This is a genomic window from Paenibacillus agilis (assembly GCF_007786455.1).
GTDB classification, from domain to species: domain Bacteria; phylum Bacillota; class Bacilli; order Paenibacillales; family Paenibacillaceae; genus Paenibacillus_B; species Paenibacillus_B agilis.
The window spans coordinates 907,819-965,489 of sequence record NZ_VNJK01000001.1 but is presented as its reverse complement, the minus strand read 5'-3'; the positions used below and the strand labels follow the sequence as shown (position 1 = coordinate 965,489).

The 57,671-nt window shown below is 43.4% G+C and carries 53 protein-coding genes and 1 pseudogene (2 of these 54 only partly in view); 22 read left to right on the top strand and 32 right to left on the bottom strand.

Annotated elements, in window-relative coordinates; genetic code table 11:
* The 3 genes from FPZ44_RS04130 to FPZ44_RS04120 all read right to left on the bottom strand — a co-directional run.
* Window positions 1-38, bottom strand: partial view of a hypothetical protein gene (locus FPZ44_RS04130; protein ID WP_261378190.1) — the 5' end (the start) only. Its footprint begins 271 nt before the window's first position; only the first 38 of its 309 coding nucleotides appear in the window; the start codon lies at window positions 36-38; the stop codon falls past the left edge of the window.
* Between the two features lie 191 nt (window positions 39-229).
* A complete protein-coding gene (locus FPZ44_RS04125; protein WP_144987670.1) occupies window positions 230-580 on the bottom strand; it encodes a YlbF family regulator in 351 nt (116 codons plus the stop codon).
* 162 nt (window positions 581-742) lie between these two features.
* The gene (locus FPZ44_RS04120; RefSeq protein ID WP_144987668.1) at window positions 743-1,927 is read right to left on the bottom strand and encodes a DUF445 family protein; all 1,185 of its coding nucleotides are present in this window, start codon (window positions 1,925-1,927) and stop codon (window positions 743-745) included.
* Window positions 1,928-2,072: 145 nt separating this feature from the next.
* On the opposite strand from FPZ44_RS04120, the gene FPZ44_RS04115 reads away from it, so the two are divergent.
* Genes FPZ44_RS04115 through FPZ44_RS04095 form a run of 5 tightly spaced genes read left to right on the top strand, consistent with a single transcriptional unit; the run spans window position 2,073 to window position 8,273 of the window.
* Complete coding sequence (locus FPZ44_RS04115) at window positions 2,073-3,443, top strand: YheC/YheD family endospore coat-associated protein (protein WP_144987666.1); 1,371 nt, start codon at window positions 2,073-2,075, stop codon at window positions 3,441-3,443.
* A gap of 24 nt (window positions 3,444-3,467) precedes the next feature.
* Entirely contained in the window at window positions 3,468-4,616 is a 1,149-nt protein-coding gene (locus tag FPZ44_RS04110) for a YheC/YheD family endospore coat-associated protein (protein ID WP_186785907.1), read from the top strand.
* Window positions 4,613-5,989, top strand: a complete 1,377-nt coding sequence (locus tag FPZ44_RS04105) for a YheC/YheD family endospore coat-associated protein (RefSeq protein ID WP_144987662.1) — start codon at window positions 4,613-4,615, stop codon at window positions 5,987-5,989. The genes FPZ44_RS04110 and FPZ44_RS04105 overlap by 4 nt, the downstream gene beginning before the upstream one ends.
* Window positions 5,986-7,095: a YheC/YheD family endospore coat-associated protein gene (locus tag FPZ44_RS04100; protein ID WP_144987660.1), complete on the top strand. Its 1,110-nt coding sequence runs from the start codon at window positions 5,986-5,988 to the stop codon at window positions 7,093-7,095. The genes FPZ44_RS04105 and FPZ44_RS04100 overlap by 4 nt, the downstream gene beginning before the upstream one ends.
* Before the next feature lie 23 nt (window positions 7,096-7,118).
* Complete coding sequence (locus FPZ44_RS04095; protein WP_144987658.1) at window positions 7,119-8,273, top strand: YheC/YheD family endospore coat-associated protein; 1,155 nt, start codon at window positions 7,119-7,121, stop codon at window positions 8,271-8,273.
* Window positions 8,274-8,391: 118 nt separating this feature from the next.
* Here the strand turns inward: FPZ44_RS04095 and FPZ44_RS04090 are convergent, their stop codons facing one another.
* A complete protein-coding gene (locus FPZ44_RS04090) occupies window positions 8,392-9,075 on the bottom strand; it encodes an HAD family hydrolase (protein ID WP_144987656.1) in 684 nt (227 codons plus the stop codon).
* A 162-nt stretch (window positions 9,076-9,237) separates the two neighbouring features.
* Between FPZ44_RS04090 and FPZ44_RS04085 the strand changes: the two genes are divergently transcribed.
* The gene (locus tag FPZ44_RS04085; protein ID WP_144987654.1) at window positions 9,238-10,218 is read left to right on the top strand and encodes a YpdA family putative bacillithiol disulfide reductase; all 981 of its coding nucleotides are present in this window, start codon (window positions 9,238-9,240) and stop codon (window positions 10,216-10,218) included.
* A 116-nt stretch (window positions 10,219-10,334) separates the two neighbouring features.
* Here the strand turns inward: FPZ44_RS04085 and ytvI are convergent, their stop codons facing one another.
* The 5 genes from ytvI to FPZ44_RS04060 all read right to left on the bottom strand — a co-directional run bounded on the left by ytvI (window position 10,335) and on the right by FPZ44_RS04060 (window position 16,980).
* Window positions 10,335-11,357 (bottom strand): sporulation integral membrane protein YtvI, encoded by a 1,023-nt coding sequence (ytvI, locus tag FPZ44_RS04080; protein ID WP_144987652.1) that lies wholly within the window; start codon window positions 11,355-11,357, stop codon window positions 10,335-10,337.
* A gap of 99 nt (window positions 11,358-11,456) precedes the next feature.
* Entirely contained in the window at window positions 11,457-12,614 is a 1,158-nt protein-coding gene (yfkAB, locus tag FPZ44_RS04075) for a radical SAM/CxCxxxxC motif protein YfkAB (RefSeq protein WP_418789122.1), read from the bottom strand.
* A 20-nt stretch (window positions 12,615-12,634) separates the two neighbouring features.
* Window positions 12,635-14,887, bottom strand: coding sequence for an MMPL family transporter (locus FPZ44_RS04070; RefSeq protein ID WP_144987650.1), 2,253 nt, complete (start codon window positions 14,885-14,887; stop codon window positions 12,635-12,637).
* A gap of 57 nt (window positions 14,888-14,944) precedes the next feature.
* A complete protein-coding gene (locus tag FPZ44_RS04065; RefSeq protein WP_144987648.1) occupies window positions 14,945-16,036 on the bottom strand; it encodes an HD-GYP domain-containing protein in 1,092 nt (363 codons plus the stop codon).
* A 119-nt stretch (window positions 16,037-16,155) separates the two neighbouring features.
* Window positions 16,156-16,980 (bottom strand): undecaprenyl-diphosphate phosphatase, encoded by an 825-nt coding sequence (locus FPZ44_RS04060; protein ID WP_418789121.1) that lies wholly within the window; start codon window positions 16,978-16,980, stop codon window positions 16,156-16,158.
* Window positions 16,981-17,305: 325 nt separating this feature from the next.
* On the opposite strand from FPZ44_RS04060, the gene FPZ44_RS04055 reads away from it, so the two are divergent.
* Complete coding sequence (locus FPZ44_RS04055; RefSeq protein ID WP_144987646.1) at window positions 17,306-18,415, top strand: HD-GYP domain-containing protein; 1,110 nt, start codon at window positions 17,306-17,308, stop codon at window positions 18,413-18,415.
* Between the two features lie 276 nt (window positions 18,416-18,691).
* Here the strand turns inward: FPZ44_RS04055 and FPZ44_RS26335 are convergent, their stop codons facing one another.
* The 8 genes from FPZ44_RS26335 to FPZ44_RS04015 form a co-directional block, all read right to left on the bottom strand.
* Window positions 18,692-19,804 carry a fibronectin type III domain-containing protein gene (locus tag FPZ44_RS26335; protein WP_186785906.1) on the bottom strand — a complete coding sequence of 371 codons (1,113 nt, stop codon included), beginning with the start codon at window positions 19,802-19,804 and terminating at the stop codon, window positions 18,692-18,694.
* Between the two features lie 352 nt (window positions 19,805-20,156).
* Window positions 20,157-21,554 (bottom strand): Fe-S cluster assembly protein SufB, encoded by a 1,398-nt coding sequence (sufB, locus tag FPZ44_RS04045; protein ID WP_144987644.1) that lies wholly within the window; start codon window positions 21,552-21,554, stop codon window positions 20,157-20,159.
* Window positions 21,555-21,612: 58 nt separating this feature from the next.
* Window positions 21,613-22,032, bottom strand: a complete 420-nt coding sequence (gene sufU, locus FPZ44_RS04040) for a Fe-S cluster assembly sulfur transfer protein SufU (RefSeq protein ID WP_144987642.1) — start codon at window positions 22,030-22,032, stop codon at window positions 21,613-21,615.
* Window positions 22,019-23,245: a cysteine desulfurase gene (locus FPZ44_RS04035; protein ID WP_144987640.1), complete on the bottom strand. Its 1,227-nt coding sequence runs from the start codon at window positions 23,243-23,245 to the stop codon at window positions 22,019-22,021. The genes sufU and FPZ44_RS04035 overlap by 14 nt, the downstream gene beginning before the upstream one ends.
* Complete coding sequence (gene sufD / locus FPZ44_RS04030) at window positions 23,242-24,552, bottom strand: Fe-S cluster assembly protein SufD (RefSeq protein WP_144987638.1); 1,311 nt, start codon at window positions 24,550-24,552, stop codon at window positions 23,242-23,244. Before sufD ends, FPZ44_RS04035 begins: the two co-directional genes overlap by 4 nt.
* A 36-nt stretch (window positions 24,553-24,588) precedes the next feature.
* Window positions 24,589-25,371, bottom strand: coding sequence for a Fe-S cluster assembly ATPase SufC (gene sufC / locus FPZ44_RS04025; RefSeq protein WP_028594200.1), 783 nt, complete (start codon window positions 25,369-25,371; stop codon window positions 24,589-24,591).
* 501 nt (window positions 25,372-25,872) lie between these two features.
* A complete protein-coding gene (locus FPZ44_RS04020; RefSeq protein WP_144987636.1) occupies window positions 25,873-26,655 on the bottom strand; it encodes a carbonic anhydrase family protein in 783 nt (260 codons plus the stop codon).
* A gap of 183 nt (window positions 26,656-26,838) precedes the next feature.
* On the bottom strand, window positions 26,839-27,291 hold the full coding sequence (locus FPZ44_RS04015; protein ID WP_144987634.1) for a Dps family protein: 453 nt from the start codon (window positions 27,289-27,291) through the stop codon (window positions 26,839-26,841).
* A 353-nt stretch (window positions 27,292-27,644) separates the two neighbouring features.
* On the opposite strand from FPZ44_RS04015, the gene mtnK reads away from it, so the two are divergent.
* Window positions 27,645-28,892 (top strand): S-methyl-5-thioribose kinase, encoded by a 1,248-nt coding sequence (mtnK, locus tag FPZ44_RS04010; RefSeq protein WP_144987632.1) that lies wholly within the window; start codon window positions 27,645-27,647, stop codon window positions 28,890-28,892.
* Window positions 28,889-30,019: an S-methyl-5-thioribose-1-phosphate isomerase gene (gene mtnA, locus FPZ44_RS04005; protein WP_144987630.1), complete on the top strand. Its 1,131-nt coding sequence runs from the start codon at window positions 28,889-28,891 to the stop codon at window positions 30,017-30,019. The genes mtnK and mtnA overlap by 4 nt, the downstream gene beginning before the upstream one ends.
* Before the next feature lie 102 nt (window positions 30,020-30,121).
* On the opposite strand, the gene FPZ44_RS04000 is transcribed toward mtnA, so the two are convergent.
* Window positions 30,122-30,424: a YunC family protein gene (locus FPZ44_RS04000; RefSeq protein ID WP_144987628.1), complete on the bottom strand. Its 303-nt coding sequence runs from the start codon at window positions 30,422-30,424 to the stop codon at window positions 30,122-30,124.
* Window positions 30,425-30,620: 196 nt separating this feature from the next.
* On the opposite strand from FPZ44_RS04000, the gene FPZ44_RS03995 reads away from it, so the two are divergent.
* Window positions 30,621-31,193 (top strand): hypothetical protein, encoded by a 573-nt coding sequence (locus FPZ44_RS03995; protein WP_144987626.1) that lies wholly within the window; start codon window positions 30,621-30,623, stop codon window positions 31,191-31,193.
* A gap of 63 nt (window positions 31,194-31,256) precedes the next feature.
* On the opposite strand, the gene FPZ44_RS03990 is transcribed toward FPZ44_RS03995, so the two are convergent.
* The 4 genes from FPZ44_RS03990 to FPZ44_RS03975 all read right to left on the bottom strand — a co-directional run bounded on the left by FPZ44_RS03990 (window position 31,257) and on the right by FPZ44_RS03975 (window position 36,113).
* Complete coding sequence (locus tag FPZ44_RS03990) at window positions 31,257-33,239, bottom strand: GGDEF domain-containing protein (protein ID WP_261378189.1); 1,983 nt, start codon at window positions 33,237-33,239, stop codon at window positions 31,257-31,259.
* Window positions 33,240-33,267: 28 nt separating this feature from the next.
* The gene (locus FPZ44_RS03985) at window positions 33,268-33,648 is read right to left on the bottom strand and encodes a DUF423 domain-containing protein (protein ID WP_144987623.1); all 381 of its coding nucleotides are present in this window, start codon (window positions 33,646-33,648) and stop codon (window positions 33,268-33,270) included.
* 178 nt (window positions 33,649-33,826) lie between these two features.
* Window positions 33,827-34,510 (bottom strand): response regulator, encoded by a 684-nt coding sequence (locus FPZ44_RS03980; RefSeq protein ID WP_144987621.1) that lies wholly within the window; start codon window positions 34,508-34,510, stop codon window positions 33,827-33,829.
* Window positions 34,488-36,113, bottom strand: coding sequence for an ATP-binding protein (locus FPZ44_RS03975; RefSeq protein ID WP_144987619.1), 1,626 nt, complete (start codon window positions 36,111-36,113; stop codon window positions 34,488-34,490). The genes FPZ44_RS03980 and FPZ44_RS03975 overlap by 23 nt, the downstream gene beginning before the upstream one ends.
* Before the next feature lie 384 nt (window positions 36,114-36,497).
* Between FPZ44_RS03975 and FPZ44_RS03970 the strand changes: the two genes are divergently transcribed.
* The 7 genes from FPZ44_RS03970 to FPZ44_RS03940 all read left to right on the top strand — a co-directional run bounded on the left by FPZ44_RS03970 (window position 36,498) and on the right by FPZ44_RS03940 (window position 44,502).
* Window positions 36,498-37,505 carry a tripartite tricarboxylate transporter substrate binding protein gene (locus FPZ44_RS03970; protein WP_144987617.1) on the top strand — a complete coding sequence of 336 codons (1,008 nt, stop codon included), beginning with the start codon at window positions 36,498-36,500 and terminating at the stop codon, window positions 37,503-37,505.
* A 31-nt stretch (window positions 37,506-37,536) separates the two neighbouring features.
* Window positions 37,537-38,049, top strand: a complete 513-nt coding sequence (locus tag FPZ44_RS03965; protein ID WP_144987615.1) for a tripartite tricarboxylate transporter TctB family protein — start codon at window positions 37,537-37,539, stop codon at window positions 38,047-38,049.
* Window positions 38,050-38,064: 15 nt separating this feature from the next.
* On the top strand, window positions 38,065-39,597 hold the full coding sequence (locus tag FPZ44_RS03960) for a tripartite tricarboxylate transporter permease (protein ID WP_144987613.1): 1,533 nt from the start codon (window positions 38,065-38,067) through the stop codon (window positions 39,595-39,597).
* Window positions 39,598-39,623: 26 nt separating this feature from the next.
* On the top strand, window positions 39,624-41,057 hold the full coding sequence (locus FPZ44_RS03955; protein WP_144987611.1) for an NAD-dependent malic enzyme: 1,434 nt from the start codon (window positions 39,624-39,626) through the stop codon (window positions 41,055-41,057).
* 420 nt (window positions 41,058-41,477) lie between these two features.
* The gene (locus FPZ44_RS03950; RefSeq protein ID WP_144987609.1) at window positions 41,478-41,663 is read left to right on the top strand and encodes a hypothetical protein; all 186 of its coding nucleotides are present in this window, start codon (window positions 41,478-41,480) and stop codon (window positions 41,661-41,663) included.
* Between the two features lie 236 nt (window positions 41,664-41,899).
* Complete coding sequence (gene yhbH, locus FPZ44_RS03945; RefSeq protein WP_144987607.1) at window positions 41,900-43,057, top strand: sporulation protein YhbH; 1,158 nt, start codon at window positions 41,900-41,902, stop codon at window positions 43,055-43,057.
* Window positions 43,054-44,502: a SpoVR family protein gene (locus FPZ44_RS03940; protein ID WP_144987605.1), complete on the top strand. Its 1,449-nt coding sequence runs from the start codon at window positions 43,054-43,056 to the stop codon at window positions 44,500-44,502. The genes yhbH and FPZ44_RS03940 overlap by 4 nt, the downstream gene beginning before the upstream one ends.
* Before the next feature lie 111 nt (window positions 44,503-44,613).
* Here the strand turns inward: FPZ44_RS03940 and FPZ44_RS03935 are convergent, their stop codons facing one another.
* The gene (locus FPZ44_RS03935) at window positions 44,614-45,114 is read right to left on the bottom strand and encodes a hypothetical protein (RefSeq protein ID WP_144987603.1); all 501 of its coding nucleotides are present in this window, start codon (window positions 45,112-45,114) and stop codon (window positions 44,614-44,616) included.
* Window positions 45,115-45,310: 196 nt separating this feature from the next.
* Here FPZ44_RS03935 and FPZ44_RS03930 point away from each other — a divergent pair, with 196 nt between their 5' ends.
* Window positions 45,311-45,988, top strand: coding sequence for a 3'-5' exonuclease (locus FPZ44_RS03930; protein ID WP_144987601.1), 678 nt, complete (start codon window positions 45,311-45,313; stop codon window positions 45,986-45,988).
* Window positions 45,989-46,054: 66 nt separating this feature from the next.
* Here FPZ44_RS03930 and FPZ44_RS03925 read toward each other — a convergent pair whose 3' ends face one another.
* Window positions 46,055-46,879: an aldo/keto reductase gene (locus FPZ44_RS03925; RefSeq protein ID WP_144987599.1), complete on the bottom strand. Its 825-nt coding sequence runs from the start codon at window positions 46,877-46,879 to the stop codon at window positions 46,055-46,057.
* A 541-nt stretch (window positions 46,880-47,420) separates the two neighbouring features.
* Between FPZ44_RS03925 and FPZ44_RS03920 the strand changes: the two genes are divergently transcribed.
* The 4 genes from FPZ44_RS03920 to cysW are packed head-to-tail and all read left to right on the top strand — an operon-like array spanning window position 47,421 to window position 50,576.
* On the top strand, window positions 47,421-47,684 hold the full coding sequence (locus FPZ44_RS03920; RefSeq protein WP_144987596.1) for a YezD family protein: 264 nt from the start codon (window positions 47,421-47,423) through the stop codon (window positions 47,682-47,684).
* On the top strand, window positions 47,656-48,726 hold the full coding sequence (locus FPZ44_RS03915; RefSeq protein WP_144987594.1) for a sulfate ABC transporter substrate-binding protein: 1,071 nt from the start codon (window positions 47,656-47,658) through the stop codon (window positions 48,724-48,726). Before FPZ44_RS03920 ends, FPZ44_RS03915 begins: the two co-directional genes overlap by 29 nt.
* A 44-nt stretch (window positions 48,727-48,770) precedes the next feature.
* Window positions 48,771-49,628, top strand: a complete 858-nt coding sequence (gene cysT / locus FPZ44_RS03910) for a sulfate ABC transporter permease subunit CysT (protein ID WP_144987592.1) — start codon at window positions 48,771-48,773, stop codon at window positions 49,626-49,628.
* 42 nt (window positions 49,629-49,670) lie between these two features.
* Entirely contained in the window at window positions 49,671-50,576 is a 906-nt protein-coding gene (cysW, locus tag FPZ44_RS03905) for a sulfate ABC transporter permease subunit CysW (RefSeq protein ID WP_418789120.1), read from the top strand.
* A gap of 118 nt (window positions 50,577-50,694) precedes the next feature.
* Here cysW and FPZ44_RS26330 read toward each other — a convergent pair whose 3' ends face one another.
* The 8 genes and pseudogenes from FPZ44_RS26330 to FPZ44_RS03870 form a co-directional block, all read right to left on the bottom strand.
* Complete coding sequence (locus FPZ44_RS26330; protein ID WP_186785905.1) at window positions 50,695-50,868, bottom strand: hypothetical protein; 174 nt, start codon at window positions 50,866-50,868, stop codon at window positions 50,695-50,697.
* A gap of 85 nt (window positions 50,869-50,953) precedes the next feature.
* Window positions 50,954-51,451: a spore coat protein GerQ gene (gerQ, locus tag FPZ44_RS03900; protein WP_144987588.1), complete on the bottom strand. Its 498-nt coding sequence runs from the start codon at window positions 51,449-51,451 to the stop codon at window positions 50,954-50,956.
* Window positions 51,452-51,534: 83 nt separating this feature from the next.
* Window positions 51,535-51,966, bottom strand: a complete 432-nt coding sequence (locus FPZ44_RS03895) for a cell wall hydrolase (protein WP_144987586.1) — start codon at window positions 51,964-51,966, stop codon at window positions 51,535-51,537.
* 172 nt (window positions 51,967-52,138) lie between these two features.
* Window positions 52,139-52,759 carry an FMN-dependent NADH-azoreductase gene (locus tag FPZ44_RS03890; protein ID WP_144987584.1) on the bottom strand — a complete coding sequence of 207 codons (621 nt, stop codon included), beginning with the start codon at window positions 52,757-52,759 and terminating at the stop codon, window positions 52,139-52,141.
* An 80-nt stretch (window positions 52,760-52,839) separates the two neighbouring features.
* Complete coding sequence (locus tag FPZ44_RS03885) at window positions 52,840-53,460, bottom strand: FMN-dependent NADH-azoreductase (protein WP_144987583.1); 621 nt, start codon at window positions 53,458-53,460, stop codon at window positions 52,840-52,842.
* A gap of 185 nt (window positions 53,461-53,645) precedes the next feature.
* Window positions 53,646-54,977, bottom strand: a complete 1,332-nt coding sequence (locus tag FPZ44_RS03880) for a hypothetical protein (protein WP_144987581.1) — start codon at window positions 54,975-54,977, stop codon at window positions 53,646-53,648.
* A 273-nt stretch (window positions 54,978-55,250) separates the two neighbouring features.
* Window positions 55,251-56,291, bottom strand: a pseudogene (locus tag FPZ44_RS03875) (protein prkA); the annotation flags it as partial.
* A protein-coding gene (locus FPZ44_RS03870; RefSeq protein ID WP_144987579.1) for a recombinase family protein crosses the window boundary here: on the bottom strand, window positions 56,287-57,671 show its 3' portion. Its footprint extends 271 nt past the window's final position; only the last 1,385 of its 1,656 coding nucleotides appear in the window; the start codon falls outside the window, past its right edge — the gene reads right to left on this strand; it ends in the stop codon at window positions 56,287-56,289. The pseudogene FPZ44_RS03875 and the gene FPZ44_RS03870, both read right to left, overlap by 5 nt.

Genomic DNA, 57,671 nt, shown 5'->3' with positions numbered 1-57,671 from the left:
CTGCGTCTGCTTCTATGGGTTATCGGCGTCTCGTTCATAGACTCACATCCCTCATCGTTCATAGTGAAGCTGCCGCTTCTCTATCATCTTATGCGGACAAGTTACGCGCTATGACCGATACAAAGGGCATAAAAGAAAACAGCCCCTCACGATGTATAAGTGAAAGAGCAAGCCATAGCTTTTCTCTTCAATATTATACGGTGGGGAGCTGTTATCATGGCCTAATAGGTTAGCCTTCTTCCGATTGATACAGATAGCTCAAAGAGTCTGTTACAATTTTATTTACATCTTGAATCACGAGAGAAAGACGACGCTCTGCTTCAAACAATGCAGTAATATTAGCGTTCATGCTAATAACTTGGAATAGCTTCTCCATCTCTTCCATTTCTTCTGGATTAGGCATTTCACCCGTCATCATTTGTTGCTGCATCTCTACCTGACGCTTACGGAAATTATCAAACATCTGTTTCGTTTCTGGTTCAGCAGCAATCGCCTTCATCGCTGTATCAACAGCAGCAGCCTCCTCAGATTGCTGAAGAGCCCGCGCCAAATCATGGGCTTTGTCATATACATTTGTCATAGTCGTTCAAACATTCCTCTCTGTACGCTCATGTACGACATCGATGTATCGCCATTCCGCATCTATAAACATAAGAGCAGTATAAATGAGCTGTATTCCTTTACCTTGCATCATTTTATATTACTGGATTACAAGACATCTGTCGAACTTCACCCACTTGAATTAACCTACTGCGAGTAATATGAAAGCTTGTACTCCGCCAATAATGCCCCCAAGCAATACACCTAGCCATGTAATAGCTCTAAATTCTTTGCCCGATACGCTAAGTATAATGTGTTCCAAACGTTCAATCGGGAATTTTTCGACTTGGGCACGTACCACTTCTTCCAAACCAATGCTCTTTATAAGCTGATCTAGATGTTGATCAAGCTTGTTCACTCCAAACTGAACGATGCGTGGTATGAACGGCTCCCATACATGTCGATATTCCTGCACCCAATCCGCTGGACGCAAATCTGCAAGTCGCTGAGCAAGGTGAGCAAATGGTATCACATCGTTCAAACGCTCGGCCACCCACAATTCAGGCTTATCATTTTCCGTTCCCGTTTCACCGCTAAGCTCTTGCACCAATTCAGCTGGTGTTTTATCCATCCACTCATCAAGCTTACGTTCTACGATGCGAGCAACGGTACGACGAACATCAGACGACTTTAGCTGTTCAGCCAATAAAGGAATCATACGGCTGACCAATTTGTCTTCATCTACAAATATTGCAGCCATCGTCCCAAAAAATCCTTGCGAACGATCTAGCACCTTGCTTAACATGTTCGCCAGCATACGCTGACCTTCAAACGATTGAAGTTGGCTGCCTACCGCATTCAATAATGCTTGTGTGGCCTTATCAGCAGCACGCGAGCGTACTTCTGACTGCAAACCAGGCAGCAGCTCATGAAGCGAACGTTCACTCCAACGCTCTGATTGCCACAAATGCACAATCCCTTGTTGGGCAACCATTCGCAACTTCTGTTCCCACTCCTGTATGAGTACAGCACGTTCTTCTTCGCCTGCATCAGGATGCATCCATTCCATCAATGTCTTCGGATTAGTTGCCAATCTGTCTATGCTTGCAGTCAATGTCTGTGTCAGTTGCTGCTGCATACCAGGCTTCTCCAAGACAGAACGCAGACCGTCTGATGTGACTAAGTACTGTGCCACTACTTCCCCTAGCGATTCTGCGATATCCTGTTTGCGTTTTGGAATTAACCCTGGTGTGAAGGGCAATTTCCAAGAACCTATGTAGATTGGGCGCCGCGGATGAAACAACATTTTGATGGCAAAGTGATTGGTAACACCGCCAACAATAGCCGCTACCGCGATGCTAAAAATAATTAATACCCAGGCTGACAAGAAAAGTCACTCCTTTTTTAAAAAATAGGTCAATCACCAAGGATAATATGTCCTCATATGATACATTAACATTTGCGGTTCACCTGTATGCGCACGGAGCGCTTACCACACTCATACGGCATCTGTTGTTGGAAGGAGAGCCTTTATGTCTAAGTTGAAATTAACGCTCCAAGTTATGAGTCCAGGACTTATGCGTGAACAGACGATTATGCTCGGTGACGCTTACGTGAAAAAATGGAAAATCCCCGTCAAACAGCCAATCACCCTTCGCTTTGGCTCGCTAAAACAACCCATTTCAGTCACTCCCATCCCCCACTTCGACGGGATCCGAATCAGCCAACAGCTAGCCATGAAGATGGGAATGCATTCGGGCATTAAGCTGCGCGCGATTTATAAGCCACAGGAGCGAACACTTAACCTAGGCCCCCTTATTGGTATCTTGATAAGCCGCGATCGACCAGACGCACCTGAGAAACCATTCGGACAAATTACAACGTTCTGTACAGAGCTCGTAGAAGCTAGTCAAGATCAAGGAGCCTTCGTGTGTTTTTTTACACCGGACCATATCCAGGATCATGTAAACAGCATAACGGCATGGGTCCACCGCAGCGGGAATTGGATGAAAACCGAAATGCCCATTCCGAATATCGTTAATAATCGACTCACATCACGCAAGACAGAGAACAAACCTAGCGTACAGCATTTCATGAAAGAAGTAAAACAACGTTACCAATCCAGCATTTTCAACGAAAAGTTCCTCGATAAAACCGAAGTGTTCGATGCCTTGAAACATGATCAAAATGTCGCCAAATATTTGCCTGAATCGTACCTCCTCAAATCTTTTAACACCTTAAAAACGATGTGCAGTCGTCATCCCCAAGTGTTCCTTAAACCAGCCCGAGGCAGCTTAGGCAAAGGAATTGTAAGGATTTCTCGTTCAGAAGATAATAGCTTTTATGCGATGTACTCCACTGTAAACGGAACGAGAAAGCAGCATTTCCCCAGCCTTCTCAAATTGTTCTCCAGTTTAACAGGCAAAATGAAAACGAATCGCTATCAAATCCAGCAAGGATTGCAGCTTATGGAAAACGAAGGCCGACCTGTTGATTTTCGAGCGCTTGTTCAAAAAAATGCGGCCAATGAGTGGTCCATCACCTCAATCGTAGCTCGAACTGCCGGCACACAGCATTTTGTCTCCAACCTTGCGCGCGGCGGCACTCTATCCACCGTAAAGGATGCTGTTACAAAATCCAATCTTGCTCCCAACTCTCGAACGGATGTATACCTCCGCCTCAAAAATGCCTCTTTGGAAATCGCACAAGGTATCGATATGCATATTCCTGCTCACTTTGGTGAATTAGGCATTGACCTTGCTGTAGACACTTCCGGCAAGGTGTGGCTCATTGAGGTCAATTCCAAGCCTTCCAAAAATGACAACACCCCGCTGCAAGAAAACAAGATACGCCCGTCTGTCCGAAAAGTAGTAGAGTACGCACGCTACTTATCAGGATTTTGACGAGAGGACGATAGGATGAATAGGATGAACAGACTGAATCACAACACACTTGGCGTACTGCAAGAAGAATCAACAGCGGAGCTGCCTTTTACCGAGCCCCATTTCTGCCGTCAACTCTGTATGGCTGGAGAAAAGCACGGCATTCTTGTTATCGTGTTTCACGCTGGAGGGATCGATTGGGAATCTCGCACTGTCAAAGCTTATACGTACAGTAAGAGAGCTTGGAAGTATCAACATTTCCCTTTACCAAAACTCATCTACAACCGTCTCTCACGAAGTCATCATGAGCGAGCCGATCAGCAACATATTCGAAATAGCCTGCAAAGATTGTATCGTGACGATGTGGAGTGGCTCAGTAGACCGCTACCTGGAAAATGGAATTTGTATCGAACTTTATCTCGCCTCGATTTTTTAAAGACCTACCTTCCCAAGACTTATCCGTATCAAGGACCAAGAAGCTTATTACGCATCATAGAACAACACGATGGATCGGTCTTCCTCAAGCCAAGCGGAGGTCAGCATGGACGATCTGTCCTTCATCTCGAAGCCCCTGCTTACGCTGCTTCCTCCCCTTGGTCCCCTGCATCAATTACGATATCGGGGAGAACGAAACACAATGAACACATTCATACTCCATTTACCACGATGATGGATGCTCTTAAGTGGGTTCATCAATTTATTGACGGACGCCAGTATGTAATCCAACCTTATCTGACACTTCTCAGTCAGCAGGAGGAGCCATATGATGTACGCGTGCTCATGCAAAAGGACGGCAGCGGACATTGGCAAATTACTGGATCAGCTGCTCGCGTAGGTTCCACCGGACATCTAACTTCCAATCTACGCGGAGGCGGGCGTGCCGAACCAGCTGAATCCTACTTGGAGCAGCAATTTAGCCGTAAGCAAGCAGAAAATATGTTGTCTTCCATTGCAGACGTCAGCAAACAAATTCCAGCAGCCATTGAATCTTGCTATGGCAGGCTAGTTGAGTTAGGGCTTGATTTTGGCATCGATCAGAAAGGTCGTATATGGCTTCTCGAAGTCAATTCGAGACCAGGCCGTTCCGTCTTCTCCTTAACCGGAAATGAGAAAGCCATCCGGCTGGCGGTAGAAAATCCCATCCTTTACGCACGCAATGTAATGGTCCGACATCTTAGGAGGGTTTGTCCATGAGTTTGACGCTGTGCAACGTGCATTTAACGCCAAATCCAGAAAAAACATTATACGTATCCACTCCATTGCTTAAGCAGCTGAACTTATCCGGCAAGAAACAAATTCGACTGCGTCTCGGTAAAACAAGTGTACCTACTGCCATTAAACCGATCAAAAAATCCGGTAAACATCTTTATATAACAGCTGGACTACGCAGCCAGTTCCGTATTCCGAAGGGAGGAAGTGTATATGTTCTTAATGAGTTCGAGGGAGGTATTCACATCGGCCCCTTGATCGGCATTATGAGCGACTCTTCCAATCGCACGAGCACAAGTCCTTTCGGAGGAAGAACGGGCTTTATTAAACAAATATTGCGTACCGGAAATAAAAAAGCATTTGTATTCGCCTTTACTCCGCGTGATATCGATTGGCAAAAAGAAAACGTCTACGCCTATTTTCTAAGCGATGCAGGCAATTGGGTTCGACGAACCGTCCCTTTGCCCGACGTCGTATACAACCGCCTCCCTAGCCGCAAAGCAGAAATATCTTCGAATATGAGCCAGCTTCGCGAACGCTTCAACCGCAAGCAGATTCCTTACTTTAATTGGAGTTTCTTCAACAAGTCAGATGTATATGAACTGCTGGAAGATGAAATGGAGGCCAATCAGCACGTACCTGAATCGATAACAAATCCGTCCCCAGAAATGATTAAGGAAATGCTGGATCGACACCAATTTGTTTATTACAAACCGACTGCCGGCAGCCTCGGCATTGGCATTTATCGCTTAACTTATTTGCCGAAAAAAGGCTACTTCGCGCGCTACACCTCCAGTGGCAAAAATATTTTGCTGCGCTTTAAACAGTTCTCCAGCCTCATCCGCACATTAGAAGCGCGTCATGGCCGTAATCTTCGTGACTATGTTGTTCAGCAAGGCGTCCGATTAGTTGAAATAGATGGCTGCCCAATCGATTTCCGCTTCCATATGCATAAAGATGGAGATAACAACTGGGTGGTAGTAGGTATCGGAGCTAAGAAAGCTGGAAAAGGCAGTGTGACGACCCACGTAAAAAATGGCGGCCAGCTTATGACACCTCAACAGGCACTGGAGCGCGCATTTGGAACTCGAGCAAAAGAAGTATTGGAACAGGCCAAAGTGACAGCTATCGATCTCGCCGAAGCCATTGAACGCAACCACCCTCATTTATTGGGTGAGCTTGGATTCGATATCGGCATTGATCGCAACGAGCAAGTATGGATGTTTGAGGCCAATTCAAAGCCTGGGCGCTCCATATTTAACCACCCTCTTCTTCGCGATGAAGGGCAATCGTCTGTTGAGCACATTCTAGATCACTGCCTATATTTGAGCCATTTCCGCAGGGGGGATAACATGTGAGTGGTGCATCCCAGCCCAACCTCCCCGTTGTTGCTATATTAACGATCGATGATGATAAGGATTATTTCCGGGGCAACCGAAGCAACTTTGCCGATTTGCTCTTAGCTGCAAAAAAAATGGGCTATACTTCTTACATCATCACGATTAAAGATTTGAAGCTGCAAGCAAAAAGAGTCATCGGTTACCGTTACGTAGCGGATAAGGATGAGTGGCGGCAGGAATGGTTCCCGCTGCCCCATATCTTATATAACCGCATCCCGCAAAGGGAAGATGAAATGCAGCCTGCCGTCAAAAAGAAACTGCAAGATATTATGAAGCATCCGACCATCCGCATGTTCAATCCAACTTTTTTTAATAAATGGAAGCTATACAAATGGCTTAACAAGTCAAATGCAACCCGCCCCTACATCCCTCACACCTTAAAACTTACGAATGCCGAGCAGTTAAATAAAATGCTGCATCATCACTCCTATTTATTTCTAAAGCCCGTCTCAGGAAAAGCAGGTATGGGCATCATGACTCTTCGTCTTAATTTAAACAACGGGTTTAAATACCGCTTGCGCATTCAAGATAAATCTAAAAATATTTCCTACAACTGCACTTCCATTTCTAAATTATGGTCAAGAATTATAAAACAGGCAGGCTCTGCAAAATATATCGTCCAACAAGGCATTACGTTAGCTTCGATAAACAAGCGACCGTTCGATCTGCGTGCACTCATTCAAAAAACGGAACAAGGAAATTGGGACATTACAGGTATCGGTGCACGTCTAGCAGGCAGCGCAAGCATTACAACACACGTCCCTCGCGGAGGAAGCATTGAAGACCCCTCAAAATTGCTAACGAGTTTATTCGGTGAACAGGGCTCCGCTCGTATTTTGGCGCGCATTCGCAATACCGCACTAGTCCTCGCTAGGCAGATTGAACAGGAAGCTGGTAAACCTCTAGGCGAAATGTCGATGGATCTAGGTGTTGACGCAGCAGGAGGCATCTGGTTCTTCGAGGCAAATGCAAAGCCGATGAAATTTGATGAACCTGATATTCGCAAACGCTCCTTGGAGCGAGTGTATCAGTACAGTACTTTTTTAATGAAATCAGGCGGATAACAACGTGAAGAAGGTGAAGGCAATTGGCACAACCGGTTCTGGGCATTTTGACTTTATACTTAAACGAGCATAAACATCTTGAAGAGCGTCACATTTATCAGAAAATGATAACGGCAGGCCAATCCATCGGTCTTCATGTATTTGTGTTTACGCCGCAAGATGTCGATCACAGGAAACATCGAATCTACTCCATGGTATACCATCACGATAAAAACCGGTGGCTTCGGCAATGGACCACGTTTCCTGACGTCATATTTGACCGTTGTAGACTTCAGAACAGCTCTCGGTTTGAACAGCTTCGCCGTTTCCGAAAAAGGTACCCTGATTTACTGTATTTGAACAAACCACTGCGTAATAAATGGACCATTCACCAAGTACTTTCTGAAGATTCTTATCTACGTCAGTTCCTGCCCCAAACGAAGTTATATAGCTCGCTCGCTGACGCACAACAAGTGCTTAAGCAACACTCCCTCATTTACATGAAGCCAATTAACGGTACCGGCGGCAGGGGCATCTTGCGAGTAGAGCGACTGGCCCCTACTTTTATGCTGTTTGTACAAGGAAGGGATCAGAAGCGTAAAATTATTAGCCCGCAACGTATGACATGGTCACAACTTGCCGCTAGGCTCAATTCATGGAGTGCTACCGGGCGATATATCGTGCAGCAAGGAATATCGCTGAACTTGCCGAACGGTCGTGTTCATGATTATCGCATGCTCGTGCAAAAAGACGAGACAGGAAACTGGACATTAACGGGCTGTGCAGGCAGAATAGGAGCTGCTAAAAGCATCACCTCCAACCTACACGGAGGCGGCGAAGCTATTCCTATGGATGAAATGCTGCGCAATTGGATCGGTGATGAGCAGCTTATAACAGAAGTGAAACAGGAAGCAGAGAAAATGGGCATCGAAGTTGCTTCTTATCTTGAACGTAAATATGGAGCTCTGTGCGAGCTTGCACTTGATCTTGCCATAGATAAGAACGGGAAGATATGGATGTTAGAAGTAAATCCAAAACCTTCTCGGGAAGTATTTCAACTTATCGGCGATCAAGATACGTACCACAAATCATTAATAAAACCTTTACAATACGCGCTCTGGCTTCACCAACAGCAACAGCAAGCTTTGATGCGCGGCAATCCTGAAGATCTGATCCCCGTCGAAACCGTTCAAGATTAACAACGACTCACAGAGAGAGCGAGAGCAATCTATTCATGCAAGCTCATACGTTGTACATGGAAATATAAAAGGCGCAGACACTCGAATGTGTCTGCGCCTTGCACTATTTGTCCTAGGGTTACCCAGCTTGCTTCTCTTCACTTGTCTCGTAAAGCTGTGCTAACTCCTCAAAATGCTGAATAAGAACATGAGAACCTTCCAGTTCCTCATTGGCACCGAATCCTGCATATGCACATCCGATAATTCCCAATCCATTCTCTGCGCCTGCTTCTATATCTGAAGAGCGATCACCAACCATCCATGCGCTCTTAATTTGGTGTTCATCTAACAAGATACGAACGAGATCAACCTTAGATGCGGTTTTCCTTCCACCTGCACTATAAAGCTCTTCAAAATAATCTGCTATACCGTGGGCACGTGCCACACCTTCCACGTACGGTGCAGGACCGTTGCTCGCTACGAACAGCTTTACCCCGTGCGCACGTAATGCTTGTAGCGTTTCAACTACATTCGGATACAACTCTGAGCCACCGCTCTTAAGTCCGCGCTCTTCTTCTTCCAGCAGAAGCTCATCTGCTCTTCTTCGCGCTTCCTCAGAAGCATCTGGCATAACCCGCTTCCATATTTCCTCTAATAACATTCCTAAGCTTCCAAGAATACGCTCTACCGGAGGTGTCTCGTCTGTATACAATCCCTCTGCACGCAATCGGTCGAACAAACGATGATAGGCCGGAACGAGTAATGTCTCTGTCTTGAATAATGTGCCGTCCATGTCAAATATAATTGCTTCTGGTTTCTTCATATCCGCATCCCGTCCTCTTCTATCAAGTTCATCTAGACCACTTTACTATATCATAAATCTTACATAAGCGTAGTTGATGTACAAATTGGCTTATCCTATTAATTCTGCTACGATATTTACAAGATCAAGAAAATATCCTTTCGCCCTGGAGGCATAACCACTATGAAACATCGCGTTATCATTATCGGTGCCGGCCCCTGCGGTCTATCCGCAGCAATCGAGCTGAAGCGTGCAGGCATTGAAGCACTCGTCATTGAAAAAAGCTGCCTAGTTCACTCTATTTATCGTTATCCGACGCATCTTCAATTTTTCAGTACACCTGAGCTTTTGGAAATTGGTAATCTGCCATTTACAACGCCAAATGACAAACCTTATCGTCATGAAGCACTCGTATATTATCGTAAAGCTGCTGAGTGCTATCAATTAAATATTTGCACTTATGAGGAAGTTACTTCTGTCCATGAAGCAAACGGCAAATTTCAACTAGTAACAAAAACGATTAGCGGACATGAACTTCACTATGAGGCTCAAAATGTCGTCATCGCCACTGGATATTTTGATTATCCCAATATGCTGAACATACCAGGAGAACAGCTTCCCCATGTTTCTCATTACTTCCAAGAAGCCCATCCATACGCCGGCAAACAAGTTGTCATAATCGGTGCCAACAATTCCGCAGTCGATGCAGCTCTGGAATTAATGAGGGTAGGAGCAAAGGTCACCGTAGTCTCCCGTGGTGCAGCATTATCAGGAAGTGTAAAGCCGTGGGTTAAACCCATTTTTGAAAGCATGGTTGCGAAGGGAGCTATCTCTCTGCGCATAAGCTCGCAAGTACAAGAGATTATGTCGGATAAGGTTATCATTCGGGAGCAAACCGATGAAGGTGAATCCTTGTATAATCTTCCCTGCAGCTTCGTATTGGCACTAACTGGATTTAGACCCGACAGGAAGATGTTAAGCCAACTTGGTGTACAGCTCCAAGAGGATGGTGATAAACCCGTATTCAATCCTGATACGATGGAAACTAATATTGCCGGCCTGTATGTAGCAGGTGTAATTGCATCGGGTAAAAATGCTAATGAAATATTTATTGAGACAGGTCGGGATCATGGCAAGTGGATCGCACAGCATTTATTGCAATAGTAAAGATTGTACAACGAGGACCTTTCACAAATTAGCAATGATTCAATGATTGATCCTATAAGCAAAGAGCTGCCCCTCTCGCGCAACATGCACATTAGGGACAGCTCTATTGTTAGTTAGAATTTAATTTTAATCTCCATTAAGCCAGCTTTACGTATCGCGTTATAAACAATAACGACGAGCGGTCCAATGAAGAATCCAATGACTCCAACCAATTTGAAACCAACGTACAAACTAACAAGTGCAGGCAAAGCTCCGATTCCCACGGAATCTCCGACTACCTTTGGCTCAATGATACGACGCAATGCCGTAATAACGATGAACATGACCACAAGGCCAATTCCCGTAAATAGATCACCTGTAGCGATACAATAAACAGCCCATGGCATTAGCGCTGATCCAACACCTAGTATCGGAAGCAAATCTACGATCATAACGAGCAGTGCAATAGCAAGCGGATAACCCGTGTCTAGAATCAAAAGTCCACATAGTGTAATCACGTATGTAAACAAACACAAAATAAGTTGCGCTCTGACAAAACCGAATACTGAGCTTTTTAACGTCGTAATAACTTGATTCACTTGATTATGGGACTTGCTATCAAAGAAATGCAATATAGCTGGACGCGTGCGATCCAAGCTAAAGCTGATTAGGAACAAAGCAACCATAAATACGATAAAGAAAATAAACATATTCGGAAGCACTCCTGCTAAAGACACCGCCTTAGCAGAAACGGTCGCTGCAGCATCTTGCAAATGACCAGTCACCGTAACAAATAGCTGCTCAAACATGCCTTCCCAATGCTCAGGCATATTGACTTGCGCTTCAGACATCGTCTGCTCAAGCCATACGCGCACTCCTTCAATATACGTAGGAGAATTTTTGACTAACTCCACTAGCTGCTTAACAATCTGAACAACGATGTAATACATCCCTGACAGCAAGAACAGGGTAAATAGTGTACAGCTTAGTACAGCAGCCGGAATGCGGCCCCACTTGAACCAGCGCATCCATGCCTTTGTCAACGGCTCTAATCCCATTGCGATTACACAAGCCAGCAAGAAAGGAGCGCCGACGGTAAACAAACCGTACAACAACAGCAGCCCCACTGCAGCTAAAAACAAATGTTTGAACGACATAGTTCACTTCCTTTATCCATTCATCTTACAATTCGACTATCGTATCGTTCATTTATCGTTGCTTATATCTCATTGCTGCTCACTTCTGCTTATCACGCTCTACACAGAAATGACTGCCTTGCGCTCCTTGAAGTTTACATTAGGATAATACATATCCGCCACGAGTAAATTCGGCCCACAGCAGCTGGCTTGCGGACAATAGCAATCTACCGTTTTGGACAATGGATGATGAAGAAGCCACTTGTCGAATATAGCTTCGAGTTTATCCTCATAAATGCTGCCGAAGGAAGGAATATCGGCAAAGTCTGTAACAAATACATCTCCATTGAACATATTTACATTCAAACGGTTACGCCCGTCTGGATCGTTACGTACCGTTACTTTTTTCTCGCTATACAATCGTTGGAGAAGCTTCGTATCTTCTTCATTTACACTGCATCCGTAGAATGGAAGCGTCCCGAACAACATCCACATATCTTGATGACGGAAGTCTAACAAGCGATGAATGGATTGACGCAGCTCATTGAGCGACAATACTGGCAAATGTTCTGCAAATGAGCTCGGATACATCGGATGAACTTCATGTCGCTGACATCCCATCTCATAAATGAGCTGGTGAATGTCATTCATCTTGTCATGCGTTCGATAGTTGATCATAGACTCCGCTGATACAAAAAGCCCACCCTCAACTAAACGACGAGTATTATCAATCATCTGCTCATAAAACTTCACCGTTAAGTTATTGGATAAATCACGGTCACGATGCACAAATCCAACTTGGCGGAAATCTTCCACATTCGTATAGTTGAATGAAATGTGCATAACATCCAAGTACGGAGCTATCATTTCATAGCGTCCATAGTCTAAAGTAACGTTAGAATTTAGCTGAGAGCGCACGCCTCGCTCTCTTGCATATTTAAGTAATGGAATCACGTAATCTTTCACCGTAGAAAGATGGAAAGTAGGTTCTCCACCCGTGATACTTATCGTCTCCAAATGCTCTACCTCGTCAAGACGCTTCAACATCACATCAAGCGGAAGCAAATCTGGCTCACGCATCACAAGTGTATGTCCCACCGCGCAATGCTCGCAACGCATGTTGCATACTTGAGCTACGGTCATTTCTACACTTGTAAGTTTGTGCTCTCCATATAGTCTTAGTGATCGAATCGGATCCCAAGGGTCATATTGAGGTGTTATTGGTTGTAAGGCCGGCGGCGTAATCACCGACACATTCGCATGCTGTTCTTTACTCATTTCACTCACCTATTCTTCCTCTATTCGACGGTATCCTTTGAAGATGCAGACTTTGCCCAACGCGGTGCCCACCAATTGGCTCGACCCATTAATTTCATAAGAGCGGGTACGAGGAACAATCGAATAAGCGTGGCGTCCAGCAGCACGGATACCGACAATCCAAGGCCAATCGCCTTCATCAATTCATTGTCTGTGAAAATAAATGCCCCTACGACAACGATTAAAATAAATGCTGCACTCGTAATAATACTTCCTGTCTTCTTCAAGCCTTCGGCTGTACTTCGCTCATTATCCCCTGTACGCTCATACTCTTCCGCTATACGAGATAATAAAAATACCTCATAATCCATAGATATGCCGAATACTACACAAAAAATGATAACAGGCAGCATCGCTACTACAATTCCTGTAGATGTTACCTGTAACAAATCCGCCATGTATCCATGCTGGAAGACTAGCACGACGATACCTAAGCTCGCACCTAAGCTAAGCACGTTCATAAATACTGCCTTCAATGGCAATATGACAGAACGGAATGCAATAAACAATACGACATAGGTTACTGCCAATATAAATAGTACCACATACGGCAGAGCAGATGTGATTCGTTCTACAATGTCTAGTCGGTAAGCAGCGGTTCCAGTAACCAATATGTCCAAGTCAGCGGGGGCAATTGCGCGAAGGTTACGTACTAGATCATAAGCCTCTTCCCCATCTGCGCCTACATTAGATACTACACTTACTAGCATATAGGAATCATTTACAAGATGACTGTCCTTCAATTGCTGCTGTAATTGATCATTTTTCAAAGCTTGCGACTTCGCTTGCGTGTTCGGCAAATTTGGCAGAGCAGTTAAATAACTGTCTACACGTTGAACACTTTGAACGCCCTTTAGAGTTTCAGTCAGCTTAGCCACTGCCTCAATTGTAAGCTCTTCATGGAAAGGCTGTTCTGCCTTCACAATCAATTGAATCGGGTTTAGCTCTCGCTCATCATACACTTCTGCCATAAGATCCGAGCCGTACCTGGATTCATATTTAGGCGGCAGCATTTTTGCATCTGGAATACCTATATTCATGTTCAATATCGGCCATACACAAGCAATAAGCACCGTACATAGCAGCAGTACAATCGGTATCGGACGCTTCATGACAGCATAAGCAACACGCCCCCAAAATGGATTGCCGCTTCCATCATGGTTTTGATCCTGCTTCCGACTTCTCCATCGCTTTGGTATAACAGCATAACGATTAATTCGTTCGCCGAGCATGCCAAGTAAAGCAAGCAACAACGTGTTCCCTACAATGACAGACATCGATACGACGAGAACCCCTCCTAGAGCAAGGGATTGGAATAGCGCTAGATCAATAAACGCCATTGCGATAAGTCCAATTAGAACAGCTACTCCTGAAAAGAATATGGATTTCCCTGCTTTTTGCGAAGTCATCGCAACCGCTTGTCCAACATCGACCTGTACGTTAAGCTCTTCTCTAAATCGACTAACCATGAACAATGCGTAGTCGATACCAACCGCCAACCCTAACATACTAACCATATTAGGAAGGAAATTGCTCAAAGAGTCAGTCCCTAGAGCAATAAAATAAATAATGCCCAACGTCGTCGTTACACTCAGCATCCCAACAATAAGCGGAAGTACACCCGCAAGCCATGTACCGAATACAAGCAAGAGCACAATCAAAGCGATAGGAAGTCCTATAATTTCAGACTTTATAATATCGCGTTTGCTCGCTTCTTGAACATCATAGAAAACCGCTGTACTGCCTGTAACATAAGCTTTAATATCAGGTGGATCTGGAATGAGCTTACGAATCGACGCAAATTTCTCAATTGCTTCGTCTGCTTCGAGATTCATTGTAACGGTAACAACTGTAACATCGTTTCGCGCTTCGCTTCTTCCAACATCTCGGAAAGAAACACTAGATACATAAGATGTTTGCTGTAATTCTGATAATGAATCCATTATTTGTGCCCGCTTAGGCTCTGATAATAATGATTCACCATTACTACTCTCATATACAATATCAAACATCACTGGTGCGATCTGCAACTGCTCCTGCATCAGTTTCAATCCTCGATCTGAATCACTGCCAACTGGAGTAAAGCCATTATCTTTGAGCATGGAAGGAGCCTGTACAGCAAACACTCCCATACCTATAAAAATGGCACACCACACTCCGAATACGGCTCGACGATAACGATAAATGAAATGTCCCCATTTCCAAAAAAGCCCTTGTTCATCCGTTTCGCGCAACTCGATTCCTCCCAAGCACTTGATGCTATTCTTCACTCAGTTCTGGCATTTTTTCTTCTATTCTACATCGACCATTTCTACAATCATAATATGAAGAAGCTGCGACAAATCCAGCTCCGTTCCTAGGGGAACTGAAGCTCCTTCCGCATCATACAAAACTCTTATAATCGGACGCTGCGGGTAGTCTGAATTGATTTCGGCTACGATACCGATCTCACCTGTGCTTAGCTTAACGGACATGCCAAGAGGATAAACAGCAATTCGATCCCTAAATAGAGATAGCATCCACTGTTCATAAAGAGTACCCGACCCCGTATATAAAATTTCCAACGCCTCATGTGGCAGCATCGCTGGACGATAAATACGATTCGTTGTCATCGCATCATAAGAATCCGCAATTGCAATCCATTTCGCAAATTCGTGGATGCTATCAGACGTTAAGCCCCTTGGATATCCGGATCCATTCAAACGCTCATGATGCTGATAGGCACAATGGGCAACAATGCGCGGAATATTAGGATCTTCTCTCAAAATGCGATATCCGTATTCCGCATGCTTCTTAATCATATCGAATTCAAGCTTTGTAAGTGGACTCGTCTTATTAAGAATAAGAGGATCTAAATGCATCTTACCAACATCGTGCAGAAGCGCCCCCATCGAAAGCAACTTAAGCTGGTCTCGTTCATAGCCATGATATACGCCAAACAGTGTCGTATACACACATACGTTTAAGGAATGACGAAATACGTAGTGATCCGTAGTCTGTATATCATTCAACATCACCATCGCTTTATTGTGCTTCGAAATATCATGAACAAGATTGTCGAGCATTCCCGATACGGTAGCATCCATGTCATGATCAAGCCTGCGCTTGCGAGCGCGTCCGTCAGACATATGCTGCATGAATTGCTGGCGAATCGCTTTATTAGCCATAATTCTAGTTTCATCACTTAATAGATCGGGAGCTACAATTCCTTCCGTTCGCTCATCTTCTACATAAATATAAGATACGTCCCTTTCAATCAAACGACGAATAAAAGTATCCGTCATTTCAACTTGTTCTTGAAGCAGAACCATACCTTCTTCATTATAGATCTTTTTAGCAAGTCTCATGCCGGGACGGCAATTCATAATCGGTATCCACCGCACTGTCAGTCAACCCCTGATTCTTTCAAGATGATATTCGTTCCACACGCAAGGAGTTATCTTACCATCATACCATATAGTCGCTACCATTATGGCGATATGATGTTGGTGTTGGCCTTATGTCAATACATAATGATGAGCCAGAACAGACCAGCGAGTGCGAATCGATAAATAGCGAAGTATTTCAATTTGATAGCTTGTATATATTTAAGGAAAGAAATAACGACAATGTAAGCTACTATAAATGAAACGATGAATCCCAATAAGAAGACCGCGAGACCGTCGCCACTTATATATTGATAATTGCTAAGCAATTCATAGCCGGTTGCAGCGATCATAATAGGTATCGCAATTAAAAATGAAAAATCCGCGGATGCGCGATAACTTACTCCACTCAGCAATCCACCGGATATGGTTGAACCAGAACGTGAAAATCCAGGCCATAGCACAGAGATTATCTGGTATACGCCAATTAATAACGCTTGCTTATATGTAATTTGGTCGATAGTATGTGCCGTTGGTTCACGCTTGGAACTGAACGATTCAGCCAACCACATAAAAATCCCGCCCACAACCAACGCCCACATCACTGTACTTGCACTGAACAAGGACTTAATGAAATCTTTTGCAAAAAAAGCAACTGCCAGCGCAGGCAAAATACCTAGCCCCACATGAACAAGATTCAAACTAGCGCTTCTCTCCGCGCCTCTAGCTACAGTGACAGGACGAAGTCTGAACATGGCTAATAATCGGTCCCGATATACAATTGTAATCGCCAAAATAGCACCCAACTGAATCATAATCATAAACGTTTTTAGCAACGGATTATTTTCATCTAATCCAATAAATGAAGCTGTCAAAATCATATGCCCTGTCGATGATACAGGAATAAATTCCGTTAATCCTTCTACCATTCCTAAAATAACAGCGATTAACACAGTCAACATGCGTACTCCCTCTTTCTCCAAAAATGTAATGGCATCCATGGTTACTGGGATTTATTGCAGTCTTAATGTGGATATATCGCCTGTCATGTGCATCTAGGGTGCACATAACAAGCATAGCAGAAAACCTACTAAAACTCTATGAATAAGCAAGTTAACTAGAGCTATGTAAGCAGTTTCTTGTCTATTATTCAAACTTTCATCATTTGACAAATTTTTAATAAATACGACAAGCTTCTATCTTTAATTGGTAAATGTTGTTGATAGACCCCGAAATTATTGATATGATGAAATCACAAATTTACGAATAGGAACGGTGAAGCGCACGATGCGTGTACATGTGAATGATCTGCAAGCTGGAGACATTTTGCAGAACGATGTCTTCAACCAACATGGTGTTCATGTACTCTCTGCGGGTACAGTACTAAGAGAAAGAGACATCGGCATCCTTATCGGTCATTTGATTGACGATATAGACATCATAGCCCCTACACCATTTCACTCACCACAAGATCATCTAACTCATACTCCAACAACAAGAGCCACTATACCTAGTTCTACCGATTCAATTTCAAGTTCTTCGAATCATGCAAACAGCTACGAGAAACTATTTCCTTACTATCAAGATGCAGTCAAATCAACGAATCTATTGTTTCATCATGCGCTTACGAACGGGCGCCTCGTACAAGAAGCTGTGGACTATACGATTACCCCATTGCTGGAACAATTTCAACAAGAACGGGATGTCGTTTCCTTGCTCCTTCGCCTTAATTCACAAGATGATTACACCTGCCAGCATTCTGTCCAAGTCGGGATGTTGTCCTACTATTTAGCAACATGGCTTGGCCATACAAAGGAAGATGCGCTGCGTATCGGGAAAGCCGGATATTTGCATGATATAGGAAAGTGCCAAATCGATCGTGATATTTTAAACAAACCTGCCCCATTGACACAAGAAGAATATGAACAAATGAAGCTTCATCCACTTGCAGGCTATCAAATTATCCGTTCTACCTATGAAGACAAGTGGATCGCAATTGCTGCCTTACAGCATCATGAGCGTATCGACGGCACTGGATATCCAGAAGGGATCACAGGTGACAACATACACCTGGTAGCCAAGATCGTATCTGTTGCTGATGTTTACAGCGCAATGATATCTTCTCGTACTTATCAAGATAAGAAAGATCTACTAACGGTACTGAAGCAAATGTACCAACTGAGCTTCTCGAAGCTCGATCCGATTATTACACATACGTTTATCCGCTACATGCTACCTAACTTCCTTCATAAACGTGTAAAATTAACAGATGGTCGTGACGGCATCATCGTTATGAATCACGCGACTGAATTTTTCAGGCCGCTTATTAGAGTTGAACAAGAATTTATCGATCTTACGGCCAATCGCGATCTGGATATCGATTATGTATATGTATAAGGACAAGAATTAAGAAGAATGTAATTTTATATGGTTCAAATAAGATGACTTCACTTATTTAGTATAAGTAGTAGTCATCTTTTTTCGTTATCTAATTGTTTGAGAGGGACTTCCATTAAGACGCATCACAATCAAATTACGATTCGGATATGAATTTCAAATTATGATAAATTACATCAAAAAAGCAAGGCAGTCACTTCATGTGTCTGCCTTGCTTGCGCTATCATTCATACAATAAACGAACTAAGCCCTTTTAATCTTTTCTAGATACTTAGCTTATATTTTTTCGTTATACTCATTAACTTCAAACATAAGAATATTATTGAAGATTACATAATCCACTCTCGATCTAAACGGCCCTTTATTGTTATCGTATTTATTAATTAAAAACTTTGATTTTGCTGTACTGACTCCCTTATCTCTAGCATCGTACCAATTTAAAAATGCTTGAATATCCTTCATTGGTAGATCGTATTCTTTTTCAAGTCCATTAATCATCGTCACGACAAGTATTGCACGTGCACCTGGTGACTCTTCAGGATCAGTCGGTTCTTCTGGTTTTGGTTCCTCAGGCTTAGGCTCTTCGGGCTTTGGTTCCTCTGGTTTTGACTCTTCTTCTTTTTTAACTGGCGTTGCGGAAGCTTCATTGGAAATAATAAATTCTTTCTCTTTCACAATAGAGCTTACTTGGAAATAATATGTCGTACCATTTATTAAATTTTGAACCGGGAAGTTATCATATACATCTTTAGTAACCGTAATGGATTCCGTATACTTTCCAGGCTCAGTGCCATATTTAATAACATATTTCTCTGTACCAGCAATAGGGTTCCAGTTCAGATTGACAGTTGAATCTCCTGCTTGAGCATTAAGGGTAATCGACTCCGCATTTCCAAATGTAAGTTCATTAATTGCAGCCCACGATGTTTTACCATCTACTGCAATTTTAATTCCTTCATATGTCCCCTTTTTAATTGCAACAGGTGGATTAATCGAATTAAAACCTTCTAGTAAAAGAGTAGTTGGTTCACTTACTTTCACCCATTGGTTATTTAGCAATCCGAAAATTGTATATTGTACAGAAACCGGTGGAGTTGCATTCGTAGCAAACTGAACAAAATTTAATTCAATTGCCTTTGGAAAAACCAGTTCTATCTCAGCCTTTGAAAGAGAAGCATTCCATCTAGTTTTAATATCACCGTCTATTACATTGGCTGCTATATGATCGCTATAAACGTTATTAGCTTTTGCGATTGTACCAACTGGCGCTGAATGACCTAGCATTCCTTCAATCGTTTTTCCACTTGCAGCACTAATAGTTGTCGCAGCTAAACTCAAGGTAAAAATAAAAGCTACTAATAATGAAGACACTAACTTCTTAATATTCATTGTTTATCCTCTTTTCTCTGTTGTACCTATAAAGTATATGGTTTCAATTGATATGTCTAAACATTAAATCTCAAAAATAATCATATATAACATTATTTTACTTTTAGTTCTATTTTGAAGCGTTTTTTTGTTTTTCTGCTTGTTAGCATATAGGTTTACATTGAAATATAAAAAATTTAAGTTTCGTTTGAATAACATGATTTCCTTGTATATACAAGCACTGGAGCAGCATAGAAAAAAAAAGCGTACCCGAAACATTCGGGCACGCTTTTTTTCAATTACTTGTGTTTATATTACGGGATACATTATAGGCATTTGTACATCAAATCAGAAACTTATAGTTCCTAATAAGTTACCCAATACTGCCTTCCATCTCGAACTTGATCAAGCGATTCATCTCAACCGCATACTCCATCGGCAATTCTTTCGTGAATGGCTCGATGAAGCCCATAACGATCATCTGAGTTGCTTCATCTTCAGTCAATCCGCGGCTCATTAGGTAGAAGAGTTGCTCTTCAGATACCTTAGATACTGTCGCTTCATGCTCAAGCGTGATGTTGTCATTCAGAATCTCGTTGTACGGAATTGTATCGGAAGTGGACTCGTTATCAAGGATAAGCGTGTCACATTTTACGTTCGACTTAGCTCCATCGGAGTTACGTCCGAATTGAGCAAGACCACGGTATGTTACTTTACCGCCATGTTTCGAGATCGACTTGGATACAATTGTTGATGTTGTATCTGGAGCCAAGTGAATCATCTTAGCACCCGCATCTTGGTGTTGACCTTTACCTGCTACAGCAATGGAAAGTACGGAACCTTTAGCGCCGCGACCTTTCAAAATAACTGCAGGGTATTTCATTGTCAACTTGGAGCCGATGTTACCATCAACCCACTCCATATTTGCGTTCTCTTCGCATACAGCACGCTTTGTAACCAAGTTATAAATGTTTGGTGCCCAGTTCTGAATCGTCGTGTAGCGAACGCGAGCGTTCTTCTTCACGATGATTTCAACAACTGCAGAGTGAAGAGAGTTTGTGCTGTAGACAGGAGCTGTACAACCTTCTACGTAGTGCACGAAGCTATCTTCGTCTGCGATGATAAGCGTACGCTCGAACTGACCCATGTTTTCCGAGTTGATACGGAAGTAAGCCTGCAATGGAATTTCACACTTCACGCCTTTAGGCACGTAGATGAAGCTTCCGCCGGACCACACCGCACTGTTCAAAGCAGAGAATTTGTTGTCTGCGATTGGAACAACAGTACCGAAGTACTCTTTGAAAATTTCAGGATGCTCACGAAGAGCAGTATCCGTATCTGTAAAGATTACGCCTTGATCTTCAAGCTCCTTTTGCATGCTGTGGTATACAACCTCAGATTCGTACTGAGCAGATACACCTGCAAGGAACTTTTGTTCCGCTTCAGGAATACCAAGTTTATCGAACGTCTCTTTGATTTCCGTAGGAACTTCTTCCCACGTCTTACCTTGTTTCTCAGATGGACGAACATAGTATTGGATATCATTGAAGTCCAATCCATCCAAGTCTCCGCCCCAACGAGGTGTTTCCATTTTCTCGAACTGCTTCAAAGACTTCATACGGAAGTCCAGCATCCATTGTGGCTCGTTCTTAATGCGCGAAATTTCTTGTACGACTTCAGGTGTTAAGCCTTTACCCGATTGAAAAATCGCTTGGTGATTATCTCGGAAGCCATACTTATACTCTTCCATTTCCGGCATTGATTTAGCCATCACCGTATACCTCCTTCAGTAATGTCACCTGAACCTTGTTGGCTCAACTGACTTCGATCTATGATTCAATACCTTTGCGCAATGCGTTCCACGCGAGTGTTGCGCATTTGATTCGTGCTGGGAATTTCGACACTCCTGATAGAGCTTCGATATCCTCCGCTTCCTCCTCAAAGGTAACTTCTTCACCTTTTACCATGGCAGAGAACTTTTCAGCCATTTCCAGTGCTTCTTCAAACGACTTACCTTTAACAGCCTGAGTCATCATCGATGCACTTGACATACTGATCGAACAGCCTTCTCCCGTAAAACGAGCATCTTGTACGATACCGTCTTCTACCTTAAGCTGTAAGGAAATACGGTCTCCACAAGTTGGGTTGTTCAGATCGATCGTCACCGCATCGCCTTCAAACAAACCACGATTGCGTGGCTGCTTGTAATGATCCATGATGACGCGACGGTACAGATCATCCAATTGCATCGCTAAAATACTCCTTCGTCTCCAGCAATCCTTTAACGAGCTGGTCAATGTCTTCCTCTGTATTGTACAAGTAGAAGCTCGCACGTGCGGTTGAGCTCGCCTTAAGCCAGCGCATTAACGGCTGACAGCAGTGATGGCCTGCACGAATTGCAATTCCTTTTGCATCAAGAACCGTTGCCAAATCATGCGGATGAACTTCATCCAGATTAAAGGTGATAAGACCTACACGGTTTGTAGATGGACCGTAGATCGTAATCCCTTCAACCTCCGAGAGTCTATCATATGCAAGTGAAGCCAGCTTCTGCTCATGCTCATGAATCGCATCCATACCAACTTCCAGCAAGAAATCAATCGCTGCGCCCAATCCGACTGCACCGGCGATGATAGGTGTACCGCCTTCGAAACGCGTAGGCGCATCTTTCCAAGTGGACTCGTAAAGATCAACCATGTCGATCATTTCGCCGCCGAATTCAATCGGTTCCATCTTGTTCAGTATCGCCTTCTTGCCGTACAATACACCGATTCCAGTTGGGCCGCACATTTTATGTCCTGCAATCGCAAAGAAGTCACAATCCAAATCTTGAACGTCAATCTTCATATGCGGCGTACTTTGTGCGCCATCCACAACCATAACGGCTCCGTGTCGATGAGCAATAGCAGCAACTTCTTTAACCGGATTAATGACGCCAAGCACGTTTGAAGCATGAGTCATCGCAACGACTTTTGTACGTTCCGTAACGGTAGCTTCAACATCTGCAAGTGCAATCGTTCCATCCGGCTGCAGCGGAATGTACTTCAACGTAGCTCCCGTTGCTTTTGCTGCCTGCTGCCAAGGAATTAGATTGGCGTGATGCTCCATTGGTGTAATGACAATCTCGTCACCCTCCCCACACACAGAACGTGCATAGGAAGAAGCAACTAGATTCAATGCCGTTGTCGCACCACGTGTAAACACAATTTCATCCGTGCTCTTCGCATTGATGAATCGCGCTACTTTTTCACGCGCACTTTCGTAAGCGTCCGTCGCACGTGAACCAAGAGTATGCACTCCGCGGTGTACGTTGGCGTTATCCCACTCATAGTACTTCCGTACTGCATCGATAACAGTACGCGGTTTCTGTGAAGAAGCCGCGCTATCCAAATACACTAACGGGTATCCATTAACGTTCTGATGCAAAATGGGAAACTGCTCACGAAGTTCGCGTCCTATCATTGTCCTAACTTCCTTTCGATATAACGACGAAGCAATGTTTGCAGTTCTTCGTTAGGGAGTTCTGTTACGACTGGATCCAAGAATCCGCGAATAATCAACTTCTCAGCATCTTCACGCTTAATACCACGAGACATCATGTAGAACACTTGCTCTTGGTTCACTTGTCCCGCAGAAGCAGCGTGACCAGCAGTTACATCATCTTCGTCAATAAGAAGGATCGGGTTCGCGTCTCCACGAGCTTTAGGGCTAAGCATAAGCACACGCTCTGTTTGCTCACCGTTTGCTTTAGTAGCGCCTTTTTCGATCTTCGTAATTCCGTTAATGATTGAGCTTGCTTGCTCACGCATAACCGCACGCGTAATCATTTGAGAGTCAGAGCTCTTACCGAAATGTACAGCTTTTGTCGTGATGTTCAACTTCTGTTCGCCGTTACCGACACAGATGATTTTTGCATCAGACGTGGAGCCGTTACCTTTCAAGATAGAAGTCGTCTCGGATACTGCATTACCGTTATGCATTTCACCTACGACCCACTCAATACGGCCATCATTCTCTACATGAGCACGACGATATGAAATATCAGCCGCTTGCGCTCCCATATGGTGAATGGACGCATAGTTCACTTGAGCTCCGCTCTTAACGAATACTTCAACTACACCGTTAATAACAGATGCTTCGCTCATCTCAGCAGAGATAAAGTTATCGACATAGTTCACGCGGCTGTTAGAATCAGCTACGATCAATACATGCGGTGCAAATGTTGCAGATGCATTGTCATGTCCGAACAACGCTTGCAACGGCACGCTTACTTCTACATTTTTCGGCACATACAAGAATACGCCGCCGTTCCACAATGCAGCATGGATAGCCGCAATACGGTGCTCATCATAAGCAACCGCTTGGAACAAATACTCTTTAACGAGCGCTTCGTGCTCGCGTACAGCCGTCTCAAGGTCTGTAAAGATAACGCCTTGCTGCTTCAAATCTTCTTGCAGCTGGCTGTATACAGCTCCTGAGTTATGTTGTACAACAACATTATTCAAATCCGCTGCTTCGTCTTCAAATACTTCACGAATGAAAGCTGGAACTTCGTTCCACGCTGTCACCGCATTTACGCTTGTTGGCGTACCGTATGCTTGAAGATTCCAACGGTCAATTTTTGTTTTTTCCACGATAGGCAGGTTTAGTTCTGCCGCTTTCTCCAACGCCTGCACACGAAGCTCAGCCAACCAGGCTGGTTCGTTCTTGCTGCGGGAGAGAGCTGCGACCGTCTCGCGGTCAACTGGTACGATCATTTCTGTACTCATCGGTCTATCGCTCCTCCTGTCCGTCATTGATTACGACTATTCGTCTTGTCCTACTGTCTCGTCTTCGATACCCAACTCTTCTTTGATCCAGTCGTAACCTTCAGCTTCTAGACGTTGAGCAAGTTCTGGTCCACCAGACTTCACGATGCGACCTTGCATCATAACGTGAACGTAGTCAGGTGTGATGTAGTTCAATAGACGTTGATAGTGCGTAATGATAAGGAAGCCGCGTTCTTCGCTGCGCATAGCGTTAACACCGTTAGCAACAATACGCAAAGCATCGATATCAAGACCGGAGTCGATCTCATCGAGTACGACAATTTTTGGATCCAACAGCATCATTTGAAGAATTTCGTTACGCTTCTTCTCACCACCGGAGAAGCCTTCGTTCAAGTAACGGTGAGCGAACTCTTGGTTCATCTCAAGTTCTTTCATTTTGCCTTCCATTTGACGGATGAACTTGATAAGGGAAATTTCATTGCCTTCACCGCGACGAGCATTGATAGCACTGCGCAAGAAGTCAGAGTTCGTTACACCAGCAATTTCACTTGGATATTGCATTGCAAGGAATAGACCTGCACGAGCACGCTCGTCTACTTCCATTTCAAGTACATCTTCGCCATCAAGTGTAACTTTACCATCTGTTACTTCATATTTCGGGTGGCCCATCAATGCGGAAGCCAATGTACTTTTACCAGTACCGTTTGGTCCCATGATAGCGTGCACTTCGCCGCCCTTCATTTCAAGGTTGATACCTTTCAAAATTTCTTTACCTTCAATGGTCGCCTTCAGACCATCAATGACAAATTGAGTCGCCATGTGTGTAGTACCTCCACTAATTGAGAGTAAGTGTTGATTTTATTAAAAATGAGTTGTTCACAAATTATAGAAAGCAAAATTTCTATAACATTTATCACATAGTATTTATTATAAAGTGATTCTCAGTGATTCTCAACATGATTTTATAGGTTTAGGTCGTGTATTTCAACTTTTCCAGCAAGCTTTCGCGAATTGAACATATAAGTAGCACTAGTTCGACATTTTCGCCATACTTTCATCATAAACAGCTATTATACAAGCTAAACCGTCATGTAACTATAACATATACCGCCAACAGATGCTTGCTTACGATCTATTCTTTCAATACTTGTGACTTTTCGGACACTTTTGAAAAAATATAAGAGCGATACATAATCAAAGATTAGTCTATTTTGAAACAGTAAAATACTATTTCCTATTCCAATCATCCACGGCCTTATATGTGGGAAATAAGAAAAACTCCCTTCATCGACATATCGACTAGGGAGTTCCGCGATAGACTTAATGCGAACCTCTATAAATAACTCGATTATTTCGATCTTGAATCGCCCGATCATTATTGGGATAGATTGCCTTTAGGTTTTGTATATGTGCTGCAGTCAATGTGATCGGCTCTTCGAATACGTACCACTGTACCCCTTCACAGTAATCCGGCGTTGTTAACGAACCCTTGTATTGATAAAACGTTCCTTCTGGGATTAAATAATTTAAATTGATCACATCATTAAGGGTATAAGTAGTATGCGGCACGGTAGGCAAGTTATCGAAAATAGTTGCAAGTTCGCCGCTAGCGCTTCCCGCTTCAATAAATACAGCAACAACGACTGTTCCACGCACTTTATTCGGATTTGATGGATCTGGAGCTTCTTTATGAACAAAATGAATTTCAAGTGGATACTCTACGGCAGGCTGATGGGAAAACTTTAGATGATGTTCTGCATTGGAGTGAAAGTGGAATTGCTCTAAATAATAATCAACATGATTTACTGTAACTTTTCCTAAAGATGGGGGCTCACTCACGTTCTCAAAAATCTCAATTTCCCTGCCCGTATTTTCAACGACTGGAGAAAAGGCTGGATAATAGAACGAAATTTGTTTGGAGGCTGGCAGCAATGTAAAGGAAGGCTCGATAACGATTGGAGATTGGGCTTGATTAGAAGGTGGTGTAGAACATGGAGTCGCAGACGTTGTTAATCCTCCAGCAGCTGCCCCCATCGCGGGGAGCATAACAGTTATCGATAATACAATAGCTAACAAATAGCACTTTGTTCGTCTTCCTCTCATGACATCATCCCTTCTTTAAGTAAAGGATACAGCATCATATAGGTATGAACAGTTCGTAACAGATATGTTATACAATTTCCATAACGCCAAAAAGCGCATCCCAAATAAGGATGCGCTCGCAATATGCTCGCCTAATATCGATGCAGCATTATGTGCTGAATAAGCATTGAATTTTGACCAGAATTATCCTAAGTAAGCTTCAAACATCCATACATGCTTTTCGAAATCAGCTTTCATCCCAAGGAACACATCCCCAGTAGCCTCATCGTTTGCTTCTTCAGCTGCTTCCATAGCTTGCTCAAACTCCGAAACGAGTTGTTTCAAGTCTGCTACGAGCTGCTTCACCATTTGTTCTGCATTTTCATTGCCAGTAGATTCTTGAATCGTTGTATGCTCCAAGTATTGCTTCAATGTGGAGTGCGGTTTGCCCCCAATCGTCAGCAAACGCTCTGCAACATCATCCATTTTCAATGTGATCTCATTATAAAGCTCTTCGAATTTCTCATGAAGTTGGAAGAACATTGGTCCTTTAACGAACCAGTGATAGCTGTGAAGCTTTACATATAGAACATTTAGATTGGCAACTTGCTGATTCAAAAGAGTTTGGATGCTTTGTTGTACGGCTACGTTTGTCATGATTGTTACCTCCGTTAATTGAACTAATTTTTAATTTATAATTATTCTAATATAGAAATGAAACTAATTCAATACTTTTTTTCATGTTTTAACTTGTAAAATGTTCCTGTCTATTGCTACCATGTATATTGTTACATTACTACGTATTTCCCACTACTCCTATACAAGCAGTTTCGTGCCTTCAATAGCTTCAGCACTACACTTCCTTACCCGACTACAATTACAATGAAACATTTTTAAAATATAGTATTCCCATCGGAAATAAAATCCTATATACTATTCCGAAAGCGTGTTTACAAGAAATACCTTTATTCACCGTGTATGATTATAGCTCAGGGGGTGCCGCATAGCCTATGACAGAGAACACATCTGCTTATCATCCGCTTACCGTCGAAGAAGCGATTGACGTGGCTAGGTCTGTTACAAATGTATTTTATCCAACTGATGATTTGATATGTGATGAAATTGGTGACGGAAACTTGAATCTTGTGTTTCGTGTACGACTCGCTCATTCGGAGTCCGCTTCCCATACACCAAGTCTTATTGTGAAACAGGCACTGCCTTATGCCAAAGTTGTAGGCGAATCTTGGCCACTGACATTAGAACGCGCACGTATTGAAAGTGATGCTCTGCTGTTCCAGGGCAAGCTCGTGCCACAGCTTGTACCGCATGTTCATTACTATGATGAAACAATGGCTATGACGGTTATGGAAGATCTAAGTGATCATGTCATTATGCGTAAAGGATTAATCGAAGGAAACCGTTATCCTTTATTTGCTGATCATATTTCAGAGTTTTTAGCCCATACCCTTTTCTTCTCATCTGATCTAGGCATGAATCAACAAGAGAAGAAATTGCACGTGCAGCGCTTTATTAATCCTGAGCTATGTAAAATAACAGAAGATCTTATTTTTGATGATCCATATACAAATTCACCAAATAATAATATCGATGAACAACTGCTCGCTGATCATGCCAAACTTTGTTCCGATCATAAACTTCATCTTGAAGTTGCATTGCTTCGTCAAAAGTTCCTTACGAGTGCACAAGCATTATTGCACGGCGATCTTCATACAGGAAGCATTTTCATCACACCGCAGTCTACGAAGGTTATCGATCCAGAGTTCGCCTACTATGGACCTATCGGCTTCGATATCGGTGCTATATTTGCTAACTTACTGCTTAATGCAGCAGGACATGAGCATTGGAGCCATGAGGAGCAGCTGCGGGAAGTACATCGCAATTATTTGCTATCAACTATCCGCGAAATATGGAATCGATTCGATGAGAAATTCCGCAGCTTATGGGATGAGCATGGCGTTGATCGTATATCCCGTACAAAGGGCTATCAAGATTTATACATGGAACAAATTCTGCAAGATACGATTGGATATACAGGAAGCAAAATGATCCGTCGCATCGTCGGGCTTGCTCATGTAGCTGATGTTGGATCCATTCCTGATCAAGCAGCCAAGCTGCGTGCTCAGCGTATCGCTCTGCAACTTGGTACAGCACTCGTGAAGTCCAATCGCCGCATTCGTTCAATTGAAGAGATGTTTACAATATGTGAACATGCTTATAAAGGAGTTTATACATCTTGACGAACCCTACTAGCACAACTACGTCACAGGAACACCCATTATATGTAGAATCAAGTGAAAATTCAGGACACACGACTGGAGAACAGCTCCAGTCTGTCCGCTGGTCAGAAGACGATGTGCTTGAGCTTCTGGACCAACGAGCATTGCCGAACGAAATTAATTTCCTTCGCCTTACTGACGTGCAGGATGTATGGCAGGCGATCTATGATATGGTTGTCCGCGGAGCACCGGCAATCGGAATTACTGCCGCATATGGCGTTATAATTGGAATTCGCAACGACCAAGTCGTTCAAGTTGAGGAATGGCTGCGCCAGGTAGAGCAGCATGCTGCATATTTGGCAACATCCCGCCCTACTGCTGTTAATTTGTTCTGGGCACTTGATCGCATGACTGCCCGTGCTCATGAATTAGCAAATACAGAAGTTCCACTTGAACAGCTGAACGAACAACTATTGCAAGAAGCAATCGCGATTCACCGAGAAGATGAAGAGATATGCAGACAAATTGGCGAGCATGCGCTAACTTTGTTTAGCGATGGAATGGGTATTCTCACGCACTGCAATGCAGGCGGATTGGCTACTGCCAAATATGGGACTGCACTTGCACCCATTTATTTAGCAAAAGAACGTGGCATTTCACTTAAAGTGTTTGCAGATGAAACAAGGCCCGTCCTTCAAGGCGCAAGACTGACAGCATTTGAATTGCAGCAGGCAGGCGTTGATGTCACTTTAATTTGTGACAATATGGCCGCTATGGTTATGCAAAAAGGCTGGGTACAAGCCGTTATCGTCGGAACAGATCGCGTTGCTGCTAATGGTGATGTTGCCAATAAAATAGGGACATATGGCCTAGCTGTATTAGCTAAAGCTCACAACATACCTTTCTATGTCGCTTGTCCTATATCTACTATTGATTTGAACACGCCTTCAGGGGACCTTATTCCTATTGAAGAACGTCATGAAAAAGAAATAACGGAAGCGTTCGGGAAACGAACGGCGCCTGAACATATTCAGGTATTTAATCCCGCTTTTGACGTTACGCCAAATGAGCTAGTTACGGCAATTATTACAGAGCGTGGAATTGTTAAGTCGCCCTATCACATTTCCTTAAAAGAAATCTTCGAATAGAAGCGGTTACAATATCAATAGCTTCGAAGAAGAGCGGACTAACTCCTAAGCCCGCTCTTTTTATTTTGCCGTCCATCCCTTTTTCATACACATAAGTAAGCTCTACGACATAAGAAGCAGGGCCTCTTTACCGGCCATTCCAACCTTTACGCCTATACTGGCAGCTTCATCGGTTATCGATTCCAACGGCGCCTCCCAAAGCTGCTCAAGCGTTTTTACTCCTACAGCACGACCTGCTAGTATACGGCGATCCTTTAACTTCTCATTAAGCAACCCTACATCAAGTGCCCCACACATAATATATCCACGCTCAGACGTTATAACTAATAATGTCGTTTTAGGCAGCAGCACTTCTATTCCGATAAATGTCTTGCCCTGTTCTGTTATCGGCACAATATGAACCACGGGTCAGCAACCTCCTTTTATACCGCTATCCAGCAGCATTTATACGGTCCCCACAACATATGCAGGAACAGGATATATGTTGAAAAGGAAGCTTTTCACCTCGATTGATTTTAAGAAAAACACTATTTTTTAAACAAAAACCATAATATAATAAGATCCATCAAGCTACTCACCACTGTAAGGAGAACTAGGAACAATGACTCAGTTGAAGAAGGCACAACATTCGGTTCACAAATTTTCAATCGACATCTTAATACAGGGACCTTCTAACGCTGCCGCTATGGAGAAGCTTCTCCACTTGCTGAACCGTGATGCTGACATATTGGATATGAAGATTCAATCAGGCGCAGAGATCGGCTCACTACTAGACTTGATGGAGTTGATGCAACAGCACAACCTTGCAGCTCCCCCGTTTGGAAGCAGCAGCACTGGGCAGAAGTTGTTCAAACCAACCCCACATTCTAACGCTTTGGAGAAGCAAAGTATTGAATGTAATAAGAAAAAAATATCACTAACAACGACGAAACACGCTCCATTGCAACAACAAGAGCAGCAATCACCGCCTAGCTTAATGGAACAAATCAATGATCATATCCAGAAGCAGCGACTCATTCGCCTGCATATTAACAAAGGCCATGGCGTTAAACTCAGCATTCCCTGTAGAATTTTAAATTTCGATCCTGATTCACAATTAATGAACGTTTACCACGTAGACGAGAAGCAAGTGTATGCTTACTACATAAATGAAATCGAAGAAATGATAATATAGCTTAATAATAGCTAAAAAGCCGCCTCCTTATATAAGGAAGACGGCTTTTTGTTTCACTTCACCTTATGAAACCAATTGATCTTGCAGCATCATTTCAATTTCTGGGACAGGTATAGGGGGACTAAAGTAATAGCCTTGAATTTCGTCACAGGCATGCTCTTGCAAAAACCGGAGCTGTCCTGTGTTCTCCACTCCCTCTGCAATGACATGAATATTCATAGTGTGACCCAACGCTATAATAGCAGATACAATTGCAGCATCATTGGGATCATGCTCCAAATCACGTACAAAGGAACGATCAATCTTAAGTCGATGTATTGGGAAATTTTTAAGATAATGAAGCGAGCTGTATCCGGTTCCGAAATCATCAATGCTAATGGAAACTCCCATTTGCTTTAGCTGTGACAACACCTTAGAGGCACGATCCACGTCCAATGTCATCGTTTCCGTAATCTCCAGCTCTAAATATTGTGGGGGAAGTCCTGTTCGTCGTAACACTTCCTGAACAACTTCCATTAAGTTCTTCTGCTCAAACTGACGAACTGATAAATTCACCGATACCGGTATCGGTGGAAGGCCTGCGTCTTGCCATCTCTTATTTTGGATACATGCCTGTTCCAATACCCATTCACCCAATGTCACGATGAAGCCGCTCTCTTCAGCTAGCGGGATAAACTCACCAGGAGGTATCCTACCTTTATGTGGATGATTCCAACGAATAAGTGCTTCCATTCCGATAATTCGTTCGGTATTCATCTCAACTTGCGGCTGATAATAAAGCTCATACTCATTGTTCAGCAGAGCGTTACGCATTTCATGCTCCAGCGTCAGCCTTTCAAGCGAGACTACATCCATTTCAGGTGTATAGAACAAAAAGCTATTTTTCCCCTGCTCTTTAACTTTTGACATTGCGGAGACGGCCTTCTTAACTAGAGAAGCCGCATCTTCTTGCTGAATTCTGCCGCCATCTTCACTATAAATAGTAACACCTATACTCATCGCAACATGAACAGGAATATCTCTTAACAAAAATGGTTCATCCATCATACGAAGCAACTGCCGGGCTTGTTCGGCGACATGTTGATCCGATTTGACCGTAGTAAGTACACAGGCGAACTCGTCGCCTTCCATTCTTGCCAATACATCATGCGGATTCATTTTGCGCAGCAATCGTTCGGCAATCTGCAAAAGCAACATATCACCGAAGTCTGGGCCAAATGTATCGTTTATTCGCTTGAAACGATCGATATCCATATAGAGCACCGAAATATAGATGGATTCGTCCTTTTCTTTCGCCATTCGCAACAAATCGTTAATATGCTGCATAAGCTTTCGGCGATTGGGAAGGCCTGTCATATCATCATAATAGGACATATAGTGAATTTCTTCTGCCATATGCCTCTTTGCATAATGATCTTGGATATAAATGACACAACCCGTTTCTTGTTCCTGTTCAAAATCAAGCGGCTGGTGAATGTGAACAAACCAATCTTGAGGGTAACCTTCGTAATGCAGACCTTTGACCTCAATCGTCACATTGTGCTTATCCTTAAGAACTTGCCCAAATTTCTCCCTAAAACAAGGCAAATATGTAGGAACAATAATTCCTTCATCTGTCAATGGTTGATGCTCTTTAACACCTATCAAATCTCGGAAGGCTCGATTGGTAGCCACAATATGTCCTTTGGTGGACATATATAACGCAGGTAACGGCAAATTCTCGTATACGAACTTCCAGCGATTGTTCGCTTGAGAAGCAGTTGGGCCGCCGAACGCGAACTCATTGCCAACATCAGTTGACGCAAGCGCTTGCTGCTCTAGATATTGGGCACGGTAGTAACGACTAATTACAAAAACATTGACCAACTGAGCTAGTATCAGCACATTTAACACATAACGCATTGCATCATTAGAAATGAACCAAATCGCTGCACATAAAATAAAAATAGCAGCGTTTATTCCAACTACCCATTGAATCATGTTAGCAAGAGTCGCACTCCGTTGCGATTGCTGTCGATGTTGTCCATCCCTGGATATCACTCTCATCTCGTCCTCTCCGGCTCCATGTACGTATCTATGAAGAACGTCTCGCAGCTAGAGCAAGCATAAGCCACCCAGCAATAAATGCGATCCCGCCAATCGGAGTAATAGCTCCTAGCACTTTTATACCTGTGAAGCACAATACATAAAGACTTCCTGAGAAAATTACGATGCCCAGTGTTATCAAGCGCGCTGACCAGAGCACCTTGTTTCTGTTGCTTTCAGGCAACCGCTCGCTAAGCAAAGCAATAATGAGAAGAGCAAGCGCATGAAAAATATGATATTGCACAGCTGTCTCATAGGTGGCTAATCGATCAGGTGTCAGCATGTCCTTCATCACATGAGCACCGAACGCACCCAGACCAACTGCGAGGGCAGCAGCAATGCTGCCTATCTTTATGTAGCGATTTAACATGTTGCCAGCTCCTTTAGTTCTGTCGGCAATATTTACTAGAACAATTCCTTATTTATTTTATATGAACTGAAATGCTTTTTCCATAACTTATTCTAAGTATGAGCATTGTTTCACATATTAGAAACACAATTAGAGAGGCATTACCGCGCTACCTCTCTTCAACTTCCAGGAATAACGTCTACATCACATGATACACACGTTCAGGCCGTCCTACTGTTCCATACACCACATCGGCTCGAAGCGAGCCTTGGGTAACAAGATATTCTAAATAACGACGAGCAGTCGAGCGGCTAATGCCTACCATTCTTCCCAGTTTATCCGCTGATATGCCATGTCCCGCATATTGCAAATGCTCCATAATCTTGTCTAGCGTTAGTTTATCAATTCCTTTCGGGTAGTAAGGCTCCTTCATTTTCTCAGAGCGTCCTCTGAGTAGCGCATCCACTTGCTGTTGACTTACCGCCGTCATTTGGGAACTAAGCTGTTCCATTTCATAGTGAAAATGTTTGTACTTCTCTAGTGTCTCCAGCATCCGATCGTAAATCACGGGTTTGATAATAAAGTCAAATACACCACTTTGAATCGCCTCTCTAATCGACTTCAAATCTTTAGCCGCTGTTATCATAATGACATCCACGTACGGATAGTTTTGTTTCATAAACCGAAGCAGTTCTAAGCCGTTCATATCGGGAAAGAAAATATCAAGCAGCACAAGGTCTGGATCTAAAATATGAAGCTGTTCTTTGGCCTGTACCTCGTCAGTAGCGATCCCGACAACACTATAGTCAGGCACCTTCTCTACTAGTCGACGATTGATTTCTGCAATGCGCACATCATCTTCAACGATTAGTACTCGAATCATTGTGATCCCCCTCGCTTTCGCCCATTGAGCTTTCCTTTGGAATGATAACAACAAATACCGCTCCCGAACCTTCTTCACGAGCATGACAATGAATCATACCACCCAATTGTTCTACAGCCTGTTTGACAAGACTTAAGCCGAAACCACGATGCTCACCAATTTTTGTCGTGAACCCAAGATTGAAAATACTATCTCCATACGCAGTTGGTATCCCAATACCAGAGTCCTCAACTTCAATCATCAATTCATTGCCTGTGTCTGACAAAAATATTCGGATTAATCGCTCTTGCTCCATTTGATGAACAGCTTCCAATGCATTATCTATCAAATTGCCAATTATCGTTACCAGCTTATTGCGATCGACATGCTCCGGCACGTTCTTAAAACTGCTCGCAGCATCCACTTGCAGCTCGACATTCACTTCATGCGCTCGATTGAACTTTCCAATAAGAAGGCCTGCCACGATATGATCAGGAATCTCTTCCATCATAAAATGCATAAAGTTTTGGTGCATATTTGATTCTTTTGCAATCAAGTCCAGTGCTTCTGCATAAGATTCTAGTTGAATGAGACCTGCTATTAAATGAAGTTTATTCGAAAATTCATGTGTCTGTGAACGCAATCCATCTGCATAATTGCGAAGCTGTGACAGCTGCTCTGTTAATATAAACATATCTGACTTGTTGCGGAAGCTTGATACCGCTCCAATGACTTGATTGCGACTATTAAAAATAGGCACACGACTCGCAACCAGACTCCGGTCTCCAATCGTAAACTCCACATCATACTGAGAGCACTTTGACTCAATTACTTCCATTAATGTGGTCTGTGGAAATAAAGTTGTGATCGGAACCCCTGTCATATCCTGTGGCTGCAATCCCATCAGCTCGAAAGCCGCAGGGTTCATTGTCGTGATATACCCTTTTTCATTAATAGCAATAATACCTTCACGAATCGATTCTAGCAGTGTTTTTTTCTCTTGATAAAGCCTTCCTATCTCTACAGGCTCCAATCCATGAATCGATTTTTTCACATTTTTCGTAATGATTACTGCACCACCCACACCAAGAAGTATAGCTAGTGCCGCCAGCCCAGAGATCGATAACTGATAAGGAAGAACTTCTTCTTTAATATCCTTTTTCAAAAAGCCGACGGAAACGACACCAATAATGCGGTTATTATCATCAAATATCGGTGCCTTACCTCTCAACGAAGCTCCAAGGCTGCCTATAGCCTCAGATACGATAGCCTCCCCACGAAAAACTGCGTCATTGTCACCACCCATCATTGGTTTACCAATGCGATCAGCTACAGGATGGGCTACTCGTATCCCATGTTCATCACCAACAACAATGAACTCTGCTTCCGTCTGAAGCCTAATCTGCTCTACTAGAGGCAAAATAATAGCGGTAGGGTTATCTTTCTGAAATGCCTGTTTTACCTGATCCATATTAGCAATCACTTTTGCCAATCGGAGCGCCTCTTCTCCTGCCTGCGTCTTCATCGTTGACATCCACATCGCGTGGAACGTCCATGACAGCCCGATAATAACAATCGATAATAAGGTACAAATAAGAAGCATTAACTTCGTCTGCAACCTCATGGATTCCCCTCCTAATCGAACATAGACGTTGATTTTCTCTCTATATGATCTATCGCGGTAAAACAGTAAAATCAAAAACCACTACACCTATAGTAAGCGCTTTCTGAAAATAGGACAATTTATGCGCCGTTGTCGAACCTGTAATTCGCTAGATTCCTAAAGCAAATAATAGTCTTTTGTATATGAACCATCTGACAATTTTCTAGTTTTTTCTACTATATCATCTGTGAAAGTTTTGTGAATACCAACAACTTTGTGAACTTTATGAACAAAATGAATTTAAAATGCAGAAATGCTAAATATGAACGGATACTATCTCAAAATTAGATCGTTTGGTAATATTATGTTTGTAAGCGTTATCATTATGTTGTGGGGGATGAACTTATGAAAAAACGATTTACGTGGCAATTTGCTCTACTAGCCCTAATCACTGCTTTGACTTTGAGCGCTTGTAGTACCGGTGGACAAAGTGCAAAGTATCCTGACAAAGCGGTTAATGTCGTTGCACCTTCAGGAGCTGGCGGTGGCTGGGATAAAACAGCACGCTCCATTACTAAAATTTTAACAGAAACAAAGCTCGTAGCTAGCCCGTTAACCGTAGAGAACAAGCCAGGTGGCGGCGGCGTTGTGTTCCTTGGCGAATACGTCTCCAAAGATGCTAATGACATGCATAAACTATTCGTTAACTCACCTCCTATTCTTATCAACAACTGGAAGAGTGAAGGCAAGAGCCCATACGGCTTCCGTGATGTTCAACCACTTGCACAGCTGACAACAGACTATGGTGCAATTGTAGTATCTGCAGACTCTAAATATAACGATATCAACGAAGTAATCGCAGACATCAAAGCTGATCCTACGAAAGTAACTGTAGCTGGCGGCTCCGCTCCTGGTTCAATGGATCACTTGATCGCTGTACTCCCTGCTTACAAAGCTGGCGTTGATCCAAAGACAGTTAAATATGTTTCTTATGATGGTGGCGGCGAAGCAATGACAGCTTTGCTGGGTAAAAATGCTGACGTAATCGCTACAGATGCATCTTCTGTTGGTGAATTCCTTGAAGCAGGCAAAATTAAAGTGCTGGCTATTACTGCTAATGAACGTCTTGGCGGTATCCTAAAAGATGTACCTACACTCAAAGAAAAAGGCATTGACGCAGACTTCACTATTTGGCGTGGTGTGTTCGGTCCTAAGAAACTGAGTGCAGATCAATTGAAGTATTGGGATGAGACATTCAAAGCTCTAAATGATAAAGAAGAATGGAAAAAAGAACTTGAAGCTAATGGCTGGCTTCCAGAGTACAAAAACTCTGCAGACTTCACGAAGTTCCTTGAAGAGCAAGAAGTTACAATTAAGCAGTTGCTGACAGCTCTTGGCATGGCTAATGCTTAATCTATCTTAATATGAATAGGGGTTTGACATCATGATGAAGCGTTTTGACACATGGGCAAGCCTCGTCTTTCTTCTAATCGGTATTGCGTTTGTAGTAGGAAGCACGCAGCTAAGCACCTCTGCCTTTGGCAGCAGCGTCGGTCCTGATATTTTCCCGATGGGTCTTGGCAGCATTCTAATCCTACTTAGCGCCAGATTAATGTTCGAGACATTCAAAGCGCCTGTTGCTGCAAAGCAACAGGCGCACGTTGAATCTGCCGCTACCGCTGAAGAAGAAGATGAGGCAATCGTGCCTTCCAAACCGAACTACAAAGGATTTTTCCTTATTTTCGGCGCAGCCTTTTTATATGCATTTTTCTTAGAAGATATCGGTTATCCAATAGGAACGTTCTTATTCCTATTATTCGCCTTTCAAGTTATGGAACGTGGCAAGTGGCTCGTATCTACGATTATCGCTGCTGCTTTCTCCTTAGGTATTTATTTCGTATTCGTAAAAATTTTGCAGGGAACTTTGCCGGGCTTCCCGTCATTTATTCCGTTGTAGGAGGTGCCGTCAACGATGAGCGTATTTGAACATTTAATGAATGGCTTTGCAACCAGTTTCTTATGGTATAACATCTTATTCGCCTTTGTAGGTGTTATCATCGGAACTGCTGTCGGCGTCCTTCCTGGTATCGGTCCGATGAGTGGCGTGGCCCTGCTTATTCCTGTTACAAGCACAGTTACGAGCGGTATCGGCTTAGGCCCTGCTGAATCAGCTACTAGCTCTATTATACTACTCGCTGGTGTTTATTACGGAGCCATGTATGGCGGCTCAACAACATCTATCCTATTAAATACGCCTGGGGAATCTTCATCTGTCGTTACCGCATTGGACGGTTATCAGATGGCAAAGAAAGGACGCGCAGGTGCGGCTCTTTCTATCGCAGCTATCGGTTCTTTTGTGGCAGGTCTCGTTTCTTTAATTGGATTGGTGTTCCTTGCAGAACCTTTGTCCAATGTAGCCTTGTCATTCGGCCCTGCTGAATACTTCTCGCTTATGCTTCTTGGCTTGTGCGCAGTAAGTGGTTTGGCTGGCAAATCAATGACCAAAGCACTTATTATGACTGTTTTCGGACTATTGCTTGCAACGATCGGTATGGATAATGTTTCAGGTGTTGCTCGATTTACGTTTGATAACCCTATTTTATATGCAGGACTAGAGTTCCTGACGATTGCAGTAGGTATGTTCGCCTTGGGCGAAGTATTTAAAACGATTATCGACAATGATAAATCTGCCGGTAAAATTGCAAAAATTGATCGCGTTATGCCCACGAAGCAGGACTTAAAACAAAGTGCTGCCCCAATTGCACGCGGCTCTTTCTTAGGCTTCTTTATTGGTGTCCTGCCAGGAGCAGGTGCAACACTCGCTTCTTTCTTCAGCTATATTACAGAGAAGAAGCTTAGCAAAAACCCTGAAAAATTCGGTAAAGGTGCAATCGAAGGTGTTGCAGCTCCCGAATCCGCAAACAACGCAGCATCAGGCGGCGCAATGATCCCACTTCTTACACTCGGTATTCCGGGATCAGGTACTACCGCTATTCTAATGGGCGCATTCATGATGTATAACATTCAGCCAGGCCCTTTGTTATTCGACAAACATCCCGAGGTTGCTTGGGGCTTAATTGCCAGTATGTTTATCGGTAATGTGATGCTCTTAATTTTGAATATGCCACTTGTTAAAGTGTTCGCAAAAATTATTGATACACCAACAAGATATTTATTGCCAATAATTGTTGCAATTTCGATATTTGGAGTTTACGCTGTACAAGTTAGTATATTTGATCTTATGGTATTATTAGGATGTGGTGTTTTGGGTTATATATTTACTAAGCACGACTATCCGATTGCACCGCTTGTTCTGTCACTAGTATTAGGTCCAATGATCGAAAACAACATGCGTCGCGCTTTAACTGCTTCCAACGGTGATTTCTCCATCTTTGTTTCAAAGCCGTTGTCAGCTGTGTTCTTAGTAATCGCAGTTTTGTGGATCGCAATTCCGCTTATTTTGAAGATGAAAGGCAAAAAAGTTCTAGTTAATGAAGAAGCATAACAACTTGATAAAAAGTGGTGAAACCGATGGGAAACAAACCATTCAACGCTGGTTCAGGTAAAAGCTTTACATTGCGCGTAGAAATGTTAAATGAAGAGACAAACTTTGTGGTCATTGCTTCAGCAATCTGTGAGCACGGCGGAGACGTTGTCGCTATCGATATGATTCAGACGAATGTTGAAAAAACGATCCGTGATATTACAGTTACGGTTCAAGACACCGTCCAAATCGATCGCATTTCCACTTCGATTAAAGCTTTGGCTGGCGTTCAATTGCTTCATATTTCAGATCGTACGTTCCTTATGCATCTCGGTGGCAAGATTGAAATGAAAGCGAAGCATCCTGTTCAGAACCGTGATGATTTATCCCGAGTGTACACGCCAGACGTAGCTAGAGTATGTATGGCTATCCATGATGATCCACGTAAAGCTTTCACGCTTACAATGAAGCGTAACACAGTAGCTGTCGTTTCGGACGGTACTGCTGTGCTTGGTCTTGGCGACATCGGCCCATATGGCGCAATGCCTGTTATGGAAGGTAAAGCCATGCTGTTCAAGCAGTTCGGAGATGTGGATGCAGTTCCAATCTGTCTGGATACGCAAGATACAGAACAAATTATTCAAATCGTTAAATCTATCGCACCTGGCTTCGGTGGCATTAATTTGGAAGACATCTCTTCCCCACGCTGCTTTGAAATCGAAGCTCGATTAAAAGAAGAATTAGATATTCCCGTATTCCATGATGATCAGCACGGCACTGCTGTCGTCCTCTATGCGGGTTTAATAAACGCATTGAAATTAGTAAAAAAACGGATCGAGGATGTCAAGATCGTCGTAAACGGTATCGGAGCTGCCGGTGTCGCTTGCAGCAACATTTTGCTAAAAGCCGGCTGTAAAAATTTGATCGGTGTCGATATTGACGGAGCCATTGTCCGCACAAACACGTATGAACAGGATTCCTGGAACCAATTCGCTCAACGCACCAACCCGAACTTGGAGTCAGGCAGCTTGGCTGACGTTATTAAGGGAGCTGACGTATTTATCGGCCTCTCCCGCGGTGGCCTTCTCAAGCGTGAACATGTTCTTACGATGGCAGAACGCCCTATCGTATTTGCGATGGCAAACCCTAATCCTGAAATTGCTCCAGAAGAAGCAGTTGATATTGTAGCTGTTCTGGCAACTGGACGTTCGGACTATCCGAACCAAATTAACAATTTGCTCTGCTTCCCAGGTATTTTCCGCGGAGCACTCGATTGCCGCGCATCCACAATTAATGAAGAGATGAAGCTAGCAGCTGCTGAGGCAATTGCCGCAACGATTACAGATAAAGAGCGAAACTCGTCCTATATCATCCCAAGCGTATTCAACCCGACTGTCGTTGAGAACGTACGCAAACGGGTTATCGAAGCCGCGTTGGAGACGAAGGTAGCACGCCGCGTTCCTCGTGAGTATCGTGACTAGTAATATCTGAATGAAGAAAGCAACAATCAGCTTGTCGTTTCGATCAAAGAGCTGATCATGTTTCCGGTCGCTGTTGTTGTCGATTGTTTCTTTTTTTGGACTCTGCGGTTACAAAATAACTGAAACTGGCGACAACTGTGATTGGTCAAATCGATTTAGCTCTCTCGTCACTGCAAGCTGTTGTATGCATTCGTTTTCAATCATGCTTAGGTAAATCCCAAATCCCCCGCCTGCTCCCCCAGGAAACAGGCGGGGGATTATCGTTTTGGCACATCATACAGCTGCAACAACATACAACAGCTTATTGCCTGCATTCAATATAGAACATATTGCAATTGTCCCTCTTTCCATGTTAGTCTATGTTCATCACAGCACCATCTGTACGTTTTAGATCGTACAGTTGAAAGGAAGATCGTAGCGATGACTGAATCCGAACAACCGAAGAAGACAAGCATGGCAAGCGCTGCTAAAGCTTTGTTAGCGAAGAAGAAAGAACAGCAAGAACAAGGGAAGCAAGGCTTCCATGGCGACCAATCGACAAAGGCATTGAGAAGCCAAAACAACAAGAAGCCGAATAATCAACGCCGTCGTACAGGCGGATCCTAAGCTGTTGCTTAGTCATAACACTGCTTTGTCCATATCTGTAAGGACTAACATGGTATGATAGATACAGCTTGCCTTACAACAGTATTACATTTGCAGAAATAACGGGGAACCTTCATGACCACAGCTTTGTGGAACAGAAGGTTCTTTTTTATTCTCATTTGTTCTATCACATATCCCCTCCGAACTTGAATATATTGAATACAATAGCGATTGTGATTGTTCCAGGAGGTGTTTTCATGAAAGATTTATCATATATTGTGTCACGAGAAGACTGGTCGCTGCACCGAAAAGGGTACCAGGATCAAGACCGTCATCAGAAGAAAGTGCGTGAAGCAATCAAGCAAAATATTCCGGACCTCGTTACTGAAGAGAACATCATCATGTCGGATGGCAAACAAATTATTAAAGTTCCGATCCGCAGTCTGGATGAGTTCCGCTTCGTATACAACTTCAATAAAAAGAAACATGTCGGCCAAGGAAATGGAAAAAGTCGTGTCGGAGATGTACTCGGTACTGACAGTCAACAGCAAGGACCAGGCAAAGGCCGGAAAGCAGGCGATCAGCCCGGCTCCGATGTAGTTGAAGCTGAGATAAGCATCGCAGAGCTGGAGCAACTGCTCTTTGAAGAGCTTGAGCTTCCTAATCTGAAGCAAAAAGACAAGGACCAACTGGAAATTACAGATATACGCTTTAATGACATACGCAAAAAAGGCATTATGTCCAACATCGATAAGAAGCGTACCATTTTAGAAAATATTCGCCGTAACGCTCTAAATGGCAACCCGGGCATTCATGGCATCAATCCCGATGACCTTCGATTCAAAACGTGGGAAGAGATTGTGAAGCCTCAATCCAACGCCGTTATTATTGCCATGATGGACACATCCGGGTCGATGGGCAGCTTTGAAAAATACTGTGCCCGCAGCTTCTTTTTCTGGATGACAAGATTTCTGCGCAAGCAGTATGAAAAAGTAGACATCGTGTTTATCGCCCACCATACAGAAGCTAAAGAAGTAACCGAAGAAGACTTCTTTACACGAGGTGAAAGCGGAGGTACAATCTGTTCTTCTGTTTACATTAAAGCATTAGAAATCATTGAAAGCCGCTTCCCTCCTTCCCTCTACAATATTTATCCGTTCCATTTCTCAGATGGAGATAACTTAACAAGTGACAACGAACGCTGTGTAAAATTAATTCGCCAGCTGCTGAGCGTGTCCAGTATGTTCGGTTACGGAGAAGTGAATCAATACAATCGCAGCAGTACGCTAATGTCTGCCTATCGCAACATCGACCTGCCTAACTTCATGTATTACGTCATCAAGGAGAAAACCGAAGTGTATAAAGCCTTAAAGCATTTCTTCAAAAAACAGCCGGCAAATGGGGTGTTCTCATGACTTCAGATGATTTGAAGCAGCTAGACTATGCAATTGCCGAAATTACAGAGATTGCCGCAGGGTTCGGCCTTGATTTCTATCCAATGCGCTATGAGATTTGCCCTGCTGATATTATTTACACGTTCGGGGCATACGGCATGCCTACCCGCTTCCATCATTGGAGCTTCGGAAAAACATTCCATAAAATGAAGATGCAATACGACTTTGGATTAAGCAAAATTTACGAGTTGGTGATTAACTCCAACCCCTGTTACGCCTTCTTACTTGAAGGAAATTCACTGATCCAGAATAAATTAATCGTCGCGCACGTATTAGCTCACTGTGACTTTTTCAAAAACAATGTACGCTTTTCCACTTCCAATCGCAATATGGTGGAAAGTATGTCCGCAACGGCAGAGCGAGTATCCCAGTATGAACTGGAATACGGTGCACAAGCTGTTGAAAGCTTCATCGATGCCGTTTTGGCGATACAAGAACATGTTGACCCTCAAATCGTCCGCCCACAGAAACTTGATAAGCAGCGATATATGGAGCTCAAAATACAGGAGATGAAAGAAGCAAAGCCCCCGAAGTCTAAAGGCACCTATGACGATCTGTGGGATCTTGATTCTCCATTGAAAGACAGCAAAGATTCATTACGCAAAGAACAGCAAAATCGAACATTCCCACCCGAGCCAGAGAAAGATATTGTCTGGTTCATTCAAGAATTTTCCACAGAGCTAGAAGATTGGCAGCGTGATATTATGTCGATGCTGCGGGATGAAATGCTGTATTTCTGGCCGCAAATGGAAACAAAAATTATGAACGAAGGATGGGCGTCCTACTGGCATCAGCGCATTGTACGAGAGCTTGATCTCACAACAGAAGAGTCTTTCGAGTATGCAAAGCTAAATGCATCTGTCGTACAACCATCGCGCAACAGCTTAAACCCCTACTACCTTGGGTTGAAAATATTTGAAGATATTGAGAAGCGTTATGATAAACCGACAAAGGAAGAAAAAGAGCGCCTTGGAAGAAAGGATGGGCAAGGACGCGCCAAAATATTCGAAGTACGGGAACTTGATTCGGATACATCCTTTATTCGCAATTATTTAACGAAAAAGCTAACAGATGATCTTGATCTATACGTATTTGAGAAAAAAGGTGTCGAATGGAAGATTACAGATAAAGCTTGGGAAAACGTGCGGGATCAGCTTGTTTACAGCCGTGTTAATGGAGGATTCCCATATATCGTGGTGAAAGACGGGGATTACCAGCGAAGTGGAGAGTTATATGTAACTCATCAATATGAAGGGGTTGAACTCGATCTCAAATATGTAGAGCGTACTCTCCCTTACCTATTCACGCTATGGGGGAAATCGGTTCATATGGAAACGAAGGTCGAAGAAAAAGGTGTTCTCTTCACTTATGACGGTAAAAAAGTTACCCGCAAATTCATTGGTTGAGCACCTTCGAAGATGACAACGAGCATCTCTCCCCGACTGCATATAAGGGACGAGATGCTCGTTATACATATCCAGCATAGAATAAATCATTCCCCGCATTTACTTACCAACCTAAACAGACATATTGCTACCTGTTCGCCGATTCAGCGACCCACGCGCAGCCACTGCCTCTTGCAGGACACGAGCCCATTGCTTCGCCTCTTCATCCGTTAGCAAATCATAGGTGTGCCATACAACTTGCTCCCCATTTTTAAGCTTAAATACATAATGAGTGAAGATCGGTTGAAACAAAATGCCAATTCGAGTGTAAACGACCGTAAAATGTTCAATGTTGGGCCATGGCACCAAATCACCATTTTCCTTGTATATACCCGATTCATCATAAACAAATAGCTCGGATTGTTTTCGCACCATCGCGCGCAATGTGACCGAAAACAATCGACCGAAATAAACGATTCCCATGACAGCCAATGCTGCAGAGCCTAATTTCCACATGATATCAGGAATTTTAACAACTGCTGCGTAAGCCAGCCCAATACTCCCCATAATACATAAAAGTGAAATCATCATTTTCCTCATAACGGTCATGCGATTGTAGACGATAGTAATCATGATGGCCTCCTGCTTCGAGCACGTATATGATTATGTAACCCGTTCAACACTGAATGAAAATAGACTTTATATCATAGTATGATTATGTTAGATGGAATGCAATATATTACATCTGAGCCTTATGAAACCTATCCCTTCACTCACAATCATATGTTACAATCAGGGATGCAAGCTTATATGGAAGAAGGGGAGCAGCATGATTGCCATCATTTATGACTTGGAAATGACAGTTACACGCCGCAAAGGTCAAATATCCGAAATTATCGAAATAGGCGCCGTTAAACTAACGCATTCCGAAGGTAAAGCGGTTATCCTCGATACATTCCAAACCTTTGTCAAACCTACGCTGACTTCCCGAATTACTGGGGACACAACCTCATTTACAGGGATCAGCCAGCAAGATATTATTCACGCTGATGAATTGCCGGCAGCGCTTGAACGCTTCGTTGCCTGGATCGATACGGAAGAATATGCCCTATGTTCATGGGGCCGTGATGACAAAGTACAATTTACTAAGGAATGTAGGCTTAAAAAAATACCTTTGCGTTGGCTTAAAAACTACACAGATGTACAGCAGCAAATATCAACCATGATGGGACGACCAAACAAACAACAAATAGGTTTAAAAACCGCGCTTGAAGAGTTGAATCTTCCTTTCGTCGGCTCACATCATCGTGCGCTTGACGATGCATACAATACGGCATTACTATATATCCACTTTGCGGATAAAATATCACTCCATCAAAATAGAACGACTGACCATGCGGCGTATGAGAGTGAAATTTACTACAAAGATACATCTAATGATGATGAAGATTCACTTGCAAACAGCCCGTTTGCAGCACTACAACGATTGAAGAACGACACGGAGTAAATATGAATAGTGCAATACGCTAAATACCCGCCTTGCTAAAAAGGCGGGTATTTAGTATGCACTGCACTATACGACGTTGAAGTCCTCAGGATCCGGACCAACACGTTTATCTTGATTCAATTGGTCAATAAGCAACATCTCTTCTGCCGTCAATTCAAAGTCGAACACATTGAAGTTCTCACGGATACGGGATGCTGTTACAGACTTAGGAATAACGATATTCCCTTTTTGCAAATGCCAGCGAATAACAACTTGAGCACCTGTCTTGCCGTGGTTAGCACCGATTGCCATTACAGCGCGGTCTTCTAGAATTTCTCCACCTTGCATAAGCGGGCTCCATGCTTCAAGCACAATATTGTGCTTATTGCAGAATTGTCTCAATTCATTCTGAGCCAAACGTGGGTGACATTCGACTTGGTTTACAACTGGAACAATCGAAGTATTTTCCATCAAGCGCTCCAAGTGGTGAATATGGAAGTTAGATACCCCAATAGCACGTACCCGTCCTTCTTCTAGCAACTTCTCCAATGCTTTGTATGTTTCCAAATACAAGTCACGTTCAGGAGTTGGCCAATGAACGAGATAAAGATCAACATAGTCTGTGCCAAGCTTGTTCAAGCTATCATCAAATGCTTTTAGTGTAGCTTCATAGCCTTGGTCGGCATTCCATACTTTTGTCGTTAAGAAAATTTCTTCACGAGGTACACCTGATTCTTTTATTGCTTTACCTACACCTGCTTCATTCTTATAAACAGCAGCTGTATCAATATGACGATACCCAATTTGAAGCGCAGTCTTAACCGCTTCTTCGACTTGTGCACCTTCTTCAACTCGCCATACTCCAAGCCCTAGCTGCGGCATATGTACTCCGTTGTTCAATGTAATAATCATGTTGTATCTCCTCTCACTTGTAGGTTGAACATCGTTATAATTGGCAATCTAGACAAGCCAACGAACCGGATAACAAACATCCTACTGAGTATATTACTTCAATTTGTAACCGTGTACAAGAAGACACCACTCTGTATTTAGTTATGTATTTATTTGTTTATCTACATATGAATATGTATGTATGCCAACAACATGAGCACTTCCAACTCCACCCCCTTTATCTTAGAACATTTTAACAAATTGAATTAAAGAAATGGCTTTATAGGAAGAATAGAGCTTCAAAATTGGGTTTGCTGCCCAATGATGTGAGGTTCTTTTTTGCATTATGAGAATAAGTTTATGTTTCGATACAGAAGCGTTGACACCCCATATTACACTTGATAAGATACATTCCAATAACATAGTAACTCAATCGGAATTGTTTTATTTAATTCCACATCGACCGGATCACCGGAGATACTCACGCTACTCAAACGCAGTAAGAATGAATTGAAAAAGGGTGTCTTGGCTAATTTTCATGGATGAAAGAGGAGGGTTTACGATGAGCATATCACCACAACGAGAAAATGATAGCACTACTGAATGGTCAACCGAATCATTTCCGCAGGTAGATGTTTGGCTCACTCGCATAGCAGAACATTTGAATGACCTTCGTTATGGTTCGCTTAATATCGTCATACATGATGGACGCATCGTTCAAATTGACCGCCTAGAACGCCATAGATACGACTTGAGCGATTCACTATCATCTGTTAAAGAGAAAGGGGTTCTCTCTCATGATCGCAAAACAAAAAAGAAAATTTAAACTAGCTGTTATTTCCCTTTTACTAATTGGCTTAACAGCCACACTGCTCGCAGGATGCGGTAGTAAGAGCACAAACAATCAAGCCGGGAGCGGTGCAGAGCAAACGAAGACGGAAATTGAAATTCAAAATGTTTCTTACGATCCAACTCGTGAATTTTATGAAGAGTATAACAAAGCATTTGCTGCTCACTGGCTGAAGGAAGCCGGTCAAAATGTCACCGTTAAACAATCGCATGGCGGCAGCGGCAAACAAGCTCGTTCCGTCATCGACGGACAGCAAGCAGATGTCGTGACACTTGCACTTGCTTATGATATTAACGCTATACAGAAGAAAGGGCTTCTGAAGCAGGACTGGCAGAAATCCTTCGAAGACAACAGCGCTCCTTACTACTCCACGATCGTCTTCCTAGTACGCAAAGGCAACCCTAAACAAATTAAAGACTGGAATGATCTCATACGCGATGACGTTTCCGTTATCACTCCTAACCCAAAAACATCCGGCGGTGCGCGCTGGAATTACCTTGCTGCATGGGGCTACGCCTTAAAGCACAACAACAATGATGAAGCTGCTGCCCAACAATTCGTACAATCCTTATTTAAGCGAGTTGAAGTATTGGATTCTGGTGCACGCGGCTCCACGACTACCTTCGTAGAACGCAACATTGGTGATGTTCTGATCTCTTGGGAAAATGAAGCGTTCCTAGCGGTAAATGAACTTGGCAAAGATCAGTTTGATATTGTCGTACCTTCATTGAGTATTTTAGCTGAGCCTCCCGTTGCTGTCGTTGATAACATCGTTGATAAACGCGGTACGAGAAAAGTAGCGGAAGCGTATCTGAAGTATTTGTATACAAAGGAAGCACAAGAGATTGTAGCGAAACATCACTACCGCCCTCGCCTTGAAGAGGTTGCGAAGAAACATGAAAGCAAGTTCCCGAACATTGAATTGCTAACCATCGATAAAGACTTTGGTGGATGGGAAGCTGCGCAGGCGAAGCACTTTGCTGATGGCGGTATTTTTGATCAAATTTATGCCAAATAGGGCATTACCGAATCATCACGCTTGATAGAAAGCAGGTTACGTCTATGTCTACATTAAACTCCCAACTTAAGCCGAGCAGGAACGCCAAAAGCGTCCTGCCTGGCTTTCGACTGTCCATGGGCTTCACCCTTATCTATTTATCCTTCCTTGTACTGATACCGCTCGCTACGATTGTTCTGCATTCCTTGCAGATGAGCTGGGATACCTTCTGGGAATTAATATTAGATAAACGTGTGATAGCCGCCTATAAAATTAGCTTCTTAACTTCGCTGACAGCTGCTCTAATTAACGTTGTCTTCGGCTTCATCATCGCCTGGGTGCTCGTGCGCTACAACTTCCCAGGCAAGAAGCTCGTTAACGGCATCATCGACCTGCCGTTTGCCCTGCCAACAGCAGTTGCCGGTATCGCATTAACCGCTATCTATGCGAAAGATGGCTGGATCGGCCAATGGCTGTATGCAATAAATATACCGAGCGCATATTCCGTAGTAGGCATCACGATCGCATTGACGTTTATTGGGCTGCCATTCGTCGTTCGTACAGTACAGCCGGTATTAGAGCAATGGGATCATGATGTTGAAGAGGCAGCTGCCATATTAGGCGCATATCGCTGGCGTACGTTCATCCGTATTATTTTGCCGCAGCTGTTCCCTGCCATGCTGACTGGGTTCGCGCTAGCCTTTGCTAGAGGCTTAGGGGAATACGGTTCTGTCATCTTTATTGCAGGCAATATGCCGTTCAAAACCGAAATCGCACCATTGCTAATGATGACGAAGCTGGAGCAGTACGATTACGCTGGTGCCACTTCCATTGCTCTTGTTATGCTCGTGATCGCATTTGTGCTCCTGCTATTGATGAATGTTATTCAATGGAGCTTTACAAGACGCTGGGGTTCCCTATAGCCTGTTAAACCGTAATTCAAAAGTATAACACTAATGAGGTACATGCTTATGACTATCTCTCAACAACCACTTCCATCAGCACAAGCAGCATCGTCCATTGCATCACGGCGTTCATCATCATATCGCTCTGTCACAAGTGAGCCTGCTTGGGTAAGGCGAACATTAATTGGAATTGTGCTCGTATTTGTAATTGTGATGCTGATTTTGCCGCTGATCACGATATTTTCGCAAGCGTTCAAACGCGGCTTTGATGTTTATTTAGCTGCACTGGAAGATCCAGATGCTTGGGCGGCCATCAAACTGTCTTTACTGACGGTAGCCGTTGTCGTACCGCTTAACGCTTTATTCGGTATCGCAGCCGCCTGGTGCATAACAAAGTTTAGCTTTCGCGGCAAGCAATTGCTCGTATCCTTGATTGACGTTCCCTTTTCGGTCTCTCCTGTCATTGCTGGATTTATGTTTGTGCTGTTATTTGGTGCACAGGGATGGTTCGGGCCCTGGTTGCAGGAAAACGGCATAGCTATCATCTTTTCTTGGCCTGGCATTATGCTGGGAACACTGTTTATTACGTTCCCGTTTGTAGCACGAGAACTGATTCCGCTCATGCAAACACAAGGGATTCAAGAGGAAGAGGCAGCCATTACATTAGGTGCTAACGGCTGGAAGCTGTTCTGGCGGATTGCGCTTCCTAATATGAAATGGGGGCTGCTGTACGGCATTATCATTTGTAATGCAAGAGCACTCGGCGAATTTGGCGCTGTTTCAGTCGTCTCGGGCCATATCCGCGGAGAAACGAATACGATACCGCTGCATATTGAAATTCTCTATAACGAGTATCAGTTCTCCGCTGCCTTTGCAGTCGCTTCCATACTTGTGTTTGTCGCCTGCCTCACGTTAGTGCTTCAGCATTGGTTCGATCGCAAGCGACGCGAACAGCAGCATTTATAACCAGATCGTTCAAAAGGGATCGTATGACACAGTCACACTGGTCATTCGATCCCTTTTCTCTTATAACGGATACAGTTGTAACTCAATCTATGCTAAACATGTCTCCGTATTATGTACGTCAGCAATATTGATACGTACGGCATGGCTTTGTAGCCTGTCCTACTATAAGCTGATCCACGACATCATCTACCATAAGAGCAGTTGCCTGCGGCTTAGCCAATTTGCGCATCGCCTGCTTTATTTCTTGCAGCTTTAACGGATGTTGATATACATTTTCTATCTTTAAACACACATAAATAAAACCCTCCGGAACGTGAGCATGTGCTGACATACCAAAGGGCCGTTATGTGCGAACTACGCTATTTTTCTTGCTAAACTTATCTTGTTGGAGCGCCTGGTATGCCTTGGTATACAAGCGGTTCATTGAAAGTAGCGTAATCCAGGTTCACCATAAGCAGCAATGTGCGCTGTCCCGTTGCAGGATCACTAATAATGATATGATCGCGTCCAGCTGCCTCAAGCACACCACGGAAGATTTTCGCGTTCCATTCAGAGTTGTTCTCGTACGTCATATAGAACGTTCCTACCTTGCCAAGGTTCAAACGCAAAATGTTTTCTACAAAGGACTGTTCCAAGTTTTGCGTTTGTACGACTGCACCGCTTGGGGTCATCACAGCACCACTACTCACTTGCGGAGGAATAACCGTAGTTTGCTGCTGAAATTGAGGTGGTGTCACCGTTACTTGTGGCTGAGGAGACAAGTATGGTACAGCTCCTCCATTACCTCCACCCCAGTATCCATTTGGTTTACCATTGCCGATCTGACCTGCAGCATTACCTTGCTGTACAGGGTAACCGTAATTTACGTTATTCATTTCACTCTCTCCCTTCAATCTTCACTAGCTTCTATAGTTAACTGCTGTCATTTTCATGCACACTTATGGAGTTAGCCTAATTATTAATATGTGTTGTACACTTTAGGACAATCTTCACCCGTCGGGGTAAAGAAGCAGTGCGCTTTATATCGCCCTGAGTTTTGCTGATTGTACCACGTAGGCGGACAATCCCCAGCAGGCCGGAAAAACCACAATGCATACGAAGCTGGCCATACTCGCTCTCCGTTAATGGCTCGCTGTGCTAAACGAATATCACGATCTCGGGCTTTTTGATAGAAATAGCCTTTCTGGGTAGCCTCAAATCCGCCTGGGCTTTGATAAACCATATCACTCACTGATCTTATATTCAAAAAATCCAAGCAGTCACCCAGTATGCGATTCACACCCACATTTCCAACCATCATCATTCCTTGCTCGCCTTCACCCTCCGCTTCTGCACGCATAAGACGCGCCAGCAGCCTAACATCCTCCGAGTTCGCTCTAATAACGGCCATTTCGTTCGCTCCCTCCCTTCATCCGATATCATCATATGTGCAGTAGCCCAAATGGTGACACAAAAAAAGCAGAACCCTCTCACTAGGAGAAGATTCTGCTTAAAAATAGCGTATATAAAGGGAAGGACATTTAGATAGTAGGGATTACAGTACTAATAATAAAGTACTGGGATTACAATACTTGTGTTGCAAGCTCTTCTGCACGCTTCTTCGCTGCTTCCAACAATGCTGGTGCTTGATCAGGCGCAGCATTAACACCTTGAACCACTAGGTTGTGGTACTCTGTTATGCCGATGAAGCCCATTGCTGCTTGCAGGTAAGCATTTGTAAATTGTAATGCTGGTGCTTCTGTATAGTCGCCACCACGGGATTCAACAAGAACAACTTTTTTGCCGCCAGCAAGACCTTGTGGGCCTTCAGCTGTGTACTTGAACGTACGACCTGCAATCGTAATGTTGTCAATGTATGCTTTCAATAGCGGCGGGTAGCTCAAGTTCCACATTGGTACTTCATATACAACTACATCTGCAGCTAGGAATTGCTCAAGAATTTCATTCATACGCGTAACAGTTGTTTGCTGCTCAGCGGATATCGCTTCACCTGCACCAAGTTTGCCCCATGCATCAAGTACGGAACCATCGATCAATGGAACAGATACTTCATAAAGGTTCAACTGTTCAACTTCAACTGGACCGTTTGCTTTAAGTTGATCTACGAAGTGTGCACCAAGTTGGCGGCTGTAAGAAATCTCAAGTGGCTTAGGGTTACTGTTTACAACTAATACTTTTGTCATAATAGATAAACTCTCCTTATCGTTCAATCGAATTTTATAATTATACTGTGTACAGCATGTAAATAAAGTCTATTAACGCCTTATTGTACTTGCTTTGCAAGTTCCTCAGCGCGTTTCTTCGCTTCTTCCAACAATTGCGGTGCTTGATCTGGTGCAGCAGCTATACCTTCAACAACTAAGTTGTGGTATTCTGTCACGCCGATAAAGCCCATTGCTGCTTGTAGATAAGCGTTTGTGAATTGAAGTGCTGGCAATTCTGCGTATACGCCGCCACGTGCTTCTACAAGTATTACCTTTTTACCGCCAACAAGACCTACCGGGCCTTCAGCTGTGTACTTGAACGTACGTCCTGCAATCGTAATGTTGTCGATGTATGCTTTGAATAGTGGCGGGTAGCTCAAGTTCCACATTGGCACTTCGAATACAACCACATCTGCAGCAAGAAATTGCTCAAGAATTTCGTTCATACGCGCAACAGTTGTTTGCTGCTCAGCGGAAATCGCTTCACCTGCACCAAGTTTGCCCCATGCATCAAGTACAGAACCATCGATCAATGGAATAGATACTTCATAAAGGTTCAACTGTTCAACTTCAACTGGACCGTTTACTTTAAGTTGATCTACGAAGTGTGCGCCAAGTTGACGGCTGTAAGAAATCTCAAGCGGCTTAGGGTTTGTATTAACAACCAATACTTTTGTCATTATATAAGTTCTCTCCTCTATATATATCTCGAATTAAGATATCTTCAACAATTAATTTATATTAATAATGAACTAACTTTACGTAAGTAATAATATCTTGATCTCTAACTAATGTCAACATCTATTTATAATATTTTTCACAATAAGAGAAGCGGCCTTGTTCAGCCGCTTCTTTGCGTTCATTTTTATTGAGACGTATAATCTTGACCTGTCACGCTGTGCACTTGACCTGTCGCTTGATAATTCGTTAGTGATGCGCCTTGCTGTCCACCTTGCGCATGATAAACATAGCTATGCGCTTGACCCGTTGGCTGGTACGATTGCGGCACCACGTTCTGATGTGCACCATGTGATTCAGCGGTTACGCTGTGTACTTGGCCTGTTGGATGGTAGTTCGTTTCATGCGTATGCGCATAGCTTTGTGCTTGACCGGTTGGTTGATACGATTGCGGCACTACGTATTGATGTGCACCATGCGTTTCCGCTGTTATGCTGTGTACCTGGCCCGTTGGTTGATAATGTGCTTCTTGTGCATGCGCAAGGCTCTGTACTTGACCCGTTGACTGATAATGCGTCTCTGGTGCATGAGCATAGCTTTGTGCTTGACCTGTCGGCTGGTAATGCGTTTCTGGCGCATGGGCACTGCTTGGCACTTGGCCGATTGGTTGATAGTGCGTTTGCGTTTCTTGCACATGGGCATAGCTCTGCACTTGACCCGTTGACTCGTAATTATGCGGTACCACTTCTTGCTGTGCTCCATGCGTTCCCGCTGTTATACTTTGTACTTGGCCCGTCGGCTGATAATGGGCTTCTGGCGCATGAGCATAGCTTTGTGCTTGGCCTGTCGGCTGGTAATGCGTTTCTGGCGCATGAGCATGGCTTTGCACCTGGCCGATCGGCTGATAATGCACTTGTGTTTCTTGTACATGAACATGGCTTTGCACTTGACCCGTTGGCTCGTAATGCGGCACCACTTCTTGATGCACTCCATGGGTCTCTGCTGTCACGCTATGTACTTGCCCCTCCGGTTGGTAATGTGGTTGTTGTACATGAGCGTAGCTTTGAACTTGTCCTGCTGCATGGTAATGTGTTTCTGGCGCATGGGCATAGCTTTGTACTTGTCCCGTTGGATGGTAATTCGTTTCTTGGGTATGTGCATAGCTGTGCGCTTGTCCGGTCGGCTGATACGATTGTGGCACTACATTTTGATGCGCGCCATGCGTATGCGCAGTTACACTGTGCACTTGGCCTGTTGGCTGATAATGCTGCACTGCCCCATAGTTATTGTAGCTACTTGCTGAATAACCAGCTTGGTTATGTATGGAACCTCCTTGCGAATAGCCTCCTCCATAGAATCCAGCATTTCCGCTACCATACCCTGTATAAGCAGGATACGGATTGTGTTGAGAAAGGGTATGTCCATATCCACCGTAGGTAGAATTAGGTACGTGATGCTCTATTCCACGAGCATGCTGCAACAAATGAGGTGCCTGTTGGCGCGAATGGTTGTTAGGCATGAAATAGCCTCCTTAGAAATGTTCTGTCATGACGCTGAAGCACGAAATGCTCAGATTCAGCACATGTGGTTATTATGCTTCCAAAGGCAGAAACCTTATTCATCCATTTCATAAATGAACCGATATACATGATCTCAGTCACGCCAAACACACATTCTGCGCGCAACACAAATGGCCTGCATGCAATTGCACACAGGCCATTACCATTTTCATAATAAGAATGTATACCTACCATATCTTCGAATCACTGGGTCACAATATGTGATCCTACCATCATCGGTTCAATAAACTACCAACATAACGGAGCAGCTCATTCGCGCATACCGAGCAATAGCCATGCCCATCAATAAGTCGAGCTGTTACTTCATTAATCCGCTTCAGCTGGTTCTCATCTGGAGTCTTGGTAGAAGTCGTAATCTTGACGATATCCTTCAGGTCCGAGAACAGCTTCTTCTCAATCGCCTCGCGCAAACGATCATGACTGTTGTAATCGAACTTTTTACCTTTGCGTGAGTAGGAGGATAAACGAATAAGTATTTCTTCTCGGAATGCTTTCTTTGCATTTTCCGATACCCCTATTTGTTCCTCGATTGAGCGCATGAGCCTTTCATCCGGATCCATTTCCTCATCTGTAAGCGGATCACGAATTTTTTTCCAATTGCAAAATGCTTCAATATTGTCGAGATAGTTCTCGAATAATGTCTTCGCTGACTCTTCAAAGGAATATACGAATGCCTTCTGTACTTCTTTCTTCGCTAACGAATCATATTCTTTGCGGGCAACTGAAATAAAGTTCAAATTCCGTTCCCGTTCTTCCTTAGTAATGGATGCATGCTGATCCAAGCCATCTTTCAACGCACGAAGTACATCCAGCGCGTTAATGCACGAAAGATTTTGCTTAATCAACGCACTCGAAATACGGTTGATAACATAGCGAGGGTCTACCCCTGACATTCCCTCTTCAATGTACTCACTCTGCATTTCCTTCAAATCATTTTCCTTGTATCCTTCTACTTCTTCACCATCGTACATTCTCATCTTCTTCAATAAATCCATACCTTGCTTCTTCGTTTCTTTCAATCGTGTCAAAATGGAGAATATCGCGGCCGCGCGCAGCGCATGCGGAGCAATATGGATATGGTGCATATCACTCTGACCGACAAGCTTCTCATATATTTTCTCTTCTTCAGATACCTTCAAATTATAAGGAATCGGCATTACAATCATGCGAGATTGAAGAGCTTCATTTTTCTTATTCGAAATAAAGGCGCGGTATTCCGATTCATTTGTATGTGCGATGATTAACTCATTAGCTATTTACTGATAAACCTAAATAGTTCGGGCTCAGTAAATCGAACTTCAATATTGGGTAGATCGTAAACTTTGCGGGTATTCGCCCGCGTCCTTTCTGGTTAATCTCAATAACCACCTTATCGAAAATCTTACGTAGTATCGTATTCTTATCCGTTTTGTCCTCACAATTTTCGTACGCTTCCAGTAAGGTACCTACGTTCATTTTTACAGTAGTTACGTCTACTTCTGCTGGCGCGGTACGTTCTTTAGCTAACACTGCTGTACGCATTTCGGAAAGCTGGGCCAGCTCATTAGTTATGATCGCTGTACGCTCGTCGAACATTTCAGGGGTGTAACGCTGTAGCTCGAATTGTTCACAAATAAAGTCCAATCGATTCTTTAGCGTTTCTTCCTGTTGTTCAATTTGCCTTAGAATTTCCTCTGGCGAAATCGCTTCAGTAGGTTTTTTATTTACCGTAGCAATTACCAGCTCTTGCAGTAAGTCGTTATCCAAGTCAACTAATTCTTTCAAATAGTGCAACAGATTCGCCTCAACCTCTCGGTATTTCACAAAAGTACAACCTGATTGCGTACACCATAAGAATTCCTTATGGTACTGTGTGACTTCTCCAGTAACCCGACTTGTGTAATTTTGGACACTATATTGCCTAACCATCTTTCTACCACATTTAATGCAGACGGCTATACTAGCTAATTCACAGGGTGAAAAGTCCATTTTAGTCCTTGGCTTATTCCCTGTGTTTTTTATTTTTTCTTGCGCCCTATCCCAGGTGTCTCTGTCAACTATAGCCGGCACCGCATTAGGAACTATAATGTGCTCGTCTTCGGGTCTTTCCACTACCTTGCCGTCTATAGTTTGCGTTGTTCTAAACTTCATAGTACCTATAAAGCGCTCCTTCGTCAGCAGCTGCTTTAACTGCTGTGGGTGCCATTCTCTTTTTCCCATAGGGGTACGATATGGCGTATGGTTCTTAATATACGTGGCCAAGGCTCTGAAACTAACATCTCGTAACTTTCCATCTTTACCAGGTACACCGTTGACGTATAAATCAAATATTGCGCGAATTACTTCGGCTTCATCTTCTTTGATTTCTAGCTTTCTAGTCGAAGGATTATAGACAAAACCATAGGGTGCAGCTCCTGATACCCATAGACCAGCCAAAGCGTTGCTTACACGACCGCCCATAAGTCTTTCACTAGTAGTTTCGAATTCTTCTCTAGAAAGAAATAACTCAAACCTAATTTGCCGTAAGTCTGCGGGGTTTTTAGGGTCATATACTTTATATGGCGTGATTATAAAAATACGCATGTCTTTGATAAGTTCGTAAATCAATCCCATATCTTTGTATGAGCCCCGGCCCATACGTGATATTTCTTTGA

What these genes read in the sequence shown, in the direction of transcription:
- FPZ44_RS04115 (WP_144987666.1), top strand. Translation starts at nt 2,073, where the DNA reads ATGTCTAAGTTGAAATTAACGCTCCAAGTTATGAGTCCAGGACTTATG.
- FPZ44_RS04035 (WP_144987640.1), bottom strand. Translation starts at nt 23,245, where the DNA reads ATGATAGGACGCGAACTTCGTGAGCAGTTTCCCATTTTGCATCAGAAC.
- FPZ44_RS03890 (WP_144987584.1), bottom strand. Translation starts at nt 52,759, where the DNA reads ATGACAAAAGTATTAGTTGTAAACAGTAACCCTAAGCCACTTGAGATT.
- FPZ44_RS03995 (WP_144987626.1), top strand. Translation starts at nt 30,621, where the DNA reads ATGACTCAGTTGAAGAAGGCACAACATTCGGTTCACAAATTTTCAATC.
- cysT (WP_144987592.1), top strand. Translation starts at nt 48,771, where the DNA reads ATGTCTACATTAAACTCCCAACTTAAGCCGAGCAGGAACGCCAAAAGC.
- sufC (WP_028594200.1), bottom strand. Translation starts at nt 25,371, where the DNA reads ATGGCGACTCAATTTGTCATTGATGGTCTGAAGGCGACCATTGAAGGT.
- FPZ44_RS03935 (WP_144987603.1), bottom strand. Translation starts at nt 45,114, where the DNA reads ATGATTACTATCGTCTACAATCGCATGACCGTTATGAGGAAAATGATG.
- FPZ44_RS03990 (WP_261378189.1), bottom strand. Translation starts at nt 33,239, where the DNA reads ATGAGAGTGATATCCAGGGATGGACAACATCGACAGCAATCGCAACGG.
- FPZ44_RS03960 (WP_144987613.1), top strand. Translation starts at nt 38,065, where the DNA reads ATGAGCGTATTTGAACATTTAATGAATGGCTTTGCAACCAGTTTCTTA.
- sufD (WP_144987638.1), bottom strand. Translation starts at nt 24,552, where the DNA reads ATGAGTACAGAAATGATCGTACCAGTTGACCGCGAGACGGTCGCAGCT.
- yfkAB (WP_418789122.1), bottom strand. Translation starts at nt 12,614, where the DNA reads ATGAGTAAAGAACAGCATGCGAATGTGTCGGTGATTACGCCGCCGGCC.
- FPZ44_RS03925 (WP_144987599.1), bottom strand. Translation starts at nt 46,879, where the DNA reads ATGATTATTACATTGAACAACGGAGTACATATGCCGCAGCTAGGGCTT.
- FPZ44_RS04125 (WP_144987670.1), bottom strand. Translation starts at nt 580, where the DNA reads ATGACAAATGTATATGACAAAGCCCATGATTTGGCGCGGGCTCTTCAG.
- FPZ44_RS04020 (WP_144987636.1), bottom strand. Translation starts at nt 26,655, where the DNA reads ATGAGAGGAAGACGAACAAAGTGCTATTTGTTAGCTATTGTATTATCG.
- FPZ44_RS03965 (WP_144987615.1), top strand. Translation starts at nt 37,537, where the DNA reads ATGATGAAGCGTTTTGACACATGGGCAAGCCTCGTCTTTCTTCTAATC.
- FPZ44_RS03885 (WP_144987583.1), bottom strand. Translation starts at nt 53,460, where the DNA reads ATGACAAAAGTATTGGTTGTTAATACAAACCCTAAGCCGCTTGAGATT.
- FPZ44_RS03985 (WP_144987623.1), bottom strand. Translation starts at nt 33,648, where the DNA reads ATGTTAAATCGCTACATAAAGATAGGCAGCATTGCTGCTGCCCTCGCA.
- FPZ44_RS04085 (WP_144987654.1), top strand. Translation starts at nt 9,238, where the DNA reads ATGAAACATCGCGTTATCATTATCGGTGCCGGCCCCTGCGGTCTATCC.
- FPZ44_RS03920 (WP_144987596.1), top strand. Translation starts at nt 47,421, where the DNA reads ATGAGCATATCACCACAACGAGAAAATGATAGCACTACTGAATGGTCA.
- FPZ44_RS04055 (WP_144987646.1), top strand. Translation starts at nt 17,306, where the DNA reads ATGCGTGTACATGTGAATGATCTGCAAGCTGGAGACATTTTGCAGAAC.
- FPZ44_RS03930 (WP_144987601.1), top strand. Translation starts at nt 45,311, where the DNA reads ATGATTGCCATCATTTATGACTTGGAAATGACAGTTACACGCCGCAAA.
- ytvI (WP_144987652.1), bottom strand. Translation starts at nt 11,357, where the DNA reads ATGTCGTTCAAACATTTGTTTTTAGCTGCAGTGGGGCTGCTGTTGTTG.
- mtnK (WP_144987632.1), top strand. Translation starts at nt 27,645, where the DNA reads ATGACAGAGAACACATCTGCTTATCATCCGCTTACCGTCGAAGAAGCG.
- FPZ44_RS04105 (WP_144987662.1), top strand. Translation starts at nt 4,613, where the DNA reads ATGAGTTTGACGCTGTGCAACGTGCATTTAACGCCAAATCCAGAAAAA.
- FPZ44_RS04110 (WP_186785907.1), top strand. Translation starts at nt 3,468, where the DNA reads ATGAACAGACTGAATCACAACACACTTGGCGTACTGCAAGAAGAATCA.
- FPZ44_RS26335 (WP_186785906.1), bottom strand. Translation starts at nt 19,804, where the DNA reads ATGAATATTAAGAAGTTAGTGTCTTCATTATTAGTAGCTTTTATTTTT.
- FPZ44_RS04090 (WP_144987656.1), bottom strand. Translation starts at nt 9,075, where the DNA reads ATGAAGAAACCAGAAGCAATTATATTTGACATGGACGGCACATTATTC.
- FPZ44_RS04015 (WP_144987634.1), bottom strand. Translation starts at nt 27,291, where the DNA reads ATGACAAACGTAGCCGTACAACAAAGCATCCAAACTCTTTTGAATCAG.
- FPZ44_RS03940 (WP_144987605.1), top strand. Translation starts at nt 43,054, where the DNA reads ATGACTTCAGATGATTTGAAGCAGCTAGACTATGCAATTGCCGAAATT.
- FPZ44_RS03955 (WP_144987611.1), top strand. Translation starts at nt 39,624, where the DNA reads ATGGGAAACAAACCATTCAACGCTGGTTCAGGTAAAAGCTTTACATTG.
- sufU (WP_144987642.1), bottom strand. Translation starts at nt 22,032, where the DNA reads ATGCAATTGGATGATCTGTACCGTCGCGTCATCATGGATCATTACAAG.
- gerQ (WP_144987588.1), bottom strand. Translation starts at nt 51,451, where the DNA reads ATGAATAACGTAAATTACGGTTACCCTGTACAGCAAGGTAATGCTGCA.
- cysW (WP_418789120.1), top strand. Translation starts at nt 49,671, where the DNA reads ATGCTTATGACTATCTCTCAACAACCACTTCCATCAGCACAAGCAGCA.
- FPZ44_RS03980 (WP_144987621.1), bottom strand. Translation starts at nt 34,510, where the DNA reads ATGATTCGAGTACTAATCGTTGAAGATGATGTGCGCATTGCAGAAATC.
- FPZ44_RS03970 (WP_144987617.1), top strand. Translation starts at nt 36,498, where the DNA reads ATGAAAAAACGATTTACGTGGCAATTTGCTCTACTAGCCCTAATCACT.
- yhbH (WP_144987607.1), top strand. Translation starts at nt 41,900, where the DNA reads ATGAAAGATTTATCATATATTGTGTCACGAGAAGACTGGTCGCTGCAC.
- FPZ44_RS03880 (WP_144987581.1), bottom strand. Translation starts at nt 54,977, where the DNA reads ATGCCTAACAACCATTCGCGCCAACAGGCACCTCATTTGTTGCAGCAT.
- FPZ44_RS03915 (WP_144987594.1), top strand. Translation starts at nt 47,656, where the DNA reads ATGATCGCAAAACAAAAAAGAAAATTTAAACTAGCTGTTATTTCCCTT.
- FPZ44_RS04060 (WP_418789121.1), bottom strand. Translation starts at nt 16,980, where the DNA reads ATGTTGACTGTGTTAATCGCTGTTATTTTAGGAATGGTAGAAGGATTA.
- FPZ44_RS03950 (WP_144987609.1), top strand. Translation starts at nt 41,478, where the DNA reads ATGACTGAATCCGAACAACCGAAGAAGACAAGCATGGCAAGCGCTGCT.
- FPZ44_RS03975 (WP_144987619.1), bottom strand. Translation starts at nt 36,113, where the DNA reads ATGAGGTTGCAGACGAAGTTAATGCTTCTTATTTGTACCTTATTATCG.
- FPZ44_RS03895 (WP_144987586.1), bottom strand. Translation starts at nt 51,966, where the DNA reads ATGGCCGTTATTAGAGCGAACTCGGAGGATGTTAGGCTGCTGGCGCGT.
- sufB (WP_144987644.1), bottom strand. Translation starts at nt 21,554, where the DNA reads ATGGCTAAATCAATGCCGGAAATGGAAGAGTATAAGTATGGCTTCCGA.